Origin of the sequence: Exiguobacterium sp. s122 (genome assembly GCF_018618475.1) — a bacterium.
Taxonomy (GTDB): domain Bacteria; phylum Bacillota; class Bacilli; order Exiguobacteriales; family Exiguobacteriaceae; genus Exiguobacterium; species Exiguobacterium himgiriensis.
In genome coordinates, this window is record NZ_JACSMD010000001.1 from 2,004,149 (window position 1) to 2,057,285 (window position 53,137).

The 53,137-nt window shown below is 51.2% G+C and carries 52 protein-coding genes, 14 tRNA genes and 1 rRNA gene (1 of these 67 only partly in view); 13 read left to right on the forward strand and 54 right to left on the reverse strand.

The annotated features are described in order from the left end of the window. The 15 genes from KNP92_RS10320 to KNP92_RS10390 all read right to left on the reverse strand — a co-directional run. Positions 1 to 966, reverse strand: partial view of an efflux RND transporter permease subunit gene (locus tag KNP92_RS10320; protein WP_353047939.1) — the 5' portion only. 2,088 nt of this gene lie to the left of the window's left edge; the window shows 966 of its 3,054 coding nt (coding positions 1-966); its start codon is at positions 964 to 966; its stop codon lies off the left edge, out of view. A gap of 102 nt (positions 967 to 1,068) precedes the next feature. Next, positions 1,069 to 1,539, reverse strand: a complete 471-nt coding sequence (locus tag KNP92_RS10325) for a competence protein ComK (RefSeq protein ID WP_251136452.1) — start codon at positions 1,537 to 1,539, stop codon at positions 1,069 to 1,071. Positions 1,540 to 1,666: 127 nt separating this feature from the next. Then, entirely contained in the window at positions 1,667 to 3,037 is a 1,371-nt protein-coding gene (locus KNP92_RS10330) for a HAMP domain-containing sensor histidine kinase (protein ID WP_214840045.1), read from the reverse strand. Beyond that, positions 3,037 to 3,699, reverse strand: a complete 663-nt coding sequence (locus KNP92_RS10335; RefSeq protein ID WP_214840047.1) for a response regulator transcription factor — start codon at positions 3,697 to 3,699, stop codon at positions 3,037 to 3,039. The genes KNP92_RS10330 and KNP92_RS10335 overlap by 1 nt, the downstream gene beginning before the upstream one ends. A gap of 316 nt (positions 3,700 to 4,015) precedes the next feature. Beyond that, entirely contained in the window at positions 4,016 to 4,222 is a 207-nt protein-coding gene (gene copZ / locus KNP92_RS10340) for a copper chaperone CopZ (RefSeq protein ID WP_214840048.1), read from the reverse strand. Further along, entirely contained in the window at positions 4,215 to 6,329 is a 2,115-nt protein-coding gene (locus tag KNP92_RS10345; RefSeq protein ID WP_214840049.1) for a heavy metal translocating P-type ATPase, read from the reverse strand. The genes copZ and KNP92_RS10345 overlap by 8 nt, the downstream gene beginning before the upstream one ends. Before the next feature lie 12 nt (positions 6,330 to 6,341). Next, positions 6,342 to 6,644, reverse strand: coding sequence for a metal-sensitive transcriptional regulator (locus tag KNP92_RS10350; protein ID WP_214840050.1), 303 nt, complete (start codon positions 6,642 to 6,644; stop codon positions 6,342 to 6,344). 88 nt (positions 6,645 to 6,732) lie between these two features. Further along, on the reverse strand, positions 6,733 to 8,277 hold the full coding sequence (locus tag KNP92_RS10355) for a long-chain-fatty-acid--CoA ligase (RefSeq protein ID WP_214840051.1): 1,545 nt from the start codon (positions 8,275 to 8,277) through the stop codon (positions 6,733 to 6,735). A 101-nt stretch (positions 8,278 to 8,378) separates the two neighbouring features. Next, positions 8,379 to 8,852, reverse strand: coding sequence for a PTS sugar transporter subunit IIA (locus tag KNP92_RS10360; RefSeq protein ID WP_214840052.1), 474 nt, complete (start codon positions 8,850 to 8,852; stop codon positions 8,379 to 8,381). Between the two features lie 152 nt (positions 8,853 to 9,004). Continuing rightward, on the reverse strand, positions 9,005 to 9,994 hold the full coding sequence (lplA, locus tag KNP92_RS10365) for a lipoate--protein ligase (protein WP_214840053.1): 990 nt from the start codon (positions 9,992 to 9,994) through the stop codon (positions 9,005 to 9,007). 69 nt (positions 9,995 to 10,063) lie between these two features. Beyond that, positions 10,064 to 10,951, reverse strand: coding sequence for a Cof-type HAD-IIB family hydrolase (locus KNP92_RS10370; protein WP_251136453.1), 888 nt, complete (start codon positions 10,949 to 10,951; stop codon positions 10,064 to 10,066). A gap of 88 nt (positions 10,952 to 11,039) precedes the next feature. Next, positions 11,040 to 12,425 carry a protoporphyrinogen oxidase gene (gene hemG / locus KNP92_RS10375; RefSeq protein ID WP_214840057.1) on the reverse strand — a complete coding sequence of 462 codons (1,386 nt, stop codon included), beginning with the start codon at positions 12,423 to 12,425 and terminating at the stop codon, positions 11,040 to 11,042. Further along, positions 12,418 to 13,347 (reverse strand): ferrochelatase, encoded by a 930-nt coding sequence (hemH, locus tag KNP92_RS10380; RefSeq protein WP_214840059.1) that lies wholly within the window; start codon positions 13,345 to 13,347, stop codon positions 12,418 to 12,420. Before hemH ends, hemG begins: the two co-directional genes overlap by 8 nt. Continuing rightward, positions 13,344 to 14,393 carry a uroporphyrinogen decarboxylase gene (hemE, locus tag KNP92_RS10385; protein WP_214840061.1) on the reverse strand — a complete coding sequence of 350 codons (1,050 nt, stop codon included), beginning with the start codon at positions 14,391 to 14,393 and terminating at the stop codon, positions 13,344 to 13,346. Before hemE ends, hemH begins: the two co-directional genes overlap by 4 nt. A gap of 116 nt (positions 14,394 to 14,509) precedes the next feature. Then, positions 14,510 to 14,815, reverse strand: a complete 306-nt coding sequence (locus KNP92_RS10390; protein WP_312846226.1) for a MerR family transcriptional regulator — start codon at positions 14,813 to 14,815, stop codon at positions 14,510 to 14,512. A 128-nt stretch (positions 14,816 to 14,943) separates the two neighbouring features. Here KNP92_RS10390 and KNP92_RS10395 point away from each other — a divergent pair, with 128 nt between their 5' ends. Further along, positions 14,944 to 16,242: an ammonium transporter gene (locus KNP92_RS10395; RefSeq protein ID WP_214840063.1), complete on the forward strand. Its 1,299-nt coding sequence runs from the start codon at positions 14,944 to 14,946 to the stop codon at positions 16,240 to 16,242. Between the two features lie 32 nt (positions 16,243 to 16,274). On the opposite strand, the gene KNP92_RS10400 is transcribed toward KNP92_RS10395, so the two are convergent. After that, positions 16,275 to 17,405: an ABC transporter permease gene (locus tag KNP92_RS10400; RefSeq protein WP_214840065.1), complete on the reverse strand. Its 1,131-nt coding sequence runs from the start codon at positions 17,403 to 17,405 to the stop codon at positions 16,275 to 16,277. Further along, positions 17,402 to 18,139, reverse strand: coding sequence for an ABC transporter ATP-binding protein (locus KNP92_RS10405; RefSeq protein ID WP_214840067.1), 738 nt, complete (start codon positions 18,137 to 18,139; stop codon positions 17,402 to 17,404). The genes KNP92_RS10400 and KNP92_RS10405 overlap by 4 nt, the downstream gene beginning before the upstream one ends. A 166-nt stretch (positions 18,140 to 18,305) precedes the next feature. On the opposite strand from KNP92_RS10405, the gene KNP92_RS10410 reads away from it, so the two are divergent. Next, complete coding sequence (locus KNP92_RS10410; RefSeq protein ID WP_214840069.1) at positions 18,306 to 18,557, forward strand: GlsB/YeaQ/YmgE family stress response membrane protein; 252 nt, start codon at positions 18,306 to 18,308, stop codon at positions 18,555 to 18,557. Positions 18,558 to 18,607: 50 nt separating this feature from the next. Here KNP92_RS10410 and KNP92_RS10415 read toward each other — a convergent pair whose 3' ends face one another. Continuing rightward, positions 18,608 to 19,738, reverse strand: coding sequence for a zinc ribbon domain-containing protein (locus tag KNP92_RS10415; RefSeq protein WP_251136454.1), 1,131 nt, complete (start codon positions 19,736 to 19,738; stop codon positions 18,608 to 18,610). A gap of 44 nt (positions 19,739 to 19,782) precedes the next feature. Between KNP92_RS10415 and KNP92_RS10420 the strand changes: the two genes are divergently transcribed. After that, positions 19,783 to 20,211: an HIT family protein gene (locus KNP92_RS10420; RefSeq protein ID WP_214840071.1), complete on the forward strand. Its 429-nt coding sequence runs from the start codon at positions 19,783 to 19,785 to the stop codon at positions 20,209 to 20,211. A 34-nt stretch (positions 20,212 to 20,245) separates the two neighbouring features. Here the strand turns inward: KNP92_RS10420 and KNP92_RS10425 are convergent, their stop codons facing one another. Continuing rightward, the gene (locus KNP92_RS10425; protein WP_251136455.1) at positions 20,246 to 20,575 is read right to left on the reverse strand and encodes a hypothetical protein; all 330 of its coding nucleotides are present in this window, start codon (positions 20,573 to 20,575) and stop codon (positions 20,246 to 20,248) included. Positions 20,576 to 20,749: 174 nt separating this feature from the next. Here KNP92_RS10425 and KNP92_RS10430 point away from each other — a divergent pair, with 174 nt between their 5' ends. Both KNP92_RS10430 and KNP92_RS10435 read left to right on the forward strand, forming a co-directional pair. Then, positions 20,750 to 21,106, forward strand: a complete 357-nt coding sequence (locus tag KNP92_RS10430; protein ID WP_251136456.1) for a hypothetical protein — start codon at positions 20,750 to 20,752, stop codon at positions 21,104 to 21,106. Positions 21,107 to 21,166: 60 nt separating this feature from the next. Next, positions 21,167 to 21,730 (forward strand): HTH-type transcriptional regulator Hpr, encoded by a 564-nt coding sequence (locus KNP92_RS10435; protein ID WP_214840075.1) that lies wholly within the window; start codon positions 21,167 to 21,169, stop codon positions 21,728 to 21,730. Here the strand turns inward: KNP92_RS10435 and KNP92_RS10440 are convergent. After that, positions 21,675 to 22,034, reverse strand: coding sequence for a DUF1878 family protein (locus KNP92_RS10440; protein WP_251136457.1), 360 nt, complete (start codon positions 22,032 to 22,034; stop codon positions 21,675 to 21,677). The genes KNP92_RS10435 and KNP92_RS10440 overlap by 56 nt on opposite strands. A 169-nt stretch (positions 22,035 to 22,203) precedes the next feature. Between KNP92_RS10440 and KNP92_RS10445 the strand changes: the two genes are divergently transcribed. Next, positions 22,204 to 23,193: a peptidylprolyl isomerase gene (locus tag KNP92_RS10445; RefSeq protein WP_214840079.1), complete on the forward strand. Its 990-nt coding sequence runs from the start codon at positions 22,204 to 22,206 to the stop codon at positions 23,191 to 23,193. Between the two features lie 39 nt (positions 23,194 to 23,232). On the opposite strand, the gene KNP92_RS10450 is transcribed toward KNP92_RS10445, so the two are convergent. Continuing rightward, positions 23,233 to 24,159, reverse strand: coding sequence for an HD domain-containing protein (locus KNP92_RS10450; RefSeq protein ID WP_214840082.1), 927 nt, complete (start codon positions 24,157 to 24,159; stop codon positions 23,233 to 23,235). Positions 24,160 to 24,274: 115 nt separating this feature from the next. On the opposite strand from KNP92_RS10450, the gene KNP92_RS10455 reads away from it, so the two are divergent. From KNP92_RS10455 to KNP92_RS10465, 3 genes are read left to right on the forward strand one after another with little or no spacing between them, the layout of a single operon-like run. Beyond that, positions 24,275 to 25,198: a CorA family divalent cation transporter gene (locus KNP92_RS10455; protein ID WP_214840084.1), complete on the forward strand. Its 924-nt coding sequence runs from the start codon at positions 24,275 to 24,277 to the stop codon at positions 25,196 to 25,198. Positions 25,199 to 25,234: 36 nt separating this feature from the next. Beyond that, entirely contained in the window at positions 25,235 to 26,326 is a 1,092-nt protein-coding gene (gene dinB / locus KNP92_RS10460) for a DNA polymerase IV (protein WP_214840092.1), read from the forward strand. A 39-nt stretch (positions 26,327 to 26,365) separates the two neighbouring features. After that, the gene (locus KNP92_RS10465; RefSeq protein ID WP_214840094.1) at positions 26,366 to 26,584 is read left to right on the forward strand and encodes a YhzD family protein; all 219 of its coding nucleotides are present in this window, start codon (positions 26,366 to 26,368) and stop codon (positions 26,582 to 26,584) included. A 187-nt stretch (positions 26,585 to 26,771) separates the two neighbouring features. On the opposite strand, the gene KNP92_RS10470 is transcribed toward KNP92_RS10465, so the two are convergent. From KNP92_RS10470 to KNP92_RS10480, 3 genes are all read right to left on the reverse strand, one after another. After that, positions 26,772 to 28,547, reverse strand: a complete 1,776-nt coding sequence (locus tag KNP92_RS10470; protein ID WP_251136458.1) for an SLC13 family permease — start codon at positions 28,545 to 28,547, stop codon at positions 26,772 to 26,774. A 129-nt stretch (positions 28,548 to 28,676) separates the two neighbouring features. Next, positions 28,677 to 29,048 (reverse strand): YlbF/YmcA family competence regulator, encoded by a 372-nt coding sequence (locus KNP92_RS10475; protein WP_024371783.1) that lies wholly within the window; start codon positions 29,046 to 29,048, stop codon positions 28,677 to 28,679. A 35-nt stretch (positions 29,049 to 29,083) separates the two neighbouring features. Continuing rightward, entirely contained in the window at positions 29,084 to 30,202 is a 1,119-nt protein-coding gene (locus tag KNP92_RS10480; protein ID WP_251136459.1) for a DUF445 domain-containing protein, read from the reverse strand. A 48-nt stretch (positions 30,203 to 30,250) separates the two neighbouring features. Here KNP92_RS10480 and KNP92_RS10485 point away from each other — a divergent pair, with 48 nt between their 5' ends. Continuing rightward, the gene (locus tag KNP92_RS10485) at positions 30,251 to 31,102 is read left to right on the forward strand and encodes a helix-turn-helix domain-containing protein (protein WP_214840097.1); all 852 of its coding nucleotides are present in this window, start codon (positions 30,251 to 30,253) and stop codon (positions 31,100 to 31,102) included. A gap of 104 nt (positions 31,103 to 31,206) precedes the next feature. Continuing rightward, on the forward strand, positions 31,207 to 32,304 hold the full coding sequence (locus KNP92_RS10490; RefSeq protein WP_214840099.1) for an ABC transporter ATP-binding protein: 1,098 nt from the start codon (positions 31,207 to 31,209) through the stop codon (positions 32,302 to 32,304). A gap of 44 nt (positions 32,305 to 32,348) precedes the next feature. Here KNP92_RS10490 and KNP92_RS10495 read toward each other — a convergent pair whose 3' ends face one another. The 3 genes from KNP92_RS10495 to KNP92_RS10505 form a co-directional block, all read right to left on the reverse strand. Continuing rightward, the gene (locus KNP92_RS10495; protein WP_214840101.1) at positions 32,349 to 32,999 is read right to left on the reverse strand and encodes an amino acid ABC transporter permease; all 651 of its coding nucleotides are present in this window, start codon (positions 32,997 to 32,999) and stop codon (positions 32,349 to 32,351) included. Beyond that, entirely contained in the window at positions 32,996 to 33,754 is a 759-nt protein-coding gene (locus tag KNP92_RS10500) for a transporter substrate-binding domain-containing protein (RefSeq protein WP_214840103.1), read from the reverse strand. The genes KNP92_RS10495 and KNP92_RS10500 overlap by 4 nt, the downstream gene beginning before the upstream one ends. A gap of 125 nt (positions 33,755 to 33,879) precedes the next feature. Beyond that, positions 33,880 to 35,607: a phospho-sugar mutase gene (locus KNP92_RS10505; protein ID WP_214840105.1), complete on the reverse strand. Its 1,728-nt coding sequence runs from the start codon at positions 35,605 to 35,607 to the stop codon at positions 33,880 to 33,882. A gap of 98 nt (positions 35,608 to 35,705) precedes the next feature. Between KNP92_RS10505 and KNP92_RS10510 the strand changes: the two genes are divergently transcribed. Next, the gene (locus tag KNP92_RS10510) at positions 35,706 to 36,521 is read left to right on the forward strand and encodes a sulfurtransferase (protein WP_214840107.1); all 816 of its coding nucleotides are present in this window, start codon (positions 35,706 to 35,708) and stop codon (positions 36,519 to 36,521) included. 13 nt (positions 36,522 to 36,534) lie between these two features. On the opposite strand, the gene KNP92_RS10515 is transcribed toward KNP92_RS10510, so the two are convergent. The 4 genes from KNP92_RS10515 to KNP92_RS10530 are packed head-to-tail and all read right to left on the reverse strand — an operon-like array spanning position 36,535 to position 42,730. Further along, on the reverse strand, positions 36,535 to 38,967 hold the full coding sequence (locus KNP92_RS10515; protein ID WP_214840109.1) for a glycogen/starch/alpha-glucan phosphorylase: 2,433 nt from the start codon (positions 38,965 to 38,967) through the stop codon (positions 36,535 to 36,537). A 22-nt stretch (positions 38,968 to 38,989) separates the two neighbouring features. Further along, complete coding sequence (gene glgA, locus KNP92_RS10520) at positions 38,990 to 40,429, reverse strand: glycogen synthase GlgA (protein ID WP_214840115.1); 1,440 nt, start codon at positions 40,427 to 40,429, stop codon at positions 38,990 to 38,992. Positions 40,430 to 40,440: 11 nt separating this feature from the next. Next, positions 40,441 to 41,583 carry a glucose-1-phosphate adenylyltransferase subunit GlgD gene (glgD, locus tag KNP92_RS10525; protein ID WP_353047940.1) on the reverse strand — a complete coding sequence of 381 codons (1,143 nt, stop codon included), beginning with the start codon at positions 41,581 to 41,583 and terminating at the stop codon, positions 40,441 to 40,443. After that, positions 41,576 to 42,730, reverse strand: a complete 1,155-nt coding sequence (locus KNP92_RS10530; protein ID WP_214840118.1) for a glucose-1-phosphate adenylyltransferase — start codon at positions 42,728 to 42,730, stop codon at positions 41,576 to 41,578. The genes glgD and KNP92_RS10530 overlap by 8 nt, the downstream gene beginning before the upstream one ends. Before the next feature lie 152 nt (positions 42,731 to 42,882). On the opposite strand from KNP92_RS10530, the gene KNP92_RS10535 reads away from it, so the two are divergent. Continuing rightward, positions 42,883 to 44,670, forward strand: a complete 1,788-nt coding sequence (locus tag KNP92_RS10535; protein WP_251136462.1) for a transglycosylase domain-containing protein — start codon at positions 42,883 to 42,885, stop codon at positions 44,668 to 44,670. Between the two features lie 33 nt (positions 44,671 to 44,703). On the opposite strand, the gene KNP92_RS10540 is transcribed toward KNP92_RS10535, so the two are convergent. From KNP92_RS10540 to rrf, 23 genes are all read right to left on the reverse strand, one after another. After that, on the reverse strand, positions 44,704 to 45,597 hold the full coding sequence (locus KNP92_RS10540) for a hypothetical protein (RefSeq protein WP_214840121.1): 894 nt from the start codon (positions 45,595 to 45,597) through the stop codon (positions 44,704 to 44,706). Then, on the reverse strand, positions 45,594 to 46,151 hold the full coding sequence (locus KNP92_RS10545; RefSeq protein ID WP_214840123.1) for a DUF5366 family protein: 558 nt from the start codon (positions 46,149 to 46,151) through the stop codon (positions 45,594 to 45,596). Before KNP92_RS10545 ends, KNP92_RS10540 begins: the two co-directional genes overlap by 4 nt. A gap of 227 nt (positions 46,152 to 46,378) precedes the next feature. Beyond that, on the reverse strand, positions 46,379 to 46,852 hold the full coding sequence (gene trmL / locus KNP92_RS10550) for a tRNA (uridine(34)/cytosine(34)/5-carboxymethylaminomethyluridine(34)-2'-O)-methyltransferase TrmL (RefSeq protein ID WP_214840126.1): 474 nt from the start codon (positions 46,850 to 46,852) through the stop codon (positions 46,379 to 46,381). A 12-nt stretch (positions 46,853 to 46,864) separates the two neighbouring features. Further along, complete coding sequence (locus KNP92_RS10555; protein ID WP_260564232.1) at positions 46,865 to 47,305, reverse strand: methylated-DNA--[protein]-cysteine S-methyltransferase; 441 nt, start codon at positions 47,303 to 47,305, stop codon at positions 46,865 to 46,867. Then, a complete protein-coding gene (gene queG, locus KNP92_RS10560) occupies positions 47,286 to 48,443 on the reverse strand; it encodes a tRNA epoxyqueuosine(34) reductase QueG (protein WP_214840128.1) in 1,158 nt (385 codons plus the stop codon). Before queG ends, KNP92_RS10555 begins: the two co-directional genes overlap by 20 nt. A 69-nt stretch (positions 48,444 to 48,512) precedes the next feature. Further along, a tRNA-Gly gene (locus KNP92_RS10565) sits at positions 48,513 to 48,583 on the reverse strand. A gap of 195 nt (positions 48,584 to 48,778) precedes the next feature. Beyond that, the gene (desA, locus tag KNP92_RS10570; protein WP_214840130.1) at positions 48,779 to 49,798 is read right to left on the reverse strand and encodes a Delta(5) desaturase DesA; all 1,020 of its coding nucleotides are present in this window, start codon (positions 49,796 to 49,798) and stop codon (positions 48,779 to 48,781) included. Between the two features lie 394 nt (positions 49,799 to 50,192). Continuing rightward, positions 50,193 to 51,095, reverse strand: a complete 903-nt coding sequence (locus KNP92_RS10575; protein WP_214840133.1) for an NAD(P)/FAD-dependent oxidoreductase — start codon at positions 51,093 to 51,095, stop codon at positions 50,193 to 50,195. A 73-nt stretch (positions 51,096 to 51,168) separates the two neighbouring features. Then, complete coding sequence (locus tag KNP92_RS10580; RefSeq protein WP_214840134.1) at positions 51,169 to 51,576, reverse strand: Rrf2 family transcriptional regulator; 408 nt, start codon at positions 51,574 to 51,576, stop codon at positions 51,169 to 51,171. Between the two features lie 133 nt (positions 51,577 to 51,709). Continuing rightward, positions 51,710 to 51,790, reverse strand: a tRNA-Leu gene (locus tag KNP92_RS10585). Positions 51,791 to 51,799: 9 nt separating this feature from the next. Beyond that, positions 51,800 to 51,873, reverse strand: a tRNA-Cys gene (locus KNP92_RS10590). A gap of 6 nt (positions 51,874 to 51,879) precedes the next feature. After that, a tRNA-Gly gene (locus tag KNP92_RS10595) sits at positions 51,880 to 51,954 on the reverse strand. 5 nt (positions 51,955 to 51,959) lie between these two features. Beyond that, a tRNA-Gln gene (locus KNP92_RS10600) sits at positions 51,960 to 52,034 on the reverse strand. Between the two features lie 6 nt (positions 52,035 to 52,040). Then, a tRNA-His gene (locus KNP92_RS10605) sits at positions 52,041 to 52,116 on the reverse strand. Between the two features lie 13 nt (positions 52,117 to 52,129). Beyond that, positions 52,130 to 52,200, reverse strand: a tRNA-Trp gene (locus tag KNP92_RS10610). Positions 52,201 to 52,203: 3 nt separating this feature from the next. Then, a tRNA-Tyr gene (locus KNP92_RS10615) sits at positions 52,204 to 52,287 on the reverse strand. A gap of 3 nt (positions 52,288 to 52,290) precedes the next feature. After that, positions 52,291 to 52,366 (reverse strand) — tRNA-Phe (locus KNP92_RS10620). A 32-nt stretch (positions 52,367 to 52,398) separates the two neighbouring features. Beyond that, a tRNA-Asp gene (locus KNP92_RS10625) sits at positions 52,399 to 52,474 on the reverse strand. Between the two features lie 9 nt (positions 52,475 to 52,483). Continuing rightward, positions 52,484 to 52,557 (reverse strand) — tRNA-Met (locus tag KNP92_RS10630). A gap of 16 nt (positions 52,558 to 52,573) precedes the next feature. Continuing rightward, positions 52,574 to 52,648, reverse strand: a tRNA-Glu gene (locus tag KNP92_RS10635). Between the two features lie 17 nt (positions 52,649 to 52,665). Further along, positions 52,666 to 52,756 (reverse strand) — tRNA-Ser (locus KNP92_RS10640). Positions 52,757 to 52,769: 13 nt separating this feature from the next. After that, positions 52,770 to 52,844: transfer RNA gene (locus KNP92_RS10645), tRNA-Asn, on the reverse strand. A gap of 8 nt (positions 52,845 to 52,852) precedes the next feature. Beyond that, positions 52,853 to 52,968, reverse strand: a 5S ribosomal RNA gene (gene rrf, locus KNP92_RS10650). Positions 52,969 to 53,137: the final 169 nt, after the last annotated feature.

Consider the following 53,137-nt stretch of genomic DNA (forward strand, 5'->3'; position numbering starts at 1 on the left):
AGAGAAAATCGCATCGACAGCGCTTGCTTGATTAGAATAGGTGACGAGCTCGACGCTATCGAGGTCACCGACTTCTGAAGCGACGACTTCATCGATCCGCTCTTGGAGCGTCGGAATGTCTTGGCCGGGCTCAATCGTGACGGTGAGCGAAACCGCCGGCTTTCCATCGAGTGAGACAAGGTCGGTCACCGTTTTGGGCGCCTCTTCGACCGTGCCGACATCCGCGAGTAAAACTGGCTCGCCTTCGAACGATCCGACGACGACTTGGTCCATGTCATTGACGTTCGTCAGGCTATCAATCGCCAGCTGATAAATGCCATCCTCCGTCGATTGTCGTCCGAGCGGTGTCGTTTTGTATTCTTCATTGATCGCCGTCAAGACGTCCGGGAAAGCGAGCTGCCGTTCCCCGAGCGCTTCCGAGTCGAGCGAAACGACAAACTCCGTCTCAGGGAGCCCTTTGATTGTTACACCGCTTACGCCGCTCGTGCGTAAAAGACGTTCTTCTACCTGATCGACATTCCCTCGAATCGTCTCGAGCGATTCGCGGTCATCTGCCGTCAACAAGTAAGAGGCGACCGGGAGTTGACCAACCGAATCGTTCACGGTCGGCGGGAGCGCTTCTTCTGGCAGACGTGACTGCGCATCCGATACGGCTTGACGCACGTTCGCCTGAAGTTCGGACTGATTCAGTCCATCCTCATATTCGACTGTAATGTTGGAGAACTCGGACGCTGAAAGAGACGTGACGTTTTCTACGCCTTCGATGCTCCTTAACTCGGTCTCGAGCACACTCGTAACGTTCCGTTCTACCGTCTCGGCGGTCGCCCCTGGATATGGCGTCTGAACGAGTACGATGTTGACACTCGTTTCTGGAATTTCACGCTTCGGCAATTGGAAGAACGTGAGCACCCCGACAATGACTGCGACGAGTAAAAACACGATGACGAGTTTTCCTCGCTCAATCATTTGTTGAAAAAACATAATGACCCCTCACTTTCAGATAATGTGCAAATACACATATGAACTATTCTTCTTCATCATAGAGGGGTTCATCTTTGATTTCAATCTTTACGTCGATTTCAATGTGCTGCCGTGAAACCGTTTTTGGAAGGCGTATGAGATTTCGATGGAACGTTGCTTTTGACGTGAGACGGTATGGTCTGACACATTGACTTGAACCGATTCGCCTGTTAAAAACTGAATGCGCGTCCCCGATGCCCCCGGCTTGATGTCTGTCACGTGCTGGAAGTTGATCCAGGCGCAGTCCGGGCTTTCTTTTGCAATCGTCGGGAAGAAGACGGCGTCGGCATGCCAATCCATGACGACCGGTGTTTTTCGATGGGGTCCGAGCACGTGTCGGGCTGCCTCGATCCGTCCTTGAATGCTCGACCCATAATAGAGACAAGCGTCCTCAAGCAACTTCATCGGCGCCCCTTTCATTCGATGAATCCCATCCGGCTGATAAACGAGCGTCTCGGCTTCCCCATACTCGTTAAACACCGGAATCAAAGCTCTTGTGTCATTCGTCAACTGTGTCATCTGTTTATCCTCCATACCGTTTATTGTGCCTTACACGTTATTCATATCAAGTTCTGACAGAAGCTGCAAATCGCGTTTTCACATTGCCAACTTAAAAAAACCAGCTGGGTCAGCTGGTTTTTGAAAATCAATCTTCGGATTCTGAAATTTGAACGGTTTTTGGTGGTGGAAAACGGAATCGCACAGCCACTCCGTCCGCCGTATTTCCTAACGTCACCTCACCATGATGTAACGTCACAATTCGTTGGACGATAAAGAGCCCAAGTCCAAACTTCCCTTGCTTGCCTCGAGAGAACTGATGGAACAAATCGAGCTGTTCGTCGACCGGTGGGCCATCGTTTTCGATGACGATGTCGATTCCCATGTCGGTCCGATTCAAATGGATGCGTATCGAAGACGTCGCATAGCGAAGGGCATTATCGAGTACGTTCTCGAATGCGACCCGAATCTGTTCGCCGTCTCCGAGCATTTCCCCGGCCTGACCGGTCACCGTCCAGTCGAGGTCGCCTCTCAACTTGAAACGAGCCACAAGCAGCTCCATCAGCTTGTCGAGATTGATCGGCTCGAGCCGCATCTCTTGGCCTTTGAAGTATTCAAGTTTCGTGACGTAAAGCAAATCGACGACTTTTTTCTCGAGACGTGACGCCTCCTCGTCAATCACCTCAGCCGACGCTTTCAAGTCACCGGTCGGATAAATCCCGTCCCCAATCGATTGGGCGTAACCGCGAATGACCATGATCGGTGTCTTCAAATCGTGCGAGATGTTCTGAAGGAGCGCCTGTTGTGCCAAATCCTGTTCCTGGAGTTCAAGTCGCATCGCATCGATGGAACGAGCCAACTGGCCAAGTTCGTCCTCTCTCGCGAGCGGTAGTACCGTCTCCCATTGGCGATTGGAAATCTTCTCGACGGCTCGCTCCATCTCGACGATCGGCTTCGTCAACTCGCGTGACATCCAGAGTGCTGGGATGAGTGATAACAGGCTGATGACCCCGATTAAGATGGAGATGCGCCAAAACAATGTCGAGACGAGCTCACGGCGATACGCATCCCATGCGTAAGATGCTTGATAAATGAGCGCGCCATCATATTCGTTTTGACGAATGATATAGTAGACGTCCTCTCCGTCAATCGTCGTCTGATATTTCGCGATTTCAGTCGTCTGTTCAATCGCTTCCCGGTACATCTGATTCGTCAACTCGAGCGGGGCCGAACCGTAAATGATACGTCCGTTCGGCAAGAAGATGAGCTGATTGACCGATCGTGACTCTTGTTGACGGCGGTCATATTCGATCGGGTTTCGTGGAATGTTCTCCAGCTGATTCGTATTGCCGAGGTAATAATCGACGTCTTGCAACGTCTCATACACTTGTTCATCGATGAATTGCGTGATTGAGGAGCGGACGGTCAAAAGAATCATCAGCGCGAGGGTGACGATAATGAGCAAGATCAAAATCCAAATCTTCCACATGAGCCGTTTCGGCTTAAGTTGCTCGAACATCACGGTTTAACGAGACGATACCCGATGCCGTAGAGCGTCTCGAGCTCGAGCCGATGCAACTTTTTACGGAGTCGGCGAACTAAGTCATCGACGACCCGGTCCGAGCCAAAGTAGTCGTGCCCCCATACGCCTTCTAAAATCTGTTCACGCGATAGCGCCGATCCTGGATGTTCAAGGAAGAGGAGCAACAAATCGAACTCTTTCGATGTCAAATCGATATCGTCCTCTTGGTGCTTGATGAGACGCTTATCCGGATAAATCGTATACTCCCCGTACTCGATATGTTCATTGGACTTCGACCCGTAGACGCGATCGATCAGCTTTTTGACTCGGATGACGAGTTCACGCGGTAAGAACGGCTTGGCGATATAGTCGTCCGAGCCCATCTCGAGCCCGATAATCTTATCGATATCCTCATCGCGCGCCGAGATGAAAATCGTCGGGGTGTTGGCGTTTGTCGCCTTAATTTGTTTTAACAGCTGGAACCCGTCCAAATCCGGCAACATGATGTCGAGCACCCACAAATCGGGCTCATCTTTAATGGCGGCCTGTGCCGAGACGCCATCGGAAAACGAGCGGACCCGATAGCCTTCCTGCTCCAAATATGTGACGAGCATTTTGTTCAAGTTGATTTCGTCATCGACCAAATAGATTGTATACATCCGATTCACTCCTGCAATGTTTTTACATATCATATCAAACAATTATGGAGAAATGATGGGAATGGTTACGCCTAAACCTGCAATCGTCGCACAAAAAAAGAGGGTCTCCCCTCTTTAGCGGGACGTCTGTCCGCGTAATTGTCGAGCCAAGAACGCCGTCCCTCCGCTCAACAGTGCCACGACACCGCTAATCATGACGAGTTCCATCGTAACCCCACCTCTCGTTGATACCGATTCTCATTATCACCTATAATATAGCACATTCCTTTCTTGTTGAACATCGCAAAAAAATCCCGCCTCGAGGGCGGGATTTCGGTCAGGCGTTCACGTCATAGCCTTGTTCTTCAATCGCTTCAATCATTTTTTTCACGGATACGTGCTCGTTATGAATCACATCGACGCGATGGTCCTGGAGTGACACGATTGCCGACTCCACTCCTTCAAGTTCTGTCAAAGCGCCTTCAACGGCTGCCTTGCAATGGTTACATGTCATGCCTTCAACTTTCAATACAGTTTCATTCATTTGGATGTCCTCCTTGTGTTTTCAATCGTAACGCGTTCAAGACGACAGAGACGGAACTGAACGCCATCGCCGCTCCCGCAATCCATGGTGCGAGTAGACCCGCCGCCGCGACCGGAATGCCAAGACTGTTGTAGGCGAGCGCCCAAAACAGGTTTTGACGAATATTTTTCATCGTCAGTCGACTCATCTCGAGCGCACGGTTCACTCCGATGACGTCTTTCCCCATCACCGTCACGTCCGCCGCCTCCAAAGCGACATCTGTTCCGCTCCCGAAGGCGATGCCCACGTCTGCGACGGCGAGGGCCGGCGCATCGTTCATACCGTCACCAACCATAGCGACGCGGCCGTGTTGCTTCAATGCCTCGATATGGTCGGCTTTTTCTACTGGAAGCACTTCCGCGATCACGTTTGTCTCCGGTATGCCAAGTTCTCGGGCCACATCGAGCGCGACTTCCTTTCGGTCACCGGTCAAGACATAGACGGCCCGCGTCTTCGCGAGTTCGGTCACGACGTCACGGCTCCCTTGTTTCAAACGGTCCTTTAACCCGAAAGCTGCTCGAATGCCCGTAGCATCCGCGACGTACACCGGGGTCATCGCTCCCATATCCCATTTCGGTAAAGCATAGCCTGCTTCTTGCATCAAGCGAACCGAACCGATGAGAAGTTCTTTCCCATCTACGATTGCTTTCAATCCTCGGCCGGCGAGCTCTTCCACTTGGTCCACCCGGCCCGTCCCGTCGAGCTTCCCAATCGCCGCAGCGAGCGGGTGGGTTGACTGCCGCTCAGCCATGACCGCTTGACGCATTGCGGTCTCGTCTCCGAACGTACTGACGACTTCTGGCGTTCCGTTCGTGAGGGTGCCCGTCTTGTCGAAGACGACGATGTCGGCCCCGTTCAAGGATTCGAGCTGTCCTCCGCCTTTGAACAACACCCCTTGTTCCGCGGCGCGTCCGGTGCCAACCATAATCGAGGTCGGCGTGGCGAGCCCGAGGGCACATGGACAGGCGATGACGAGTACGGCGATGGAAGCTCGAATGGCCATGTCTAAATTTCCGAATCCGAACGTCCAAACGATGAACGTGACGGCACTGATGGCGACGACAATTGGAACGAAGACACCAGAGATGCGGTCGGCCTGCCGTTGAATCGGGGCTTTGTCCGTCTGCGCTTGCTCGACGACGCGCACGATTTGCGCGAGCATCGTCTCACTCCCGACCCGTTCGGCCTGCATCAACACGCGATGCGACCGGTTGATTGTGCCACCGACGACTTCCGCACCCATTCCTTTTTCTGTCGGAATCGATTCCCCCGTCAACATCGATTCATCGATAATCGTCTCGCCTTCAACGATTCGTCCATCGACCGGTACTTTCTCCCCCGGCCGGACGACGAGCACGTCCCCGACGCGGACAAGGTCGACCGCGACGGCACGTTCTTCACCGTCGACGAGGAGGATCGCTTCTTTCGCCTGAAGCGACAAGAGCGATTTAAGGGCATCCGTCGTCTTCTCTTTCGCTCGCGCTTCAAGCCACTTTCCGACGAGGACGAGCGTGATCAAGACCGCACTCGTTTCATAGTAGAGCGCCGGATGCATCGGGTGGGCGAGCATCTCGAACACCGAATAAAAGTAAGCGGCTGACGTTCCCGTCGCGACGAGCACGTCCATGTTCGCACTGCCGCTCTTCAAGCTCTTGTATGCTCCTTGATAGAACTGCGCCCCGATCCAAAACTGGACGGGCGTCGCCAAGGCGAACTGCCACCAGGGGTTCATGAGCCAATCCGCATGGAACATGAACCCCGGGATGTGCGTGATCATAACGAGCAAGAGCGGTGCCGACAAGAGCGACGAGATGAGTACTTTTCGTTCGAGCGGACGCAAGTCACGCTCTGGCGTCATCTCGACTTTGTGCGCTGCGCCGTAACCAAGTTTCTCGATGCGGGCGATCAGTTCTTCCTCGGTGATGCCGTCCGCGACCCGAATCGTTGCCGTCTCAAGCGGCAAGTTGACCGTCGCTTCGACACCCTCCATTTTATTCAATACTTTTTCGATTCGGGCCGAGCAGGCGGCGCATGTCATCCCTTGAATCGATAGTTCAACGGTTTTCATGAATGGCCCTCCTCACTTTTTAATGCGGCTGACAATTGTCATCAATTCGTCAATGTACGGGTCCATGTTTTCCGTCTCACTCGCATGGACGAGACACTTCCGCATATGGCGTTCGAGCAATTGTAACTCGACTTGTTTGAGAGCGGCCTGAATCGCGGACGTCTGCGTCAAAATGTCGATGCAATAACGATCGCTCTCGACCATTTTTTGAATTCCTCGGACTTGTCCTTCGATTCGCCGGAGCCGTTTGCTGAGCGCTTCCCGCTCGGCATCGTCACGCGGAATAATCGGTTGTTCGTGCATGAATTCTTCCATGATTATCACCTCATCATTAATATACCCCTACCCCCTAATGGTGTCAAATCCAATGCATTAAAAAGAGCGACTTTCGTCGCCCTCTCCTTCAACTGCTTTGGAACGCTTCACTCTTTAAGACGGTTCGTAAAATCTTCCCGGTCGTGTTTCGTGGCAACTCCTCAATTAACTCGATCTGCGTCGGCTGTTTGTATTTCGCGAGCTTCGTCGCCGCGAATGCGCGAATGTCCTCGACTGAGACCTCCTTCCGCGTCACGACGAACGCTTTGACCGCTTCTCCTTGCTCGGCGTCCGGCACTCCGATGACCGCTGCTTCGACGATCCCGGGATGTTGATACAATACTTCTTCGACTTCGCGGGGGTAGACGTTGTAGCCACCGACAATGACCATGTCTTTCTTCCGGTCGACGATATAGAAGTACCCGTCTTCATCGCATCTAGCCAAGTCGCCCGTATAGAGCCAGCCGTCTCGTAACGTCACGGCCGTCTCTTCTGGTAGCTTATAATAGCCTTTCATGACGTTCGGGCCGCGGACGATTAGTTCCCCGACTTCCCCGACGCCGACTTCCTCCCCGAGCTCGTCGACGATTTTGTTTTCCACGTGGACGATGGACGGGCCAATCGAGCCGGCCTTGCGTTCCCCGTGCAGCGGATTAAAGCACGTCACCGGTGATGCTTCGGATAAGCCGTACCCTTCGAGAATCTTACATGCAAACGTCGATTCGAACGTCTCAAGCAACTGAACCGGAAGGCTCGCCCCACCGGATACGAAGATGCGGACATGGTTCAAGGCCGACGTATAAGCAGGCACTTTCATCGCCGTCTGCAAGAGGAAGTTGTACATCGTCGGAACGCCAGCGAAGATGCTAACACGGTGCTTCGGAACCAAGTCGAACACGTCCTGTGGCGAAAACTTCGGTAAAATGACGATGGTCGCCCCGCGTAATAGGGGCGCATTGACGATGACGGTGAGACAGAAGACGTGGAACATCGGCAACGCCGCGAGCGCTTTGTCGTCCGGTGTGATCTCTAAATACTCCCCGATGGATTGTGCGTTCGAGTACAAGTTCCGATGGGTCAAGAGGGCCCCTTTCGGTTTTCCCGTCGTTCCGCTCGTATACAAGATCACGGCAACGTCCTCTTCATCGACTTCGATGAGTTCCCCACCCGCTGTCATAAGCGCGTCGGCGAACGGTAAGAACTCGATGACGCTACGTTCAGCTTCGGCCGGTACGTCGGCATACGGTACCGAGACGACAAGTTTCAATTGTGGCAACTGCGAGAGCGCTCCTTTCGCTTGTACGATGAGCGGCGACAAGGCGACAATCGCCTTCACATCCCCATCCAGCAAAATATATGCCATCTCGTCGGGCGTATATGTAGGATTGATTGGAATTACGACCCCACCTCGTGCGAGTACCGCAAAATACGAAATTAAAAACGCCGGGCTGTTGCCGAGGACGAGGGCAACGTGATCGCCTGGATTTACCCCTTTCGCTTCAAGCGTAGACGCCATCGCCCGCACTTGTCCTAAAAATTGTTCGTAGCTGACCGTGTCTTCCCCAAACACATAAGCCGCTTTTGCTGGATGTTCAGCCACTACATTGCGTAACGCCGTGACTAAGTTTGCCATAGTAATCCCCCTTTGAATGAATGACGGTTCACTTTCACGCCGTAAAAAAGAGCACGGGGTCCGCGCTCTTTTTTAGTTAATTCTATTGTACATGAAACCCTTTAGGAAGAAAACGCTTTCAAATCCATCGTCTGTAAATGGTATAACCCGCTCCGACTCTTAATGTGGGCGAGCGCTTGTAGCGCCTCATCATTCATCAACAAATCGTCCATCAATTTATGGAACGCTTCCCGTCTCGCCTCCGTTATCGCGGTAACGAAAAACAACATTTCCGCCCGGATCGGTTCGCCCGTAATGCTGACGACGTCGAACGGGTGATTCAAGTGAAGTAAGGCAATCCCGTCTTTACGCGTCACGTGGCGTGGTACATCGATGACGGCGACCGGAACAGCCACATCCGCCACCCCGGACGGAATCGTCTGCTCTTGCTCAAGTACCGCTTGAGTGAACAGTTCATTGACGACTCCTCTTCCTTCTAACTCTAATCCGATTGCTCGAACAGCTCGCTCGAACGTCGGTTGATTGGTCACCCACAGCTGGTTCGTCTCCATCCATTCCGTGATGAAACGGTACATCTCGATTCCTCCTCGACGTCTTCTTAAAGAGAGGCTTGCACTAAACATGATACGCTTCTCCTCGATTCGCGGCAACGTAACCCGCGATGTTTCACGAAACCGCCAAAAAAGGGACAGCCTCACATGGAGACCGTCCCGACTGTGCATCCGCTTCAGCTAATGAGATCGACAAGTTCTTCGAGCTCGACGTTACCGAAGTAATGTTTGATATCAAGGTGTGACAATTGTTCCCGAATCGCGCTGCGTTCGAAGCGCGTTCCGACGAGCGCCTGCTCGACGTCATGAATCTCGCCGACACCGAAGAAGTCACCGTAAATCTTCGCCTCGGTGATCGTACCTTTATTGACGTTCAAGCGGACGTCAATCGTCCCGATTGGGAAGCGACGTTTCGACTCGACGTCAAACTTTGGTGACTTCCCAAAGTTCCAATCCCAGTTCGCATACCGTTCCTTCGAGATGTCTTGGACGATCTCCCAGTCTTCATCACGAAGCACGTAACGCTCTGGCTCTTTGCCGTCGTAAATCGAATGGAGCAGCGCCTCGATAAAGTGCTCCATCGCCATCTCGTTCTCTAAAAACTCGGTGATGTTCGCGACGCGGCTTCGGACCGATTTGATGCCTTTCGAGCGCATCTTTTCCTCAGAGACGTTAAGCGAGTTGACGACTTCCTCGATGTTCGAGTTGAACATGAGCGTCCCGTGGCTGAACATACGGCCACGTGTCGTGAACTGGGCGTTTCCACTGATTTTGCGTTCGCCGACTTGGATGTCGTTACGTCCTGTCAACTCGGCGTCGACACCGAGTTGTTTGAGCGCATCGACAATCGGTTGCGTGAACTTCTTGTAGTTATTGAACGAGTTCCCATCGTCTTTCGTGATGAAGCTGAAGTTCAAGTTGCCTTCATCATGATAGACGGCGCCACCGCCTGAAAGACGACGAACGACGTCGATGCCGTTCTCTTCAATATACTTCAAGTTTACTTCTTCCGACGTATTCTGGTTTTTACCGATGATAATGGACGGCCCGTTAATATAGAACAAGAAGTAATCCTCATGTTCGACGTTCAAATGTTTGAGAATGTACTCCTCGACCGCTAAGTTGATCTTTGGGTCCCGGATGTCCGGATTGAAGATGAATTTCACGCTGTTTGTCCTCCTAATGACTAGTCATACGTTCATTATACGAGACGACCGCTCGACCCGACAAATGAATTACTTCCATTCCCCGTTCATGACGCGCTTCAATGCTTTCGCAACACCGTACTCATCGTGTCGCTCGGTCACGTGATCGCTTATTTTAATCAACTCTTCGTGGCTGTTCGCCATGGCGATGCCTTTTCCAGCCACTTCGAACATCGGGACGTCATTCAAATTATCCCCGATGACGACGACCTCTGACAAATCGACGCCGAAATGTTCAGCGAGTTTCGTGACGCCGTGTCCTTTGTCGGCTCCGTTCGCCATCACCTCGATGTTATCGTTACCAGACGAAGTCACGTATACGCCGTCGACTTGTTCATCGATTTCGGCCCATAAGGCGGACATTTTCTCAAAATGACTTGAGAAGGCGATAAATTTGTAAACACGTCCTGCTTCATTCTTAATGAAGTGCTCGATGTCCTCGACCAGTTTCACATCTTCGTTCACGTAATAGCGTTTGCGGAAGAACTCATACATCTCGAGTGAACGATCGTCGCCGTTTTGCTTCAAATTCTCCATCGCGGCTTCGATTAAATCCATGCGGCTCGCCACAAGCCCCGCCTCCGAGTACATCTCATAGAAGACGTCCGCGTATTTATGATCTTGATGAAGCACAGAGACGACTTGCAACGCTTCTTCTGTCGTCAAGTCAATCTCGTGGAGCACTTCACCTGTCTCCGTCAACACGCGTCCCCCGTTTGACGAGACGATGGGGCATGAAAGGCCGACCTCGTCGAGAATTTCTTTCGCATTGAAATAATTACGTCCCGTCGCAATCGCAAAGCGAATCCCTTGCGCTTCCGCCTCCCGGACGACATCTGCCGTCTCTTTTGCGATATGCGTATGGTTATGCAAAATCGTGCCATCCATATCCGATACGAAAAGTTTGTACGTTGCCATCAACATCCACTCCTTTTTCTGTTTCGCTCTTAACTATAACAAAAAGAGAGGCGTTCGGAAAAATCCAACACCTCTCTTCACAAAAAGCTTACAGTCGCTCGCTTAACGAATTTATCTGTTCATGGACGCTCTTGATGCAGTCCGGCATGCCAATCCCGTCGTAGGCGATGCCAGCTAACAGCACCCCCGGATAAACCCTACCCATTTCAGCACGAAGCGCGCGCACCCGGTCCGAATGGAAGACGGCGTAAGGTGGTAAGCCATCGCGAAGCCGACTGACGACGGTCTCGAGCGGCGCGCCTTTAATCGTCATCAAACGACCGAGGTCGTCAAGTGCGGTCGATACAATCGTCTCGTCAGACGCCTCGACGATTGCATCAGCTCCAGGACGTCCGAGAAAGACGCGCAACACGTGATACCCTTCTGGTACCGCATGCGGCCATTTTTGATCGATGAACGTGCATGCCGTAATCGTCACGTCCGCTTCTTGACTCGTCACGAACCCTGTCCCGACGAACGGTAGCTCGATATCTTCTTCTTTAAAGACAAGCGAACATGTGGCAGTCGCGTGCGGTTTCATGTCTGCCAAAAAGTCGCTGTCGACTTTCGGTAAGAATTGACGGATGAGGCGCGGCGGTACGGTCAAGACGAGGTGATCGGCCTCTTTGTCGCCACGATTCGTAAGTAGCCGATACCCCTCTTCGGTTTCCTCCACGTGTTCGACAAAGCAGTTCAAGACGATTTCGGTCCGCTCTAAACGTTCCGCGAGACGGTCGGTAAGCGACTTCAAGCCGCGCTTGAGCGAGGCAAACTGCCCCACTTTCTTCGCCCCGACTTCCGCGACGCGCTGTTCGGGACGAAGATGACGCATGCCTTCATACAAGTTGCCGTGTTTCTTCTCCCCTTCAATGAACTGCGGGAAGGTCGACAAGGCGCTCATCTTGTCGATATCCCCTGCATAGATGCCCGACAAGAGCGGTTCAATCAAGCGGTCGACAATCGGGTCGCCGACACGTTCACGTAAATACAGCCCGAGCGACACGTCCGTCTCTGGCGGCTCGACGTCCGGTGGTGAGAGGAGCATCGATCGGAGCTCAGCATGTTCTTCCTCCGATAAGAGCGTCGTATCTTTGAACGCATCGACATCGAGCGGAATGCCCATGACCGTTTGTTTCGGGATGGGATGTAACCCGTCATGATGGAGGACATACGCCTGACCGACGCCATTGCGTACAATTTCATCACCGAGACCGACCTCATGAATCAAGTCCGTCATCGCCGTCTTTCGGAACACGTAAGAATCTGGGCCCCGTTCGACCGCAAACTCTCCCGTCTCAAACGTATCGATTTTCCCACCGAGGCGGTCTGTCGCCTCGAGCAACGTGATCGTCACGTCTTCTGGCAAATACTTCTCGGCATAAAAAGCGGCGGTGAGACCTGTGATCCCACCACCGACAATCGTCACATTACGCATGATGCACGATCACGCTTTCCATCCGATCCGCGATGGCTTCGATAAAGCTCCGCTCCGCGTTTGGCATGTCTGGACGCGCGTAGTGAACGCCTAAACGGTCACAAACGACTTTACACTCGACGTCGTTATCGAAGAGCACCTCGAGGTGATCCGCGACGAACCCGACCGGCGTATAGACGAACGCTTCATATCCATGCTTTTCATAAAGTTCAGCTGTCAAATCTTGGACATCTGGTCCAATCCACGGGTCCGGCGTGTTGCCTTCCGACTGCCAGCCAACTTCGTAGTGTGGCACGCCAGCTGCCTGCGCAATTTTGTCTGCCGTCTCTTTCAATTGATCTGGGTACGGGTCGCCACCTGCTAAAATCTTCTCAGGAAGACTGTGCGCCGAGACGATAAGACACGCCTTCTCGGCCGGGACTGGCAAGTTCGCAAACGTCGCCTTAATCGCTTCAGCCCACCAGTTGATGAACTTCGGCTCGTCATACCACGACTCGACCGAGCGAATCTCGATGCCGTATTTCGCGGCTTCTTCGTGCGCGCGGCCGTTGTACGACTTGACGCTATACGACGAATAGTGCGGTGCCAATACGACCGAGACTGCTTCTTTAATGCCGTCGTTCGCCATTTGCGCGACCGCATCCTCGACGAACGGCTCGATATGCTTCAAACCGATATACAGTTTGAACTCGATTTCACCGACGTGACGCTCGTTCAAGATATCGCGAAGCGTTTCCGCTTGGTCGATTGTGATTTTTGCGAGCGGCGACACGCCGCCGATTGCTTCGTAGCGCTCCGTCAAATCTTGGAGCGCCTCCGGAGAAGGCTTACGCCCATAACGGATGTGCGTGTAATAACGCTCGATATCTTCCGGTTTGTACGGTGTCCCATATGCCATGACGAGTAATCCGACTGTTTTCATAATGATTTGCCTCCCATTTTTTCACGTGAGTAGTCATGAATGAATGCTGTCAATTTGACGAGTACGGCTGGATCGACTTCCGGGAACACCCCATGTCCCAAGTTGAAGACGTATCCGGGTTGCTTCATGCCTTCATCGAGAATTTCTTTCACTTTCGCTTCGATGACCGGCCACGGTGCGAGCAAGTAAGACGGATCTAAGTTCCCTTGGACCGCTTTCGTGATGCCGCGTCCACGGGCTTCTTCTACAGACAAACGCCAATCGAGACCGACGACGTCAAGCGGCAAGTCGTGCCACTCTTCGACTTGGTGACTCGCCCCGACACCATGCATGATGAGCGGAATGTCGAGTCCACGTAGTTCGCGGAAAATCCGTTCTGTCGTCGGCTTAATATAGCGCGCATAGTCTTTCCGACTAAGTGTGCCGACCCATGAATCAAACAATTGGAACGCTTGAATCCCTGCTTCCGCCTGTGCTTTCGCATACGTGATGACCATATCGCCTAACTTCTCCATGAGTGCGTTCCACACTTCTGGCTCAGCGTACATGAGCGCTTTCGTACGATGGTAGTTCCGTGATGGACCACCTTCAATCATGTAACTCGCGAGCGTGAACGGCGCGCCCGAAAAACCGATAAGCGGCACGTCGAGGCGCTGCCGGAGCAAACGAATCGTCTCGAACACGTATGAGATGTCATCCGGATTGAGTGGTTTCAAGCTTTCCACGTCCGCCATCGTCCGATATGGATTGTCAATGACCGGACCGATGCCGCTCTTGATTTCCACATCGACACCCATCGACGGGAGCGGTGTCATGATGTCTTTATATAGAATGGCCGCGTCGACGCCGAGTTGCTTGACCGGGAGTTCGGTCACGTACGCACACAATTCTGGGTCGTGTGTGATCTCGAACAATGTCCTCGTCTTTTTAATCTCCCGATATTCCGGCTGATAGCGTCCCGCTTGGCGCATGTACCAGACGGGCACATAGTCTGTCGCCTCTCCTCGAAACGCCTTTAAAATAGTATCGTTCATACGTCGCGTCATTCCCCTCTTTAATTCTCCTACACTCTTCTTCTATAGGTATGTGAACTCAAAAACATTATACAGAAATTAATTAGAATAATGCTAATGTGAAGCATTTTCATTGTGTTTTCTTTGTGTCATTTGTTTGTCGGATAGGTTCGGAACGCCGAATTCAGCTGGCCACGGATAAGGTCGTCCCGCTGTTTCGTCGACAGCCGCTTCTCCCGCTCCTTGATGTCTTGAATGCGCCAACCGTCCTCTAACTTCGAGGCGACGTCAATCAATCGTTCGACGTCATGGAAAGAATATTTACGTGAACCGCCTTTCGTCCGCTCCGGGAAGATGAGCCCTTTCGCTTCATAATACCGGATTTGGCGCTCAGAAAGTCCTGTTAATTCTGTGATGACGCCCATTCCAATCACTTTCTTCGTTTTATAGTCCACCTCATCCGACCTCCCTTTTAAAAAACTATGTCAGATAATCTGACAAAATGCAATCCACCTTGTTGTTTCCGCATTACACTGAAAACAACTTTTCACTCACACCGACGAAAAAAAGGAGGAATCGCATCATGGAAGACATTATGTATTATATGGACACGCTGTTCGTACTCATCGCGGCATTGCTCGTTTTAACGATGCAACTCGGCTTCGGCCTGCTTGAAACAGGAACGCTCCGGGCGAAAAACGCCGGGCACGTCGCCGTCAAACAAATTATCAGCCTCTCTGTGGCGGCACTTGCTTTTTGGGCTGTCGGGTTCGGACTATCCTTTGGGGATGGGACGCGCTGGTTCGGAACGGAAGGGTTCTTCTTGAACGGTTCGTTCACAAGCCTTGACTGGGCCAACGTCTCGATCGATATCAAATTCTTATTCCAATTATCGTTCGTCGCGGTCGCGCTCGCCATCGCTTGGGGCGGGTTCGCAGAACGGGCCAAACTTTCTGCTTACGTCCTATTCGGCATCTTCTTTGTCGCCATTCTTTATCCGATCGTCGCCCGCTCGGTATGGGCTGGCGGACTGCTTGGTTCGATGGGGATGCAAGACTTTGCCGGCTCAGCCGTCGTTCACCTTCAAGGCGGGATGGCCGCACTTATGGCAACGATCATCTTAAAACCACGTCGGAAGACAGAGTCACTCGCTGGTCACAACCACGTCCTAACGGTCGTCGGCGGACTTGTGCTGTGGCTTTGCTGGTTCGGTTTCAACGCCGGATCGACGATGTCGGTCGCTGACGGATTCTTCGGCTACGTCGCCCTCACGACGATGCTCGCGACGGCTGCCGGTGCACTCGGTGCACTCGCCATCGTCATGGTACACCGGAAAAAAGCCGACATCCCGACAGTCGTCAACGGTGTCCTCGGTGCGCTCGTCGCCATCACGGCCGCTTGTGCATTCGTCGAACCGTGGGCTGCCGTCATCATCGGTGCGCTCGCAGCAGTCGCAACTTACGGAACGAGCCTACTCATGGCGAAATACGTCGATGATCCGCTCTGCGCTTTCTCGGTTCACGGGGTAGCCGGAATCATCGGGACGCTCGCCCTCGGCTTCTTCGCCTCCCCACGACTCGTCGAGGTCACTGGTATCGGATCGGCCGGCCTCTTCTACGGTGGCGGTCTTGGTCAACTCGGTGTCCAAGCGCTTGGTGTCTTGATTGCCATGGTCATCGCCGGTGGCGGAAGCTATGCGTTCTTGAAACTTCTCGACGTGACGATTGGGCTTCGTGTCACGGAAGAGCAAGAAGACGTCGGACTCGATATTGCCGAGCACGGCATCTCGGCTTATGGCGAAATCGAAGAACAACCGGATACACCGGCACGCCTTCCGAAAATCCTTGGTTCAAGCGTCTCAGTCATGTCTCCTAAAAAATAAAACGAAGGACACTCGCATGGGTGTCCTTCGTTTTATTTCAATCTAGCCAAATAATAGCGCACGATTCCATAGGCCAAGACGAGTCCGACGAGCGCGTCCCACGTCCCGCCAAATAGAAGGGACACGAGCCCAAGCCCAATTGCCTGCATGACCAGGAGCCGAAGCGTCCACCATTTATAGGCGGCGAGCCGTTCGGCGCGCGTGATCGGCAGCCATGACGCGATGGAGACGGAGTCGAGTCGTTTGAACAGCGGGACGAGTTGGAGCGCCGTCAAGCCGACGAAGAGCGGAACGACAAACCCGACATACCAACCGCCTGACAACCACATAACGAGCACGGCGACGAGTGCCAGTCGAAAAATCAAGTCGAGCGAGTCGTTCGACCGTACAATCCGTAAGCCATACACGTATCGGGCTGCGTCCATTCGTTTGAGTACGGAACGGTTCATCGCGTTCACGATAAACGGCCGTGCCTTTACGTCTTCTCGCATCTCCGGTAGATCGACGAACCAGCTGACGACACGGTTGAATTGCGCCTTGCTCGCCTGTTCAAGTACGAGCCAGTCTAAAAGCGGAATCCGCTCATTTCGTTTGACGTGTAGATAGACAAGCGCCAATAGTGGCGGCACGAGCGTCGCGAGCGGCCAGCCCATAAACAGGACGCCTGCGCTAAGAGTGGCACTGATGATCCCGATGTAGCGAACCCCTTCGAGCTTCGCCAATCGACCGACGACGGACAACAAGACGCTCGTCAAAACAATCGCGAGCACTTCCCCGGACGTCACGTCGAGTGTCCGGACGAGAAGCGGCAAGACGACAAGCATAAGCAAGATGGCACGCACGCACGCAAAGACGACGTTGAAGAGCCGAACACCGTTCATGTAAGCACGAATGTTTCCGAGTTGCGGCAATAAAAAGACTTGGTCCGCCTCTTGAAGTAACGTCCGTGGACGGTGACCGTGCGGTAAGACCAAGAAGGCGAGTGCGACGACCCAAACACTCGGAAACGAAGAATCGAGCCCGTTCAAAAATTGATTGTAGACGAAAGCGCCATAGATAAGCGTGAAATAGAGCGTGAACAATAGGCCGCCGTTCGCCACGTAGCGGCTATATTTCACGACGTCCTCCACCCAAACGCCGAACCGTTGTCGAAATACGTTCATCGTTTTCGCTCCTCGGCCTCAATCGCCTCGACATAAATGTCGTCGAGCGATGCGTGCGTGTCGAGCCCGTACGCTTGACGCAATTCTATTGCTGTACCGGTCGCGATGACGACACCTTGGTGTAAAAAGACGAAGCGATCACAGTGGCGTTCAGCTGTCTCGAGGATATGGGTGGACATCAAGATGGCGCTGTCTTCTTTATATTCGTCAAATAATCGAAGCAATTGTCGAATCGCGAGCGGGTCGAGTCCGACGAACGGCTCATCGACGATGAGGAGCGGCGTCTTCGTCACGAGCGCACATAAAATCATCGCCTTTTGCCGCATCCCTTTCGAGAAAACCGACGGGAACCAGCCCAGCTGCTTCTCCATGCGCATGTCTTTTGCTAGACGCATCGTCCGTTCCTCTAGTTGTTCGTCCGTCAAACCGTACGATTTTCCCATGAGCGTCAAATGCTCTCGAAGGGTCAACGTCTCATATAAAATAGGCGTCTCAGGTATATAACTTATTTTCTTACGATAGTTATTTTCGGAAGATGTCAACGTCTCGCCATCGACCGTTACCGTTCCGGATAACGGATCGAGAAGTCCCAAAATATGTTTGATCGTCGTCGACTTCCCTGCTCCATTTAGCCCTATCAGCCCAACGAGCTCACCTTTTTTTACTTCAAACGAAATGTCGTGTAACACTTGTTTTCCTATATAACCGCCGTTCAACTTGTCGACGTGCAACATGAAAACTCCACCCCTCATTTTCAACTTTTTTTTGTGATATATGTTTTAAAAGCTGTCACATGGGAATAATCTGAACTGTAAGGCATTTTAAAACTTATTCAATACTTCCATTGTTCCATAAAATTGTTAAGAAGGACAATGGACAAAACAGAAAGGAGAATGTTTTATGGGTTGGATTATCACGTTGATTGTCGGGGGTATTATCGGTTGGTTAGCAGGTCTTATTTTAGGTAAGGATGTGCCAGGTGGCGTTATCGGGAACATCATTGCCGGTATCATCGGTGCATGGCTTGGTGGCCTCATCTTCGGCGACTTCGGTCCTGCAGTTGGCGGCATCGCGATCATCCCAGCGCTTCTCGGTGCGATTATCTTGATTTTGATCGTGTCGTTCGTCATGAAATCTATGCGTCGACGCTAATCACACTTACCGACAACGGGACCCTCAGCAATGAGGGTCCCGTTTTCTATTTACCGAATGATGATATAGAGCTTGCCGTCCCGCTCGACGAATCGTTTATCCGTTTGAAATCCGAATAAAGTAAAGATCGACTCAAGGAGCGGCCGATCGTAACGCCATTCCATGCCATCATCCGTTTCGACCCGTTCGGCCGGTTCACCAATCAATGCAATCAAGTCATCCGGACTTTTAGCGAGGTCGATGTCGATGCGCCGGACACGCTCCCCATCAAACGTCACGTCAAATCCGTCGTACCGCCACAACTCGTTCGTTTGCTCGATCGGTTCGCCGACTGCCTCCGTGACCACGTTCGCCCGTTTGTTCATAAGCCCGTCGATCACCTCAATGGAATGGCCCGTCTGTGCCTCGACCTCAATTTCAATCAGTTCGGTCCGTTCGAGATCAAACTGGCCAGCGATGGCTTCGCTCGTCTCCGGTTTCAGTTGAAACGCGAGCTCATCCGCCTCGACGAGCGTCACCGTTTCTTCTTGCGTTCGCGTCACTCCGTCGACAACCGCGACCGCCTTTACGGTATATTGACCCGGCATGCGGTCGAGGGTTACCGTTTCCCCCGCTTTTTCTAGCCGCGCCGCTTGTACGCCGTGCAACCAGACGTTCGTGAAGGGGACATCGGCCGTGACGGTCAATGGTTTCGGTAACAGCTCAAGGCGATAGTCAGAGAAGCCGAACCGCCCCTCTCCTGTATCGATGAGGCGAAACAAGCCGTCACTACTCGCCGTCACGTCGCCACGGTCGGCCGCTACTTCGGCAATCGCCTCACTCCGAAGACTCGGTTCGTCGTTTAACCAGCGGATGAAGCGAATCGATTCCGCCCGTGTGAGCGGCTCCGTCGCATATTCCACGTTTCGTTCAAAGAAATCGACATCTTCGGCCAAAAGTGCCTCTTTAAATTGAACGTGAATCAACTCGTTTTCTGCCGCCGGCTTATATCCGAACTGATAGAAGAGGCCAGCCACCGCGAGAAGGATGCCTCCGCTCCATAACCCGATTCGCAGTCGACGTTTCCGACCGCGTCTCTTGACCCGTGCATCGTTCACGTCTTCGCCCCCTTTCATTTCTTTTCTTCTATTGTAGAGGAGGCCGATTGATTCGGACAATCGTTCTTCCGCCCGAGCTTCCATGTTATGATGGAAACGAGTACTTATATTCGATTGGAGGACGTGCTATGCATACAGAAGAGTCTTGTATTTTTTGTAAAATCGTCAAAGGTGAGATTCCGTCTCACAAAGTTTATGAGGATGATGCTGTTGTCGCCTTCCTTGATATCTCCCAAGTGACGAACGGCCATACGCTCGTCATCCCGAAACACCACGCCCGCAACATTTATGAACTTCCTGAGACGGTCGCATCTGACGTGTTCAAAGCCGTTCCGCGCATCGCGAACGCGATTCAACGTGAGACAGGGGCAATCGGTATGAACGTCTTATCGAACGCTGAGGAAATCGCCGGTCAGACCGTGTATCATTTCCATATCCATTTGATTCCGCGCTTCGGTCATGACGACGGATTCGGGGCCAAGTGGGAAACGCATGCGGACGACTATTCACAAGACGCGCTCAAGACCCTTGCCGCTAGCATTTCAAAACACATATAAACGAAACGGACCAGGCGCACGCCCGGTCCGTTTTTTATGTCGAATTGATCGAATCGTGATGGCGTTTCCGCTCTTCCTCGATTTGCGCCCGTTCGACTTGTAACTTGATTGCCTGCTCGTACAACTGCTGACGCGATTTGACAGATTCGGCATATTCAAATTCTTTTCGTAATTCATGTAGGCGGGCATCTATTTCCATGAGTCGCTTTTCTAATAATGTTTGTTTGCGCTCTTGTTCATTTAACTCCGATGCTTCGTACCCAGCCTCGAGTGCTTCTATGATCGTATGTGCCCAAGTGTCATCTCCGAGTCGCTTCGCCGCGTTGTACAGGTCTAACATGTCATCGACCCAACGCTTTTGCATATTCACTGGAGGTCACCTTCCTTTACCTATATTTTAAAATAAAATGATTTTTCGGTCAAAATTGAATGTTCTGAAAAATTTTATTTGAGATATAGGTTTTTAATCTCTCTTTTTTGGTAAAATAATATGAAAAGAATGTATTCTAGCATAAGCGTGCTTGAGGAGGGGAATGAATTGTCGAGTCACAATCGTCGAGATTGGGTTGCCTTCGGCTTCGTCGTCGCATTTTTAGGCGTTGCGACCGTGAAAAAACTCGCTCGTGGAACGGCGAACGATGCCGCTTCAACGCAACATCGTGCGTCTACAATCACTACGTTGAAAGAACAATTCCAAAAAGTAGCGGCGAACACGTCGCATGTTGCACAAGCGGGGAAACTGCAAGGGAAAGAATTGGCGGATCAAGTGAAAGCCGAAGTCGAACGCTATCAGCAAGACATTCAGCCTTCAATCGAGCGGATCCAAGGAAACCTTAACGAGCTTTCAAACGTACAGTCAGATATGACCGAAGCGAAAGCGAAACAGACCAACTAAACGGTCTATCGTCATCGTCCGTCGTTTTAGTCACATTGTATCCGGAAAGGGTGGATCGAGATGGAGCAAGAAAAAGAGTTTACAGGCCCTGAGGCCATGTTGTATAGCCATAAAATCATTCAACTCAGTAAAGCATTGTGGAAGACGGTCGAGAAAGACTGGCAAAATTGGATTAAACCGTTCGATTTGAACATTAACGAACATCATATCTTATGGATCGCGCACGCGCTCGGGGGCGCCTCGATCTCAGAAATCGCCAAATATGGCGTCATGCACGTCTCGACGGCGTTCAACTTCTCGAAGAAGTTAGAAGACCGTGGCTTGCTCACGTTCTCGAAGAAGGAGACCGACAAGCGTAACACGTATGTCCAATTGACGCCAGAAGGCGAAGCGCTCTTACTTGAGACGATTCATGCGTTCGACCCGGAAGAAAACGGCGTGTTCCGCGCTTCGTTGCCGCTTCAAGAACTTTACGGCAAATATCCGGACTTGACGGACATCACCGCAATCGTACGTCGCCTCTACGGGGACAACTTCATGGACATCTTTGCGGAGACGTCGAAGATGATCACCGAGGAAGCCGGTCGTCGTCCTGAGGACGATGAACTGACGAAAGAAGCTTGACCTGCTGATAAAGCGGCTCGGTTACGTCGAGCGCAATCTGTTGCTTAACGCATGCCGTTAAAATGGTCTCAGCATCGAGCGCCGGGTGTAACATCCCGACGAAATTGACGAGCAAGGGTTCTACGGACGACAAGCCGTAACGCCCTTGCTCGTTTTGCTGTTCGCGAATCTCCTCCAGTAAGGCGTAAAATTCTTCGACGTCAGCTCGCGTTAAGTTCGCCCGAATGATCTCATATTCGAAGGGCCGGTTTGACCAGTCGACCGACTGCATCAACAGCTCCATTTGATATGACAATTGTTTCATTTTCTCTTCTAACGACACGTTTCCCACCCCATCATTTCACATTCTCTTTTACCATTATACGCTACGTTTCTGTGCTATGATACTGTACAGGCAAGAGAACAGCTGTCATGATTTAGAAAATGTGATATAGTCGGAACTAGAAACTTATAGATTTTTAGGGGTGGAATATATGTCAAACGGAATGACAAACGAACCGAAGAAACAAGATAAGAAGTTTTCAACAGGGGCCCTCGTCGGCGCATCTGCACTCGCGCTCATCATCGGCGCAGGCGGCACGTATGCTGCGACAAATGGTAGCGGCGCATCAGACGACTCAACGGTCGTTTCATTCGAAGGCGGCGAAATCACACGCGGTGAAATCGCGAACATGAGTTACGACCGTATGGTCCCGCAACTCGCGTTCCAAGAAACGATGAACGAATTGCTTGAAAAAGAGTACGGCGACAAAGTCGAACAAGAGAAAGTCGATGAAGAGTACAGCAAAACAGAAGAACAGTTCAACTCGACAGAAGAGTTCGAACAAGCGATTCAACAAGCTGGAATGTCTGGGACGGATGAGTTTAAAGAAGCACTCCGTGGACAGATGCTCGTCGATGCGGCGAAATCTGAGCTCGTTGACGTGACGGACGAAGAAATCGAAGCCCAGTTCGCGAAAGAAAACGTTGAAGTTCAAGCGAGCCACATCCTCGTCGAGACGGAAGAAGAAGCACAAGACATCATCAAGCAGTTGAACGACGGTGCGGACTTCGCAGAACTCGCGAAAGAAAAATCGACGGACACGGGTTCTGGTGAACAAGGCGGCGACCTCGGCTACTTCTCAGCCGGTGCGATGGTCCCTGAGTTCGAAGAGTACTCGTTCCGTGAAGATGTCGTCGGCGAAATCTCTGAACCGATTCAATCACAGTTCGGATACCACGTCATCAAAGTCGTCGACCGTAAAGAGAAAGACTTGAAGCTCGAGGACGAGAAAGATCGCATCCGCGAAGAACTCGCTACTGAGAAAGCAGCATCGGTTGATGCGAACCGCATTTACGCCGAGTTGATTGAAAAATATAACGTCGACGTGAAAGACGCGAAAGCCTCACAACAGTTCGACGCCGTTAAAGAAGCTGTGAAAGCCTCTGAAGAAGCGCCAGCTGAAGAATCAACTGAACAATAAGCCAAACGGTCGCCCTCATCAAAGAGAGCGACCGTTTTTTTATAGATTCGGTTTATAAAAAGCACGATTGTCGAGCGCCATGACGCGTTCTGTGAACGTCCCCGGCTCAACGCCTTCGAACGCCTTGTCGAACATGTTCATGCGCGCGTCGATATTATCGATGAAGAATAACATCTCTGCTTCCGGGAGTTGCGGCGCGTTCGCCGAGCCCCACTCCGGCTTGCCGTGATGGCTGAGGACGAGATGCTGAAGCAGCGTCACGACTTCTCGGTCGGTACCGAGCTCACGGGCTACGACCTCAATCTCAGAAGCCATGAGCGACAAGTGCCCGAGCAACTTGCCTTCGAGTGTATATTCCGGCGTGATCGCATCCGACAATTCGATCACTTTCGCCAAGTCGTGCAAGACGACGCCCGAGACGAGTAAATCCCGATTCAATTGCGGATAGAGGTCACACATCGCATCAGCGAGCTTCAACATCGACATGACGTGAAACGCGAGTCCCGAATAGACGGCGTGATGATGTCTCACGGCTGCCGGAAACGTGAAGTACGCCTCTTCGTTCCGGTCGACGATCACCTGAACGAGCTGGCGCATCCCCTCATGCTGAATCGCATCGATGTACGTGCGAATCGTCGCTTCAAGCTCTGGCTTCGTGACCGGGGCCGAGCGGACGTATGGGGCGATGTCCGTCTCCCCTTCGATGATGGAGATTTGTTTCAACTTCAACTGCGTGCGTCCACGATAATCCATCACCTCGCCTGAGGCATGGACAATTTTTTTCATCGCATACTTCTCCGTGTCGGCGCTGTCCCACAGTTTCGTCTCAATCTCTCCGCTCTCATCACATAAGATGAGCGTCAAGTACGGCTTCCCGTTCCCAGCCAGTCCCCGGTAAGATTGTTTGATCATCACATATTGGTCTAACGTGTCGCCCACTTTGAGCTCTCCGATTTTTGTCGCCAATGCTAGCACCTCTCTCTAATTCAATACCTTCATCTTAACGAAACTTCTTCCGAGATGCCAACTTTCTTATCAATTCGGGAATAGTGCTTAGAGAATGGAATTGGAGGAATGAAAGATGGAGTGGAACTGGTACACACGGCCTGAGGAGTCCGTGCACATCGATCAGCGTTACGAGGAGGCGTACACGTATTGGCTCGATCAATTGACGACATCAAACGTCACAAAAATTATCGTCGGCGAGGGGTACATGTATGGTTCGCTTACGCTCGACTATGAGCAGCTCGAGCGGGAGCCACAAAAGGTCGGACATTATTTTGTCGGACCTGATTTCCTGTGGACAATCGGGTTTGACGACTTGGTTTGTGAAGTAGTGGCAGCCAAACGTTATGAGACGCCACTCGAGGCGTTTTATGAGCTACTTGCGGAGAAGATGGACTTTTACTTTCACGGTATCGACGAGTATGAGGAGCGGCTGATGATCGCGCAACGCGAGATGAGCGGACAAGTGCCGCCTGCATTCATGAACGAAATTTTCGGGCTCCGTAGCGAAATCGAGCGCTGGTCCGATACCGTCGTCCCGTATCGCGAGTTGCTCCTGGCCGGGCGTGAGGCTTTCCTCGACTTGGACTTGAGCGAGATGAAGCCGTACCGGCTGGCGAGCTATCGGGTCGAGCGTCTTCTCGGGTCGATCGAACATTATCAAGACGACGTCATCGCCATGACGGACCTCGCCGCGACACTATCCAACTTTCGTGGGAACGAAATCATGAAGGCGCTCACCGTGTTCACGGCACTCACGACGCCTGTCGTGGCGTTTGGCGCCATTTGGGGGATGAACTTCAAAGCGATGCCTGAACTCGACTGGCCGCTCGGTTACGTCTTCGCGTGGGCGATGATCCTGTTATTCACCATCATCATTCAAGTCTGGTTGAAACGGAAAAATTGGATTGGCTCGCTTCTCCAGTTCCCGACCCAAGTGAATACGAAGGAAGCGATTAAAAGGCAGAAAAATAAAACATCGAACAAAAGTTCGGTATAATAGAATTAAACGGATGTGAATGGAAAGGAGAATGATATGGAACGCCTCATCATCCACGTCGATATGGATGCGTTTTACGCCTCAGTCGAACAACGGGATCGGCCTCACCTTCGCGACAAACCCGTTATCGTCGGAGGTGCACCCCATAGCCGTGGCGTCGTCGCGACGTGCTCGTACGAGGCAAGAAAATACGGCGTGCACAGCGCCATGTCCTCCCGACGGGCGTTCGCGCTTTGTCCTCAGGCGACGTTCGTCAAACCTCGTTTCCACGCGTATCGACAAGTGAGCGAGCAAGTGATGGCGATCTTCAAGTCCGTCACCCCGCTCGTCGAACCGTTGTCGCTCGATGAAGCGTATTTAGACGTCACCGATAACGCGCTCATGAGCACGTCTGGCACGTATGTGGCCCGTTACATCCTTGGAGAAATCAAACGTCGGACCGGACTCACTGCCTCGGCCGGTGTCGCCCCGTCAAAGTTCGTTGCCAAAATCGCTTCCGGCTTTCAAAAACCGAACGGCCTCACCGTCGTCACGGCGCAGGAAGTCGAAACGTTCCTTGCCCCGCTGTCGATCACCACGATGCATGGCGTCGGAAAAGTAACGGCACAAATCTTATTCAAGCACGGCTTCGAGACGATTGCCGACTTGCAACGGGCGGATATCGCTCAATTAAAAGCCATCTTTGGTCATGACCGTGGGAACCAACTATATGAACTCGCCCACGGACGCGACAATCGTCCGGTCGTCCCGACACGGGAGCGGAAATCGATCGGCTCTGAGACGACGTTCGCCTTCGACCTCGACGACCCGGAAGAAGTGTATGAACAAGTCGTGCCGGAGATTGAGGATGTGTTGCGTCAACTCGACCGGCGCGAGCTCAGTTGCCAGACGGTGACGATTAAAATCAAGACGAGTGAGTTTCAAGCACGCAGTCATCAAATCAAACTAAACCACCCGACGCATGACCATGACGAGATTAAACGGCTCGCCCGTCGACTGTTCGATGAGATGGCGGTCAGCGAACCGGTCCGCTTAATCGGGATGACGGTCTCAGATTTAATCCCTCGTACGGAAACGGCCCGTCAGCTCACGTTCGAGGAGCTGACCAAACCTTCACTTGAAGAATGAATAGTCATTCAGTACAATGAAAGAAAAGGGGGCAGACGGATGGCACAGTATATGATCACCGCGTTCGAAAACGATGGCACGATTGTCTTGAATGAGCCGCTCGAAGCGATGAACGATCACGAGGCGAAAGAGAAAGGGCTCTTACGGCTTCGTGAGGCGAATCATGAAGGCAAAGGGGCACGTATCGTCCGGCACGGCCAAATGATTTATTTCGAGCGCTGCAAGCTTCCTGGGAAGCTAAAAGGTACGGCCTCCTAACGGAATGTCTCCATTTTATGCCGGGTAAAGCGTTGTGAGACTAGTGAACACGAAAAAAAGACGAATCAAATCGCATATCGCGATTCGGTTCGTCAACAGCCTAAGCGCCTCGGGAATCCCGAGGCGCTTGTTCATTCGCTATATTTTTGATCCCCGTCCTTCCGCCACTCCCAATAGTCATTGTCCTTCAAAACGGGAAGAGCAGTAAAATCGTCAACACGGTGACGACCGCCATCACGATTTGGAGCAGCATTCCAACTTTAACGAAGTCGAAGAAACGATAGCCCCCGATGCCGAACACCATCGCATTCGTTGGCGAGCCGAACGGTGTCATGAACGCGAGCGAGGCCGCAATGGCGACTGCGACGACGAACGGCACCGGACTGACGTCAAGCGCCGACGCGAGCGACAAGGCGAGCGGTGCGAACAGGACGGCCGTCGCGGTGTTCGAGATGATTTGGCTGAGCACCATCGTCGCGACAAAGATGGCGATGAGCACCCAGACGGGACCGGCGTGACCGAACGATTCACTAATCCATGTGACGAGCCACGTCATCACCCCCGCGTTTTCGAGCGCCTGACCGACCGGAATCATCGCCGCGATGAGGAAGAGCGATGACCATTGAATCGATTGATAGGCGACATCCATGTGCCGGACCGCCCCCGTGAGCACCATCGCCAAAGCGGCCATCCAAACGGCGACAGTCGGGTCGACCCATTCAAAGACGAGCAACGCGACCATTCCGCCCATGATGAGACCGGCAGCGAGTTGATGACGCTCCGACACGGCCCGATTCGCCACATCGGCCACCCGTTCATTCGCGAGCAATAGATGCGTCGCTTCCCCCGCCCTCTCCAAGTCGGTCCACTCCCCTTGCACGACGAGCATGTCGCCGCGATCCAATCGAACGTCTTGATGCGGAATCATCACGATCTCTTCGTTCGGACGGATGACACGTAGCACGTTTAGACCAAAGCGGTTTCGAAGCTCGCTCTCACGAAGACAGCGGCCAATTAGCGGACTGTCGGTCGGGATGGTGAAGACGACGACACCGACTTGTTTGTCATACACGTTTTTCGACGACACACGTTCAAACGTCAATCCTTCTCGTGCGGCGACACGGTTGACGTCTTCTTCCGCTCCACTGACGAGGAGACGCCCCTCATAAAGCACTGTATCCGCCTTGGCGGCATGGAAACGATGGACCCATCCTTTACGCCGCTCTCCAAGTACCGTCAATCCATGACGGGACCAGCGCGTCTCGCGTAACGCACGACCGATCAGCGGATGACCTTTCGTAATCTCCATCCGATAGACGTTTAGCGGAAAGCTGACCGGTTGCTTCGACATCGTCTGCGCCACTTCTCCACTGTCGAGTAATCGATTGCCGATTGTATAAAAATAGAGGAGTCCGACGCCAAGCGCGACAAGTCCAATCGGGAAGAGCGAGAAGAAGCCAAGTGTCTCGCCCCCGGCATGACGCAGTGCCTCCGCGGCAACAAGGTTCGGTGGGGTTCCGATGATTGTCATCGTTCCCCCGATGCTCGAAAAGAACGCAAGCGGCATAAGGAGCTTCGCCGGGTTCGTCCCTAACTGACGGGACATGGCAAGGACGACCGGGATGAGTAATGCCACTGTCCCCGTATTCGACATGAGGCTCGACAGCAAGGTCACCGTCACCATGAGAACGAGAAACAGGCGAATCTCGCTCCCTTTCGCGTACGGGATGAGGCTAGCGCCGAGCCGTTCTGCTAACCCAGTGTGAAACAGGCCCGCCCCAACGATAAAAAGACCCGCAATCATGAGGACGACGGGATTCGAAAAACCGGCCATCGCTTCGATTGGAGTCAACTGTCGCGTCAACACGAGCGCGAGCAGACCGAGCAGCGCCACGAGGTCGGCACGAATCCACCCTCCGATAAACGATGTGATCATGACGGCCAGAATGATTAAGGTGACCATAACGTTCACCCTTCCATGTGAAATGTTTTACAAAGTAAGTATACCATCTCGGATGGAAGCGCCATCTCGTTACATATGACAAGTTCAGCAACAAAAAAACGGATGGCCGTAGCCATCCGTCATCCATCCTTATTGGACTTCGTTTTCGTTCACCATCGGAGCGTATAGCTCTTCGAGTGGCTTCATGATGATCTTCGTCACTTCTGTGACGAGCTGGTGCATGCGTTGCTCTTCTTGCATGAGCTCCATGATCAACTCGTTCTGTTGAACGTTCATCATTTTCGTTTGGGCGTCCATCATCTCTTGTTCTGAGATCTCTTCCCCTTGCATCTGCTTCTGTTGAAGCGTCATTTGGATTTCACGGAAGTCAGCGAACAACTGGTTCGCTTCTGCATCCGCATTGACACGGTCGTATAGTGAAGAGAGATTTGTGAACTCTTCAGAATCGCGAAGTGCTTTCTCCAATTGGTAAGCATGATCGTACAAGTTTGTTTGTGACATGTGACGTCCTCCTAAAAGCTATTAGGGCGTACCATTCAAATAATGGCAATCAACCCTTGAATCAACCCAATCATACCACCTAATAGCGCCCCAAGCCATGTTATTGCCCGGAACTCACGTTTTGAAATCGATAGGACAATCTCTTCTAAATACGAGGTATCGAGGGAGCGAACCTGCTCCTGAACGATTTGGTCGATTTTCAAGCGGTCCATAATACTCTCCATCTGATCGGTGAAGCGCATGATGACGAGCGTCACCCCTTTCGGGACGAGGTCATCGATCACTCGTGGCTCAACGTCACGTGTGTACGAGTAGACGGTCCGGTCGAGGAGGTTCCCGACTGGCAAACGTGTGACGACTTCCGTGACGACACCATCGATCAGGCGCGTCTCGAGTGGCTCGTCGAGGAACGTCGCGACCGGACGTTCACTGAACCGTTCGAATTCACGTGTAATCATCGTCGCCATTCCGGCCCGCGTCGAGCTACCGCGCAAGATGTTGATGATTTCTGGACGAATCATCTCGACGAAATTCACGTTTTGGATAAAGCCAGCGATAAAACCGAGGCGGCGTTGGACGAACGAGTCGACCATATGCCGTAGTTGGGCCTCTCCTTCCGCCGAGTAAAAATACTCTTCTGATTTCATGAGCATCGTATCGACAATTTCTGGGATAATCATACGGACGCGGTCCATGCCTTCCTCACCGAGAAGCTCATATAGTTTCCGTGCCTTCACGTCTTGGAGCACTTGAGTCAACTCGTCCCGTAGTTTCACGTCCGCCGCTGTCAAGATACGTGTTTCCGCGTCTGGATAGAGCGGTTCGATGAGTGAACGAACCGTCTTCTCCGACCGTAACATTTTTTCGACCTCGGCTTGGACGAAATGGGTGATATGACTGCTAATTTGTTCGTCGAGGAGACGTTTGCGCATCCCTTCCGGAGTCAAAAGATGTTTCACGACGGTCTTGCCAAGGCTCGTCGCCAATTCGTCCCGCCGTTTCGGGATAAGTCCTGGCGTGAATGGGACGCGCATCTTGCCGATGTATTTCGGCTCGTGCGGACGGAACAACATTTTAATGGCGAAGAAGTTCGTCACTCCCCCGATGGTCGCCCCGATGGCGATCATGATGATTATTTTCAGTAGACTATCCAAACTGTCTGCCTCCGATCTGAAATATGATACATTGTTGAAGAGGTGATTGTGTTGACTACGTTTGAACGTATTAAATCGATTTTCCCGACCGTTGTCCATCGGTCGGAGGACGCATCCAGTAAATATGCGTGGTATAAAGCCGATGACGGGACGGTGTTCGGCCTTCCAAAGTCCGAACTGACCGAGCGTGAGCGACGACTCCTCTCGCTTTGGGCGACCCCCTTCGTCACAACGCTTGATTCAGCACAAGCGATGTGGCATAAGCGATTGTTCGATGAGTCGTTCCGCATCGAGCGTCCGTTCCGGCTCTCCTCGCTTGTCCTCCACTATCAAGAGCCTGAAGCGCTCGAGACGTTTATCGACGTGCTTCGCGACTTCATGCCGTCTGCCGCCATCATCGTCATGACCGCACGTCACATCGAAGTGCTCGAGACGGAAGAACTCGTCGAAATAGCCGAATTCGAGGACGTCTTGCGCGCCATCGCCGGTGACTTTTATGTCGAAGCCAGCGTCGTCTATAGTGAACGCCCGCTCGGTACGCCAGCAACACTTTATGCGGAACATCAAGTGTTGCTTCCGCTCGCGAAACGTTCTATTAAAGCTTACCCTGCTAGTCAATTATTATACCATTATTTGCTACAAGAACATGAGTCTTTTGCCGCTCGGCTCCGTTTGACCGAGGCGACGTATATGGCCCTCGATGCAACCGCGCGCGAACTTCTTGAAGCATTGTTCACTCACACGCTGAACGTCTCTCACACGGCCAAAGCGCTCTTCATGCATCGGAACACACTTAACTATCGGCTCGACCGCCTCTATGAAGCGACCGGTTATGACGCGCGTCAGTTCCATGATGCGAGTTTGCTCCAACTGATTGTCACGTTGCACAAATCTGAGTGACCGTTTTTGTGCAACGTGTCCATATTCAATGCAAGCGGTTTCATCGTATAATCGGTCTTGTAAGCGCTATTATGAAAAAGCATACAATTCAGGAGGCTATAAACATGGCAGAAATTCGTTTGGATCACATTGATAAAATTTACGATGGTAACGTGAAAGCCGTCAGCGACTTCAACTTACACATTAAAGACCGCGAGTTCATCGTCTTCGTCGGACCATCAGGTTGCGGGAAGTCAACGACACTCCGTATGATTGCTGGACTTGAAGAGATCTCAAGCGGCGACTTCATCATCGACGGCAAACGTATGAACGATGTGGCACCAAAAGACCGCGATATCGCCATGGTCTTCCAAAACTACGCCCTTTATCCACACATGAGCGTCTATGACAACATGGCGTTCGGCTTAAAACTCCGCAAGTTCCCGAAAGAAGAAATCGACCGCCGCGTAAAAGACGCTGCCCGTATCCTCGGTCTTGAAGAGTACCTCGAGCGGAAGCCAAAAGCCCTCTCAGGTGGTCAGCGTCAACGTGTCGCAATCGGCCGTGCCATCGTCCGTGATGCGAAAGTGTTCTTGATGGATGAGCCGCTCTCAAACCTTGATGCGAAACTTCGCGTTCAAATGCGTAAAGAGATCATCCAGCTTCACAACCGTCTCGACACGACGACGATTTACGTGACCCACGACCAAACGGAAGCGATGACACTTGCAACACGAATCGTCATCATGAAAGACGGAATCATCCAACAAGTCGGTTCGCCAAAAGAAGTTTACGATAACCCAGATAACATCTTCGTGGCCGGCTTCATCGGCTCGCCTTCGATGAACTTCTTCCGCGGTACACTCTCTGACGGCAAGTTCGTCGTCGGCGGCGAAGAAATCAACGTCCCGGAAGGCAAGATGAAAGGTCTCCGTGACCGCGGTTACGTTGGAAAAGAACTCGTTCTCGGAATTCGTCCAGAGTCGATTCACGATGAGCCGATCTACCTTGACTCCCCAACGACGCACACGTTCCAAGCACACATCGATGTCGCAGAACTTATGGGCGCTGAGTCATACTTGTATTCAGAAATCGGCGGACACCAGTTCACAGCCCGGATTGACGGTCGTTCGAACATCCATATGGGTGACAACGTGAACCTTGCACTCGACATGACGAAGGCACACTTCTTCGACGCTGAGACAGAACAAGTCATCCGTTAATCAAAAAAGCCTTACGATGCATGCATCGTAAGGCTTTTTTTCATTTAACGAACCGCATAACGGCGTTCGAGTCGATGCTGACCTGCTTGAATCAATGTGGACAAAATCCAGTAGATTGTTGCCGAGAACAAGAGGAGCGGCATAACCAGATACGTCGTGGCCGCAATTTGGTCCGAGACGTATGTCAATTCTTGAACGGCGATGACCGAACCAAGCGATGTCGATTTGATGATGTCAATCACCGAGTTCGAGACGGGCGGAATCGCACGCGACAAAGCCTGTGGGAAGATAATGTCTTTGAATCGTTTCCCACGCGGAATCCCGAGGGCGACACTCGCCTCGACTTGCCCTTTATCGACCGAATTGATGGCCGCTCGGAACGCTTCCGAGATATATGCGGCAAAGTGGAGGCCAAGCCCATAGATGAGCGCCTGCATGCCGCTCAACTGGACAAAACCCGTCAATCCGACGTAAAGAATAAGCAATTGTAACAAGAGCGGGGTTCCGCGGAAAAACGAGATGTACATCCGCGTGAACCACCGGACAGGTTTAATCGGACTACTATGAAGTAACGCAATGATCAGACCGAGCACCAATGCAAGCAGAATCGACAGTACACTGGCGATCAACGTCAATTGCACGGCTTCAAGATAGACCGAACGGTTATCGATGACGGTCGTGATCAGTTCATTCATTGACTGATGTCCTCACCGAAGTACTTCTCACCGATTTCAGCCATCGTGCCGTCTTCTTTCATTTCAGCGAGCGCTTCGTTCAAACCTTCGAGCACGTCTGAATCTTGGCGTGCCATGAAGCCAGCTTCACTCTTGTTGAAGACTTCGCCGACTGCTTTCACGTCGTAACCCGTCTTCTCAAGCTCTGTCAAAATGAAGAGACGGTCGTTCAAAGCGGCGTCGAGGCGACCGACTTGAAGGTCTTGAAGTACTTGGTTCGCACCTTTGTAGAACTTCACTTCTGCGCCAGCATCTTCAGCCATTTGTGCATATACAGATCCTTGTGTCGAGCCGACGACTTTCCCTTCAAGGTCATCGATGCCTTGAATGTCTTCGTTGTCTGATCCGACGATGACTTGTGCGCCTGAGACAGCATACGGGTCAGAGAACGAATACTTCTCTTGACGTTCTGGCGTGATGCTCATTTGGTTGGCAATCAAATCAATCCGTTCCGCGTCAAGTGCCGGGACGAGTCCTTTAAAGTCCATCGCTTCAAACTCAAGCGTGTAGCCGGCACGTTCTGCCGCTTCGTTTAAGACGTCGATGTCGTAACCTGTGAGTTCACCTTTATCTTTGTACGTGAACGGTGGGTATGTCGCTTCTGTCCCGACCGTGATAACTGTTTCTTCTGAACCGCTATTCGTTTCCGATCCGCACGCTGCAAGCACACCGAACGATGCGCCGATTGCGAGTACTGCCGTTAATGATTTTTTCATATTAATTCCGCCTTCCTGATAATCCATATACGATTACATGGTTATGAACAATACACTCATCATACTGACGGGGGCATACGTTGTCAATTAAAAACCACCACCCTCTTCAGGGCGGTGGCAAACCATCAATCGATGGCTTTCGCTTGCTTCATCACATCTCGTTCAATCGCTTCGCGTTTCAATGTCGTCTTCTCGGCGCTGTCCGCGTGAACGCTGAAATAGAACTTGATTTTCGGTTCAGTTCCAGACGGGCGGAGGCAGAACCACGAACCATCTTCAAAGATGAATTTGAGCACGTTTGAAGACAGTAAGTCGATCGCTTCGGATTTGTTTTGACGCAGGTCGGTCGCGACTTGTTGCTTATAGTCTTCGAAACGGACGACTTCGTAACCACCGACCTCTTGCGGCGGGTTCGTACGGAACGCTTCCATCATCCGGCCGATTTGCTCTAGTCCTGCTTTCCCTTTGAGCGTCATCGACTGGAGCGACTCTTCATAAAAGCCGTGCTTCTCATAGACGGCTTGGAGCGCGTCATAGAGCGTCCGTCCGTGCTGTTTATGGAACGCGGCCATTTCAGCCCCGAGGAGACACGCCTGGACGGCATCTTTATCGCGGCAGAAGTCGCCAATCAAATAGCCGTAGCTCTCTTCATAACCGAACAAGAACTCGTATTCACCGGACTCCTCGTATTGCTTGATCTTCTCCCCGATAAACTTGAAGCCGGTGAGGGTATTCTCGAGGTGGACGCCGTACGCCTTCGCGATCGCCGCACCGAGTTCACTCGTCACGATCGTTTTCGCCACAAAGCCATTCGTCGGAAGCGTCCCGGTCTCCACTTTTTGTGACAAGATGTAGTCCATAAGGAGCGCACCGGTCTGATTCCCCGTCAAGACGAACCATTCCCCGTCCCGGTCTCGGACCGTAAACCCGACCCGATCGGCGTCTGGATCTGTCGCCATCAAAAGATCGGCCCCGACACGATCGCCGTATTGCATCGCAAGCTCAAACGCGGCCCGCTCTTCCGGGTTCGGATAACTGACCGTCGGGAAGGCACCGTCTGGCTCGGCTTGTTCTTCGACGATGGTCACATGCTCGAAACCATATGCCTTCAAGCCTTCCATGACAGGACGACGTCCGGTGCCGTGAAGCGGCGAGTAGACGATTTTAAGTGGGTCTTCTTGGACGTCGTGATGGATGCGAATCGATTGTAACGCGTCCATATACGCCGCGTCGACGGATGCCTCGACCGTGAGGAGCGTGCCGTCCGAACGAAGCCCCGCTTCGTCTTTTACTTCAATCAACAGCTCGTCTTCAATCGCGTTAACATACGAGACGAGTTCATCGGCTTCTGCCGGCGGCAACTGCCCGCCGTCTGCGCCGTATACTTTGAACCCGTTGTATTCTGGCGGGTTGTGGCTCGCTGTGATGACGATGCCACCGAAGGCGTTCAAGTGACGCACCGCGAACGATAGCTCTGGCGTCGACCGAAGGCTTGAGAACAAGTAGGTCTTGACCCCGTTCGACGCGAGTGTGCGCGCCGCCTCGAGCGCGAACTCTGGTGAGAAGTGACGTGAGTCGTGCGCGATGACGACACCGTGCCGTTTGGCTTCTTCGCCGGAAGCGGCGATAAAGTCAGCGAACCCTTTTGATGCTTTCCGAATCGTATAGATGTTCATTCGGTTCGCGCCCGGTCCAATCTCCCCGCGCATGCCGCCCGTCCCGAATTCGAGCGTTTTATAGAAGGCGTCTTCAAGCGACGTGTCATCTTTCGCCATCTCTTCAAGCTCGGCCCGAAGATGTGGCTCGAGCGCCTCGTGTTGTGTCCATCGTTCATATGTTTGTTGCCATGCCATGGTTAGTTCCCCTTTCGACATTTAAAATTCAATCGAAGTGCTCGCCAATTTGTTCCATCTTGTATAGGATGGAGGTAACGAAACTTCGAGGTGATTCTATGTTCCCAACTATGCGTGCCCAAGAATTGAAACACATCGTCCATACGGACTCGATTCGATTTATCGATTGCCGCTATTCCTTGAACGATGCCTCATACGGGAAGTATGTGTATCGTCAAGGCCATCTTCCGAACGCGGTCTTTCTTGACTTGATGGAAGATTTGTCTGGTCCGGTCGCGGAGCACGGTGGTCGCCACCCGCTCCCGTCAAAAGAAGCATGGACGGCGACACTCCGTCGCATCGGAATTCAACAAGACGACCTCGTCGTCATCTACGACGACGGCTTCCCCTTTGCCGCGCGCGCGTGGTGGCTCTTCAAATGGGCCGGCCATGAACGTGTCGTCGTGTTAGAAGGCGGGATTCAATCCGGCATCACCTATTGCGGTGAGACGACGATCGACGTCCCGAACTATCCGGCTTCAGGTTATGAGCCCCGCTTCCAAGACGACATGATCGCCTCGCTAGACGACGTGAAGACGGCCGCTTCCGGTCACTTGCTCGACTCGCGGACGGCGGATCGCTATGACGGGAGCCACGAACCGATTGATAAAAAGGCGGGTCATATCCCGAATGCGGTCCTTTGCTCGTACACCGATGCGGTCACGGACCTCGGGACGCTCCAAGAGTTCCACGACTTAAAAGAGCTGTACGCGGACGTGCTCGACGTCCCAAACCCAATCTTTTATTGCGGGAGCGGCGTCACCGCTTGTGTGAACATCTTGGCGTTACATGCGCTCGGAAAAGACGACGTCCGGCTCTATCCCGGCTCTTACTCAGATTGGATCTCGTATCCAGAAAACAAGGTCCACCCGTAACGGGTGGATCTTTTTATTTCACGCTCGTCGGTTTGATGTTCCAGACTGCGTTCGCGTACTCGGTGATTGTCCGGTCGCTTGAGAAAATGCCGGATTTGGCCGTGTTGACGATCGAACTTTCCGCCCAACGCGCTTGGTCCACGAACATCTCTCCGGCGCGACGCTGCGCCTGCATGTAGGAAGCGAAGTCCTTCAAGACGAGGAAATCATCGTTATACACGAGAAGCGAGTCGTAGATTGCCTGGAATTGATATTCGCCAACTTTATCGAACGTCCCGTTGACGAGACCGTCGACGACGTCGCGAATCTCTTGGTTCGCATGATACGTGTCCGCTGCGTGATAGCCGCCGAACTTTTTATAGTTCATGACTTCTTGCGGCGTCAAACCGAAGATGAAGATATGGTCGTCCCCGACCGCATCACGAATCTCGATATTCGCACCGTCAAGTGTCCCAATCGTCAAGGCGCCATTCATCATAAACTTCATGTTCCCAGTCCCCGACGCCTCGTAGCTCGCCGTCGAAATTTGTTCGCTCACGTCAGAACCCGGGAAAATCCGTTCTGCCATCGAGACGCGATAGTTCTCGAGGAAGATGACTTTGATGAATTGACTCGCCCGCTTGTCGTTATTGATCAATGTTGCGAGGGCGTTAATGTAGCGGATGACTTCCTTGGCGTAATAATAGCCCGGAGCTGCTTTCGCACCAAAGATGAACGTCCGCGGCACCATCGTGAACGTCGGGTCGGCCTTAATCTTTTGATAGAGCGCATGAATATGGAGCGCGTTCATGAGTTGACGCTTATAGGCGTGCAGTCGTTTCACTTGGACGTCAAAAATCGAGTTCGGGTCGACGGTGATGCCCGTCTCTTCTTGAATGTATGTCGCTAAGTCGAGTTTGTTCTGTTGCTTCACGTCCATGATTTTCTCTTGGAAACTGGCGTCTTTTGAATAGTCCATCAATTTCTCAAGATCTTCCGGATGCTCGATCCATGACGGACCAATCGCATCCGTAATCAAGTTCGACAGACGTGGGTTCGACTTCAAAAGCCAGCGGCGATGGGTAATCCCGTTCGTCTTGTTGTTGAAACGGAGCGGGAACATTTCATATAAATGCCGCATCTCACGCTGCTTCAAAATATCGGTATGGATTTGAGCGACGCCGTTCGTCGAATGTGAACCGACGACGGCCAAGTTCGCCATGTTAATGTGCGCGTTCGAGACGATGGCAATCTCACCCATGTGCGGCTCAAGGTGCGGATAGTTGACGAGCACGTCACGACAGAAGCGACGGTTAATCTCGTCGATGATTTGATAAATCCGCGGCAACAACCGCTCATACATCTCGACCGGCCATTTTTCGAGCGCCTCGGCGAGGAGCGTATGGTTCGTGAACGACATGACACTCTTCGTCACGCGCCACGCCTCGTCCCATCCGTAGCCGTGCTCATCCATCAAGATGCGCATCAACTCAGGAATGGCGACAACCGGGTGTGTATCGTTGATGTGGACGGCGTAATGGTCACCTAAATGTTTAAGCGATTTGTTATGTCGTAGGTAAGACGCGACCATCGACTGGACACCGGCGGATACGAAGAAGTATTGCTGTTTCAGGCGCAACACTTTTCCTTCGTACGTCGTGTCGTCCGGATATAAGAACTCGGAAATGGTGGCAATCGACTGCTTATATTTGAGCAAGTCTTTATACGACCCTTTCGTCCGTTCCATATACTCCTCATCATCGTACGGTGATTCAGCGTTCCACAGACGGAGCGTATTGACGACGTCGTTCTTATAACCGATGACCGGCATATCATACGGGACGGCCCGGACGACCTCATCCGGGTGATGGACGACACGGAGACGATCGCCGATTTGGCGCATCTCAATCCAACCGCCAAAATTGACGTCAACCGCGCGATCGGCGCGGCGCGTCTCCCACATGTTGCCGTCACGGAGCCAGTTGTCCGGAAGCTCGACTTGATAGCCATCGACAATCTTTTGCTTGAAGAGACCATAGCGATAGCGAATCCCGTTACCATGACCCGGCAGGCTGAGTGCCGCGAGCGAGTCAAGGAAGCAGGCGGCCAAGCGACCGAGTCCCCCGTTCCCAAGACCTGGCTCCGGCTCGAACTCCGTGATTTCAAAGAAATCGAACCCGAGCTCTTCCAGCCCTTCCTGAACGACTTCGAGCACGTCCATGCTGAGCAAGTTGTTGTAAAGGAAACGACCTAACAAAAATTCAAGCGAGAAATAAATGACTTGCTTGCTCTGTTTCTCTTCTTGCTTGTCGCGCGTGTTGATCCATTTCGGAATCGCTTGTTCACGCACCATTGTGGCCAACGTCTGATACACTTCCTGCTCGGTCCCCTCTTTGAACGACTTTCCGTTTAAAGCGACGAATCGGTCTTTGAACGAAGTGACGAAGCTCTGTTTGTCTGTGAACATATGTGTGTAAAACTCCTTCCAGTCATGCAAATAAGTGATAGAGCTCACGGTATTGCTTCGCGGATTGTTTCCAGCTGAAGTCTTCCGTCATCGCTTGATGGACAAGGGCATTCCACGTATTGCGGTCATAGAAGACACGAATCGATTTTTCAATCGTGGCGAGCATTTCATGAGCGTTATAGTTCAAGAACCCAAAACCGGTCCCTTCCTGCGTATATTCGTTGTATGGTTTGACCGTGTCACGGAGCCCGCCTGTCTCACGAATGATCGGGAGTGTCCCATAACGCATCGAAATCAATTGGCTGAGGCCACACGGTTCGAACCGTGATGGCATGAGGAATGCGTCCGACCCAGCGTAAATCAGATGAGCGAGCTCGATATCGAACCCGATGTATGACCCAATTTTTCCTGGGTGGCGCGCCGTCATCTCATGGACAATCGCTTCGTATTCCGGTTGGCCGGAACCGAGGAAGACGAATTGACAATCGAGGTTGCCGAGCTCACCGCTCACCCCGTTAATTAAATCGAGACCTTTTTGTTCGACGAGACGGCTAACGAACCCGATGAGCATGACGTCGTCACGCACTTCTAACCCAAACCGTTCTTGAAGCGCACGTTTGTTGACGATTTTGCCTTCTTTCACTGTGTCCAAGTCGTACGTCATCGCGATACGTTTGTCCGTGTTCGGATCGTTCGTCGCCAAGTCGAGGCCATTCAAAATACCACGGACATCAACTGCGCGATAACGGAGTGCGGCGTCGAGCCCTTCTCCGTAATACGGCTCCATAATCTCATCACGATAAGATGGACTGACCGTCGTAATTTGATCAGAATGGACAATGCCTGCTTTCATATAGTTGACGAGGCCGTTGTGTTGAATGCCTTCGGCTGTAAAGTGTTCCGGTCCGAATTGAAGCAATTCGCCAAGTACTTCTTCAGGGAAGATGCCCTGGTATTGTAGGTTATGGATGGTAAACACCGTGCGAATCTTTTGATACGCTTCGATATGTTGATAATGAATGCGTAAAAATGCCGGTACGACACCGGTTTGCCAATCGTGACAGTGGAGCACGTCTGGCACGAGCGACTCGTCTAGTTTCCCGATCATTTCAAGGGCGGCCCGTGAGAAGAATGCGAATCGTTCCGCGTCGTCATAGTGTCCATAGAGGACACCTTCACGGTTGAAATAGTATTCATTGTCGATGAAGTAATACGTGATTCCGTCGCGCTCGAGTTTAAGCACCGCGGCGAACTGTTTACGCCATCCGACCGGAACGATCAAATCGAATAAGTATTCCATCTCCTCGACGTATTCGGCGGCCATCGAGCCATATTTCGGCATGACGACACTGACTTCCTCGCCAAGGCTAGACACCGCTTGAGGGAGCGAGCCAATGACATCGGCAAGCCCCCCCGTTTTCATGAACGGTGCCGCTTCTGAAGCGACATACCATATTTTCATAATATCCTCCCTCACACCGTAGTCCGTTTTCCGATGACGATCGGCTCATCGACCGTCCCACGAATGACCTGTCCACGTTTCACGACCACTTCTTTATCTAAAATGGCGTTTTCCACGACAGCGCCTTCTTCAATGATGGACTTGGATAGAATGATTGAATTTTTGACACGGGCATGTTCGCTCACGACGACGCCACGGAACAAAATACTGTTTTGCACTTCGCCGCTGATTTTACAGCCGTTCGCGACGAGCGCCTCATTCACTTTCGACCCTTTCAAGTAACGCGTTGGCGGTTCATGCTTGATTTTCGTATAAATGTGCGGGAAATCATAGATAATCCCTTCGTGACGAAGTAAACGCATGCTCTCGTTATAGTACGAGAGAACCGAATGGATGACTTGCATTTTACCCGTATAGTGATAACCATGAACGTGTAAGCGATGTAGCTGCGGACGAATCACGCCGTCGAGTAAATCGTACTCGCCACGCGACGTCGCCTCATCGACGAGGCGGAGGAACAAGTTCTTCGACATGATGATGGTCTCTGTGTACGTGTACTCATCGTCCGGGCTATAGCCCCGCTCCGAGATGCCAACGACCCGGTCGTTTTCACCGAGACGAATTGGACGACAGTAGCCACATTTTTGCTCATGCCCGGTATAAGCGAGCGTAATGTCTGCACCCATCGATTTATGGTGGTCGAGCATGTCTTGGAAGTCGATCGTCGTCAAGACGTTCGAACCTGTGATGACGACATACGGCTGCTTACTGCGTACGAAGTGTTCACGGTGCATCGAGAAGTTCGCCAAATCACCCAAGTACGCTTCCCCGTCCGGCTTGAGCGCCGGCGGGAAAATATGAAGACCGCCCTGTGAACGATCGAGGTCCCATTCTTTCCCTGAGCCGAGATGGTCCATCAATGAGCGATACTTGTCGAGCGTGAAAATCCCGACTTGATTGATGCCTTGTGTAATCATATTTGTCAATGTGAAGTCAATGAGTCGATATCGTCCTGAGAACGGGACAGACGCTAAATTGCGATGCCCCGTAAACTCTGGAAATAATCCTTCTTCGGTCCCTAAGTTGATGACCCCTAACAAATCATTCGTCAACAATAACGCCTCCTTGCGTCGGTCTTTTTTTGGTTCAAGCACGCTGTTTGAATACTGCTCCGCTCTCGATGTTTTCATGAGGTTCGATGACAACAATTTCACCACCCGGCTCGCCGATTGTCGCTCCGTCTTCAATGACGGCACAGCTTGCGACGATGGCTCGATGAATCGTCACATCTTTTCCGATGCGAGCCCCCGGCATGATGACAGAATCTTTAACGAGCGACCCTTCGCCGACACGCACGTCATAAAATAGGACGGAGTGTTGGACTTCCCCTTCGATTTGGCAGCCTTCGTTAATGACCGACTGTTCGATACAGGCATCTTTTCCAATGAATTGTGGTGTCTGATTCGGATTGACCGAATACATTTTCCAGTTTGGATCGTATAAATCAAACGGCGGATCTTCTTCTAACAAGTCCATGTTCGCTTCCCAAAGTGATTGAATCGTACCGACGTCTTTCCAGTAGCCTTTGAACTTATAAGCGAAGACATTGAGTCCGTCGAGCAACGTGTTCGGAATGATGTTCTTCCCGAAGTCGAAGCTTGATGTCTCGTCTTCCGCATCTTGAATCAAGTGCTCCCGAAGCACTTTCCAATTGAAGATGTAAATTCCCATTGAAGCCAAGTTGCTCTTCGGTTTTTCTGGCTTCTCTTCGAATTCTTTAATGCGGAGATCGTCTGTTGTATTTAAAATCCCGAAACGTGGCGCTTCATCCCATGGCACTTCCATGACCGAGATGGTGACATCTGCTCCCTTTTCTTTATGGAAATCGAGCATCTTCTCGTAATCCATTTTATAAATATGGTCACCCGACAAAATCAAGACGTACTCTGGCTCATAATCGTCGATATAGCTCAAGTTTCGATAAATTGCGTTCGCTGTACCTTCGTACCAGTTTTTCCCCGATTGTGCCTGGTATGGCGGCAAGATGGCCAAGCCTCCGTTGCGGCGGTCTAAATCCCATGCTGACCCGATTCCAAGATAGCGGTTTAGTTCAAGCGGTTCATATTGTGTTAAGACACCGACTGTCGTGATTCCCGAATTTGTGCAGTTCGACAACGGAAAATCGATGATTCGGTATTTTCCTCCAAAGTGGACGGCCGGTTTCGCCGTCTTGCGCGTGAGGGGCCCGAGTCGCTTCCCTTCTCCTCCCGCGAGGAGCATCGCAACCATTTCTTGCTTCATAGTACAGCCTCCTAAATTCATAATATAAACCTCTATTACCCTTTTTCGCTGTTTCCTAATGTATTCCTGCCCAAATTATTATATGATAACGTTTACATTTTGAAATTTATTGAAAGATTGACGATATAATGAATGAAGAGAGGGGTGAGCGAATGCGCGCATGGGTAGGAACACTCTTTTTTGCCGGATTGATGGCTGTGGGGGTCACAGTGAGCAGTGCGTTAAAAGAGGAAATCGAACAAGCGAAGACGATTGTTGCATGGGGGGAAGAGACCGTCCAGGCGGCACCGTTGTCGACGAAGCATGCTGTCACGCTCGCTTATCAAGGCGGTACGGAGACACTTTATTTAAGCGGCCGCCGCGATGACGTCTCTCTTGACGGACTCCCTAATTATATTCGCGACGCCATCATGATTATAGAAGATCGTAAATTCAACGCCCATCCTGGTTACGACCTCGGAGGGATTGCCCGGGCCTTTATTAACAACGCCAATGAGACCTCCGTCCAAGGCGGGAGCACCATTACGCAACAGTTAGCACGGAACGTTTACTTGACGCACGAGCGGACGTACGAACGCAAAGTGAAGGAATTGATGGTCGCTCGCGCACTCGAAAAAAATTATAGTAAGAAAGAAATTATGACGGCATATAGTAACGTCATCTTCTTCGGACATAATGTATATGGGATTCAATCGGCGGCCGATACGTACTTCGCCCGCCCCCTTGAAGACTTGAACTGGAATCAGATTGCTTACTTATTAACGGTGCCGAACAATCCGTCCTTATATGACCCGCTCAACCCGTCCCCCGCGTTCTATGAACGAAAAGACCGGATTTTGACGCAGTTAAAAGAGGCCGGGCTCATCTCACAAAAAGCCTATGACGCGGCACACGGCGTGAAACTGAAGGCTAGCTACCAACGGCACGAGATTCGTTATCCCGACTATATGGATGCCGTTGTTAAAGACGCCATCCGGCTCGTTCGAACCCGCTACGACCTAGATGAAGAAGCGGCACGCGACTACTTGGCTAGCAACCAGGCGACAATCGACACGTACTTGTCGGTCTCGCGTCAACAGTCAGCGAAACGGGAACTGAGCAAACTCCCTGCTGGACTAAACGGCGGATACGCCGAATTGACGCCGAACGGAAGAATTGTCGCCCTCGTCGACTCGGAAATGACCCAAAGCGGTGAGTTCAACCGTTCGACGCAAGCGTTCCGACAACCCGGATCGGCCATTAAGCCGATTCTCGTTTTTGCCCCGTTCATCGAGGAGACGAACGCGAAGCTCGAGACCGTACTCGACGGTCGTCCTGTCTGTTATGGGACGTATTGCCCGACAAACAGCAGCAATCGCGTCCTTGGTGACGTTACGCTCCGCGACACCGTTGCCTATTCGTTCAATACCCCGGCACTCGCCGCGTTCAATCAAATCGACCAAGAGGCGGCTTATGCCACAGCTGACCTCATGTTCAGCCAATGGGATCCTGACAAAGACAACAGCTTGGCGAGCGCACTTGGTGGGTTAACACAAGGCGTGTCCCCGAAGGAACTCGCAGCTGCCTATACGCCGTTTTTGAACAACGGTGTCTACGTCTCTGGCCAAACGATTAAAGAGATCCGATTTGCTTCCGGCGCCCCGACCCTTACACCGAGCGTGACGAAACAAGCCGTCTGGTCAGAAGAGACGGCTGCGACGATGCGACAAGCGTTGTCGGCTGTCACGACGTACGGGACCGGTCGCTATGCCGGGCAAATCAAGCGTCCGTATGTCGGTGGAAAGACCGGCACGACGAACGCCCATAAAGATATGTGGTACGTCGGACTAACGGATGAGACGATCACCGCGATTTGGCTCGGAGCGGATACACCACGTCCGTTCCCAGAGCTCGCGAACCGTGCCTATCCAGCCATTGTCTGGACGGAGGCACATCGATAAAAATAAGGCCAGAGGACAAAAAATCCTCCGGCCTTATTGTTTATATCTGAAAATTTTTATGCGATCCGTCTTCCATGAAGCGAATAAGTCCTGCTCATCAATGACTTTCCACGGGTTAAAAATGGTTTGGCCATTCTTATTAAAAAATAGACCTTCTGCAATACAGTATGTCGCGTGCTGCAGACGACCTTCCGAATCCCAGAACGTGACGACATCGCCCGGTTGAATCGGCGCCTCCACCTCTTTGTAAGAAGCATGTGTTAATGTATGAAGAAACGTTTGCGAATGAATCCATTGCGTGAGAAACCATTCTTGTTTCGTAATCGCAAACAACGTCGCCGCCAAACAGTTGCTTCCCGAAACAGACGAGAACGTATTCGCCCATTTCGCGATGTGCTTTGGCGTTTCGCTTGAGGGCATACAAGTCTCCCAGGATTCCCATTCTTTCGCATAATCCAAAATAAGTTGTCGCCGTTCGAACCGAGTTAAACACTTCCACACGTTTCGTTGTAAGTCTATATATGTTTCTCCATTTAACTTTACTGAATACGATTCAAGCTTCTTCGAGAGTCGAATATCCGAAACAGAAAACATAAGCCCTCTTCCAAAATGAACTTGATTGATGAGTAGCTCGTGTTTTAACTCATCTGATAAACATTGCAACCAATCTTCCGACACATGAAGCACGTGGCTAGCTGCTTGATCGATCATCCAATAGGTATAGGCGTTCGCCAAGCTAATCTCTCGATAGGCAGGATGCAAATCAAACTCACTTCTTGGAATAACCAGCATGCCCGAATCGGAATGAAATCGAGACAACTGATTTTCATCAACAAAATATAACGTGCAAGCGGGAACAAACGATTTCAACCATTCATTTATTACAGCCTCCGAAGGCGCGATTTGAATAACTTGATTTTGACTCATAAAATAATATCCCCGACCGAGTTAAATAGGCGAAGCAACGCCCACGCTAGTCCGCTCAATAATAGGGCCCACATCATCGCTTGAATGAGCAACAGTCCGATCGCCCGCAACGTTGACATCAATTGGCTTACTTGCCAAATGTAATAGAATAGATACAAAACGAACGTACCGAGCAAGACAGCAATGGCAGCGAGCAAAGAGTTGAGGAATAAGAAGCTGACCCCTGAACCGACAAGGAAAATCGTCGCGCCAGGTTTCAATCGATGAAGCGAGCTCCCATTCGTCTCACGGGCGAAAAAGGCGAAGCCGAGTTGATTGAACGTGTCGGCGACAAGCTTGAACGCGCTAAAGAGCATAAAATAAATCGTGAAAAAGACGACAAGGACGAGCACTTTCGTCTCTTGGACAGACAACAAGGCGATGACTTCACTGTAGACACCGATGCGCGTCAGCCACTCGATGACATATTCACTCGTTGCAATGGCAAGTGACATCGAGAACAAGATGATGCCAATCAACGGAGCATAACTTAACAAGTATACATTCGTTTTCATAGAGGACTCCAATTTCACATTTATTTCTCATATTCAGTGCAAATCTAATATCAAGTATATTATAATATTTGTAGTCATGGAGAATAAAAGGGGGATTTTCGGATGGGTTTATTATTGATGATGGCAATTAGCGTCGTCTTCCTCGCCGCGATTTTTACAGCTGGATATAACAGAAAGCCTGAGGGCAATAAATAAGAGCCGAGATTCTCACGAATCTGGCTCTTTTTTTATTTCAGTCCGGCATACCCTTGTTGACGGAGCGCCTCGTAGACGATGATGGCTGCCGTGTTCGAGACGTTGAGCGAACGAACGAGATTCGACTGCGGAAGGCGGATGCAGCGGTCGAGATTGTTCTCGATCACTTCCATCGGCAATCCTTTCGTCTCACGACCGAAGACGAAGAAGTAGTCTTTGTCGACGACGGAGACGTCAAGGTCACTCGGATACTGTTCTCCGTACTTCGTGATATAGAAAAACTCACCATCCGGGTGCTTCGCCCACAACTCATCGAGCGAGTCGTGATAACGGACGTCGACGAACTGCCAATAGTCGAGCCCTGCCCGCTTCAACATTTTATCATCCGTCGAAAACCCGAGCGGACGAATCAAATGGAGGACAGCGTTTGTGGCGGCACACGTGCGGGACACGTTCCCGGTGTTCGCTGGAATTTCAGGTTGAAACATAACGACATGAATGGCCATACAATTTATACCTCACTTTTGTTGTTCGATTTCAAGTAAACGTTGTTTTTCCGAAAGCCCGCCGGCGAATCCGGTCAGTTTCCCACTGCTACCGATGACACGATGACATGGGAAGAGGACGGGTAACGGATTTCGGTTCAGCGCCTGTCCGACGGCACGGACCGCTTTCGGCCGACCGATCTGCTCAGCAATCTCCTTATAAGAACGCGTCTCGCCAGATGGAATCGTCAAGAGCGCATCCCAGACGGACTGTTGAAACGGCGTTCCCGCCATCTCGATCCATTTGCGGTCCTCGTCTTGTAACCCGTCTCGTTCGACCCGTTCCATCAGTTCAATCAGCCACTCGGGCGCTTCTTCTCCAGAGGCGGACGACGCAAAGTCGAGGGCAATCAATTTCCCCGACTCATTCAGCTCATAGGATAGCCATCCCCATTTAGACGACACGGTTCTCACGGTCCCACTCCTCTCGGAAAATGCGAATCTCTTCTAACACCATCTCAGACTGCTCGGTTTGTTCAATCTCTTCATAAATCGTTTCCGCTTCGTCCCCAAGAATCGCCCCAATTGCCCATACAGCCGTTGCCCGCATGTCTTCTCGAGCGTCTTCTTGAATGAACGTCCGTAACACAGGAATGGCTGTCGGCTCACGATAATGCGCGAGCGCGAGAATGGCGTTTCGTTGAATCGGCTTCTTGCCGCGCCACGCACCGGATAAATGGCCAAACTTCGATTTGAACTCACGGTTACTCAGCGTGAGGAGCGGTTCAAGGAGTGGCTTGACGATTTCCGCTTCTGGCAATAGTTCTTCATGGTGTCGCCAGTCTTTTTTCCGATTGTACGGACAGACTTGCTGACACGTGTCGCAGCCGTAAAGCCTTCCACCGAGTTTTGAACGAAACTCCCGCGGCATGAGCGTCTTCATTTGTGTCAGATAAGCGATGCATCGCTTCGCATCGAGCACGCCCGGTTCGACGAGCGCTGACGTCGGACATGCCGTCATGCATTTATCACAATCACCGCAGCCGTCCTCAATCGCCTCATCTGGTGGCAAATACGTATCGAGAATCATTTCACCTAAATAAAGATAGGAGCCTTTTTCCGGGGAAATGATCGAGCAGTTTTTTCCACTAAATCCGATTCCCGCTCGTTCCGCCACGGCCCGATCGACGAGTTCTCCCGTATCGACCATAGACCGGGTCCTGACTCCCGGAACGATTGACTCAATATAAGATTGCAGTTGTTCAAGACGTGATCCGACGGCCCTATGGTAATCGAGACCCCAAGACGCTCGAGCGAACAAGCCTCGGCGGGAGCCCGTTACGCTACGCGGCGCTTCTTTTAACTTACTCGGATAAGCAATCGCGATTGCGATGATGGACTGCGCGTCTTCAAGCAATAACTTCGGTGTCGTCCGCTTGTCTAAATCCGGCTCCTCGAACCCCGAAGCAAACCCTTTTTCTTGTTGTTTGACGAGCCGTTCTTTCATGACGATGAACGGGTCGGCCGTCGTCACTTTTAGCTCGTCGATGCCGATTGTCTCGGCATAGTCGACTATTTTTTGTTTAATTGTTTCCGGACTTAATCCGTTCATCTGATCACCTCTTTCGAATCCATTTTCGCATACAAAAAATCTCTCCGCCACTCGGCAGAGAGATGATGAAGCGGGTGAAGAGAATCGAACTCTCGTCATCAGCTTGGAAGGCTGAGGTTTTACCATTAAACTACACCCGCATGGTTATCATATGTGCGTCGCATCAGCGACTACAATCAATATACACCTATACTTTTAAGAAGTCAACACTTTTGAATAAAAATGTTCTAGCTACTTGCTATGAAGTGTATATACCCTGACTTCCATATTCTAAATCATATTTCGATATATTTTTTGTATGATAAAAAAACTGCCGACGTAAGTCGGCAGACTGTTCAAAGCGAAGATGTTTTCGGTTCGCGCAAGAGATGTTTAATGTCACGGAACGTGACGAACGATTTGTTTTTCGCATCATAGAGTTTATATCGAAGCGACTTCAAACTCGAGAGTAACCCAATCGTCGTCGCCCGCTGAAGTGGTGGCGTCGCCGTATGCGCTTGTTCTAAGTTATAGTTCGGCACGCGCGGGCTCAAGTGATGGACGTGGTGGAAACCGATATTCCCGGTCACCCACTGAAGCACTTTCGGCAACTCATAGTACGAGCTCCCTTCAATCGCAGCCTTCACGTAATCCCATTCACTTTCATCTTCAAAGTATGAATCTTCAAACGTATGTTGAACGTAGAAGAGCCAGATGCCGAGAAGGCCCGCCGTGAACATTGTAATGCCCTGGACGATGAGAAACGCTTGCCACCCAACGAGCGCAATCATTCCGGCATATAGCAAAACGAGTGAGACATTGATGACGTGTGTATTGATTCGTTCTTTCTTCCGAGCATCTTTCCGGTTGAATCGGCTCGTGATGAGAATCAAGTATAACGGTCCAAGACCGAACATGACGAGCGGATTCCGATAGAGACGATATTGGAGACGTGTCCATTTCGATGCTTCGACGTACTCTTCAATCGTCATGACCCAAATATCACCGACGCCGCGCTTATCTAAGTTCCCGCTTGAGGCGTGGTGAATCGAATGCTCACGTTTCCACTTCTCATAAGGGAATAACGTCAGCACACCCATAATTGTGCCAACGACGTTGTTGGCTTTTCTATTTTTGAAGAACGACCCATGCGTGCAATCATGGAAGATGATAAACATGCGGACAACGAAACCGGCTGCAACAATCGCGAGTGGGATCGTCAACAACACCGAAATCTCGAGCGCTTGATACGCAAGAAACCACGCTGCTAAAAACGGTAAGATTGTATTGATCATTTGCCGTACACTCTTTTTCACATCCGCTTTCTCAAACGGCGAGACGTGTTTCCGGAGTTGGGCAATCTTTTCTTTACTCATATTCTTTCATTACCTCCTACACTACACAAAACCAAGATTACAACGACAATAAGATACCTGTTTAACAACAGTCATTTTTTAATACCAGGTAATTATACCACATATAATTTTTATTGTTTGATTATTTAAAATTTAGTGAAGAGAAAAAAACGTTGATCGGTTTAATAATCTCAATTAATTCCCTCTTACAAAATGAAAAGCCTCAAAAGGACGAATACGAAAGAAGTATATTTTGAAAAACTCTAGGTCTGACTCTTTAAATATATGGACACCGGTTTTAACTTTAACGAAATAAATATCTATAAAATATGCCGAGGAGATTCTTTACGTTCAAAGATTCTCCACGGCATGTTCATTTCAATATCTTCTCATCTAGGCTATTACATCCATTCAATTAAAATCGATTCTGCACTAAATCGAAATTGATACTCGCTGCCACCCGATTGCCCTCAGCTGCAGCAATTAACAAGGAGGATGGATTTGCTTTCTCCGCTTCCCCGGCAACATAAACTCCGTTTATCGACGTACGACCGGCTCCATCTGAAATCATCGCTCCCGTTTCATCTATTTCACACGATAACGCTTCAGCAAATTGATTCGGGCGGTAAAAACTTGGCACCACAAATCCGCCTTCTCTGCTGATCGTCTCGCCGCTCGTTAGCTCAATCCTTTCTAGCATCCCGTCATTCCCATGTAATTGTTTAATCTGTTCTGTATATATGTTAATGCCTTTACGCTTCAAATCACGTTGGACGTCTACAGACACCTCTACCCCGTTTGTAAAGACGATGAGATCCGTCGACCAATTGAACACTAGCTTTGTTAGATGAAGAACGTGTGACTCGTTCTCTGCAATTACGGCTAATGGTAAATCTCGCATCTCCCAACCGTCACAGTAAGGACAACTAAATAAGCTCTTTCCATAATAGTCCCTAATCTGTTGTAACGAAAACTCCTCCTGAATACCTGTAGCAAGCAATATCGTCTCTGTGTGATATTCTCGTTGTTCTGAGTAAACTACATAACTATTACCGTTTGGATTTCTCTTCACCTCTAGTACCGTTTCGTTAAAGATTGAAATAGCAGGATACTCCTTTAGTTCATCAAGCGCTATCTTTTTGAATTCACTTGGCTTGATACCATCTCTCGTTAAATATCCGTGTGACGCTTGCGTAACTCGATTTCGGTTTGTCGCATTGTCAAAGAGCGCAACATTTTTACGCGCCCTACCTAACGTTAATGAGGCCGCTAAACCTGCTGGGCCTCCGCCGATAATAATACAATCATATTTTTTCATTTCGTTTTCCTCATTCCTAAAAAGATATTAAAGAGTCTTAATATCTATGATTAGTGTAAGAAACACCATCGGTTTAGATGGATGATGTTTCATTGATTTGATTCGCTAAGTCCCGTAAATATGTTTGATTTAATTTGTGTAAAAATTTATCCTCTGCTGTCTCGATCGCCTTTCGTATTAAACAGTTCGGATTATGATTCAAACACTCATCAGATAGTGAAGATTGGCCTTCGATCACTTTGATTACATCGAGTAATGAAATTTCTTCCCACTCGTGCTTTAATTTATATCCGCCATTTGCCCCTGACACCGATATAACCATTCCCGACTTAACTAACTTTGTTAATATTTTTGATAAGTATGTGGGAGACACACCTTGACCCTCGGCTAATTTAGCTACTCCAATCAGCTCATGAGATTCATTGACTGCTAAAAATAACATGGTATGAAGCGCATAATTCGAGGCTTTTGACAATTTCATATCATCATTCCAATCATAGACTTAATATATCTATAATATCCTCTTTAACAGATTCATTCAAGGAACTCATCTTGATAGGAGGCTAGATATATAAAACGCAAAAAAGATCCTAGCCTCAGCTAGGATCTACGGATACCGGTGGTCGGAGTCGAACCGACACTCCAGAGGAACACGATTTTGAGTCGTGCGCGTCTACCAATTCCGCCACACCGGCATATTATGTTGGAGGCGCCAGTCGGAATCGAACCGACGATAGAGGAGTTGCAGTCCTCTGCCTTACCACTTGGCTATGGCGCCAAAGAATGGAGCGGAAGACGGGATTCGAACCCGCGACCCCGACCTTGGCAAGGTCGTATTCTACCACTGAACTACTTCCGCATAGTTGGCTGGGCTGGAAGGGATCGAACCTTCGCATGTCGGAATCAAAATCCGATGCCTTACCACTTGGCTACAGCCCAATAAAATGGGGCGACTGAAGGGAATTGAACCCTCGAATGCCGGAATCACAATCCGGTGCGTTAACCACTTCGCCACAATCGCCATAATATTAAAGCAGGGGCAGCAGGAATCGAACCCGCGCTGACGGTTTTGGAGACCGTAGTTCTACCGCTAAACTATGCCCCTAAGTGGTGGGGGGGGGCGGATTCGAACCGCCGAACCCGAGGGAGCGGATTTACAGTCCGCCGCGTTTAGCCACTTCGCTACCCCCCCACATGGTGGCTTTGGACGGAATCGAACCGCCGACACAAGGATTTTCAGTCCTTTGCTCTACCAACTGAGCTACAAAGCCATGTATGTAAGTAATTAATTTAAAAATAAAAATGGCGGTCTCGACGGGATTTGAACCCGCGATCTCCTGCGTGACAGGCAGGCATGTTAACCCCTACACCACGAGACCGAACATTAATTGCGGGGGCTGGATTTGAACCAACGACCTTCGGGTTATGAGCCCGACGAGCTACCAGACTGCTCCACCCCGCGACGATATAAAATTAAATGGTGACCCGTACGGGATTCGAACCCGTGTTACCGCCGTGAAAGGGCGGTGTCTTAACCGCTTGACCAACGGGCCTTGTTGTATTGAAAAACTGGCGGAGAGCAAGGGATTCGAACCCTTGAGACGGTTTTGCCGCCTACACGAATTCCAATCGTGCTCCTTCGGCCACTCGGACAGCTCTCCAAAAAGAGAAAAGTGGCTCCGCAAGTAGGATTTGAACCTACGACCTACCGGTTAACAGCCGGTTGCTCTACCACTGAGCTATTGCGGAACGATCTTGCCTGGCAACGTCCTATCCTCACAGGGGGAGACCCCCAACTACTTTCGGCGCTGAAGCGCTTAACTTCCGTGTTCGGCATGGGAACGGGTGTGGCCGCTTCGCTATCGCCACCAGACAAAGAAAATACTAACATCGTCCATCGGACGTGTCAATTCTCTTCAGGGTTTGTTCCCTGAAAACTGAAGTCCATCAACACAAACCATTAGACTAGATCAAAGCCTCGACCGATTAGTATCATTCAGCTCCACGTGTCACCACGCTTCCACCCATGACCTATCTACCTC

Excerpts from the sequence above, each read along its gene's own strand:
- KNP92_RS10325 (WP_251136452.1), bottom strand. The coding sequence starts at position 1,539 with ATGACACAGTTGACGAATGACACAAGAGCTTTGATTCCGGTGTTTAAC.
- KNP92_RS10330 (WP_214840045.1), bottom strand. The coding sequence starts at position 3,037 with ATGTTCGAGCAACTTAAGCCGAAACGGCTCATGTGGAAGATTTGGATT.
- KNP92_RS10335 (WP_214840047.1), bottom strand. The coding sequence starts at position 3,699 with ATGTATACAATCTATTTGGTCGATGACGAAATCAACTTGAACAAAATG.
- copZ (WP_214840048.1), bottom strand. The coding sequence starts at position 4,222 with ATGAATGAAACTGTATTGAAAGTTGAAGGCATGACATGTAACCATTGC.
- KNP92_RS10345 (WP_214840049.1), bottom strand. The coding sequence starts at position 6,329 with ATGAAAACCGTTGAACTATCGATTCAAGGGATGACATGCGCCGCCTGC.
- KNP92_RS10350 (WP_214840050.1), bottom strand. The coding sequence starts at position 6,644 with ATGGAAGAATTCATGCACGAACAACCGATTATTCCGCGTGACGATGCC.
- KNP92_RS10355 (WP_214840051.1), bottom strand. The coding sequence starts at position 8,277 with ATGGCAAACTTAGTCACGGCGTTACGCAATGTAGTGGCTGAACATCCA.
- KNP92_RS10360 (WP_214840052.1), bottom strand. The coding sequence starts at position 8,852 with ATGTACCGTTTCATCACGGAATGGATGGAGACGAACCAGCTGTGGGTG.
- KNP92_RS10370 (WP_251136453.1), bottom strand. The coding sequence starts at position 10,951 with ATGGCAACGTACAAACTTTTCGTATCGGATATGGATGGCACGATTTTG.
- hemG (WP_214840057.1), bottom strand. The coding sequence starts at position 12,425 with ATGCGTAATGTGACGATTGTCGGTGGTGGGATCACAGGTCTCACCGCC.
- hemH (WP_214840059.1), bottom strand. The coding sequence starts at position 13,347 with ATGAAAACAGTCGGATTACTCGTCATGGCATATGGGACACCGTACAAA.
- hemE (WP_214840061.1), bottom strand. The coding sequence starts at position 14,393 with ATGACGCGACGTATGAACGATACTATTTTAAAGGCGTTTCGAGGAGAG.
- KNP92_RS10395 (WP_214840063.1), top strand. The coding sequence starts at position 14,944 with ATGGAAGACATTATGTATTATATGGACACGCTGTTCGTACTCATCGCG.
- KNP92_RS10400 (WP_214840065.1), bottom strand. The coding sequence starts at position 17,405 with ATGAACGTATTTCGACAACGGTTCGGCGTTTGGGTGGAGGACGTCGTG.
- KNP92_RS10405 (WP_214840067.1), bottom strand. The coding sequence starts at position 18,139 with ATGTTGCACGTCGACAAGTTGAACGGCGGTTATATAGGAAAACAAGTG.
- KNP92_RS10410 (WP_214840069.1), top strand. The coding sequence starts at position 18,306 with ATGGGTTGGATTATCACGTTGATTGTCGGGGGTATTATCGGTTGGTTA.
- KNP92_RS10415 (WP_251136454.1), bottom strand. The coding sequence starts at position 19,738 with ATGGAAGCTCGGGCGGAAGAACGATTGTCCGAATCAATCGGCCTCCTC.
- KNP92_RS10420 (WP_214840071.1), top strand. The coding sequence starts at position 19,783 with ATGCATACAGAAGAGTCTTGTATTTTTTGTAAAATCGTCAAAGGTGAG.
- KNP92_RS10425 (WP_251136455.1), bottom strand. The coding sequence starts at position 20,575 with ATGCAAAAGCGTTGGGTCGATGACATGTTAGACCTGTACAACGCGGCG.
- KNP92_RS10435 (WP_214840075.1), top strand. The coding sequence starts at position 21,167 with ATGGAGCAAGAAAAAGAGTTTACAGGCCCTGAGGCCATGTTGTATAGC.
- KNP92_RS10440 (WP_251136457.1), bottom strand. The coding sequence starts at position 22,034 with ATGAAACAATTGTCATATCAAATGGAGCTGTTGATGCAGTCGGTCGAC.
- KNP92_RS10445 (WP_214840079.1), top strand. The coding sequence starts at position 22,204 with ATGTCAAACGGAATGACAAACGAACCGAAGAAACAAGATAAGAAGTTT.
- KNP92_RS10455 (WP_214840084.1), top strand. The coding sequence starts at position 24,275 with ATGGAGTGGAACTGGTACACACGGCCTGAGGAGTCCGTGCACATCGAT.
- dinB (WP_214840092.1), top strand. The coding sequence starts at position 25,235 with ATGGAACGCCTCATCATCCACGTCGATATGGATGCGTTTTACGCCTCA.
- KNP92_RS10465 (WP_214840094.1), top strand. The coding sequence starts at position 26,366 with ATGGCACAGTATATGATCACCGCGTTCGAAAACGATGGCACGATTGTC.
- KNP92_RS10470 (WP_251136458.1), bottom strand. The coding sequence starts at position 28,547 with ATGGTCACCTTAATCATTCTGGCCGTCATGATCACATCGTTTATCGGA.
- KNP92_RS10475 (WP_024371783.1), bottom strand. The coding sequence starts at position 29,048 with ATGTCACAAACAAACTTGTACGATCATGCTTACCAATTGGAGAAAGCA.
- KNP92_RS10490 (WP_214840099.1), top strand. The coding sequence starts at position 31,207 with ATGGCAGAAATTCGTTTGGATCACATTGATAAAATTTACGATGGTAAC.
- KNP92_RS10495 (WP_214840101.1), bottom strand. The coding sequence starts at position 32,999 with ATGAATGAACTGATCACGACCGTCATCGATAACCGTTCGGTCTATCTT.
- KNP92_RS10500 (WP_214840103.1), bottom strand. The coding sequence starts at position 33,754 with ATGAAAAAATCATTAACGGCAGTACTCGCAATCGGCGCATCGTTCGGT.
- KNP92_RS10505 (WP_214840105.1), bottom strand. The coding sequence starts at position 35,607 with ATGGCATGGCAACAAACATATGAACGATGGACACAACACGAGGCGCTC.
- KNP92_RS10510 (WP_214840107.1), top strand. The coding sequence starts at position 35,706 with ATGTTCCCAACTATGCGTGCCCAAGAATTGAAACACATCGTCCATACG.
- KNP92_RS10515 (WP_214840109.1), bottom strand. The coding sequence starts at position 38,967 with ATGTTCACAGACAAACAGAGCTTCGTCACTTCGTTCAAAGACCGATTC.
- glgA (WP_214840115.1), bottom strand. The coding sequence starts at position 40,429 with ATGAAAATATGGTATGTCGCTTCAGAAGCGGCACCGTTCATGAAAACG.
- KNP92_RS10530 (WP_214840118.1), bottom strand. The coding sequence starts at position 42,730 with ATGAAGCAAGAAATGGTTGCGATGCTCCTCGCGGGAGGAGAAGGGAAG.
- KNP92_RS10535 (WP_251136462.1), top strand. The coding sequence starts at position 42,883 with ATGCGCGCATGGGTAGGAACACTCTTTTTTGCCGGATTGATGGCTGTG.
- KNP92_RS10540 (WP_214840121.1), bottom strand. The coding sequence starts at position 45,597 with ATGAGTCAAAATCAAGTTATTCAAATCGCGCCTTCGGAGGCTGTAATA.
- KNP92_RS10545 (WP_214840123.1), bottom strand. The coding sequence starts at position 46,151 with ATGAAAACGAATGTATACTTGTTAAGTTATGCTCCGTTGATTGGCATC.
- trmL (WP_214840126.1), bottom strand. The coding sequence starts at position 46,852 with ATGGCCATTCATGTCGTTATGTTTCAACCTGAAATTCCAGCGAACACC.
- queG (WP_214840128.1), bottom strand. The coding sequence starts at position 48,443 with ATGAACGGATTAAGTCCGGAAACAATTAAACAAAAAATAGTCGACTAT.
- desA (WP_214840130.1), bottom strand. The coding sequence starts at position 49,798 with ATGAGTAAAGAAAAGATTGCCCAACTCCGGAAACACGTCTCGCCGTTT.
- KNP92_RS10575 (WP_214840133.1), bottom strand. The coding sequence starts at position 51,095 with ATGAAAAAATATGATTGTATTATTATCGGCGGAGGCCCAGCAGGTTTA.
- KNP92_RS10580 (WP_214840134.1), bottom strand. The coding sequence starts at position 51,576 with ATGAAATTGTCAAAAGCCTCGAATTATGCGCTTCATACCATGTTATTT.